Raw genomic sequence first — 56966 nt, 5'->3', positions numbered from 1 at the left:
CAATCGACGCGCGAGCGCACCAGGGTTGGCAGCTCAAGCCCGCCGGCGACGGCGAGACAGGAGACGAACGCGGTTGTCCCGAGTTTGCCGCCTGTACCGGCGAGGGCCGGCGTGACCACGACGTAGACGAGCCCACAGATGAGGCCGGCCCACACGACTTGGCCGAGGGTCCCGAGCCGGTCGGCACTCGACATCCCGACGAACGAGGCACAGAAAGCCACGGCAACCAGCGTCGATCCCAGCGTGGGCAGGACGATTGGGAACATGAGGCCGGCAGCCAGCCCGACCACTGCGGACGCGACGACTGCACTCGCGCCGGCGTGCGTGCGTAACACGACGGTCGCGACTGCTGCGACGACGGCGACGGCGACGATTGCAGGTACAACCTCCCAGACGAGTGTACTGCCGACGGCGTAGTCGGCATCGAGCAGGGCTACGCTCGTGAGAGAGCCAAAGAGTGCGAGCGCGCCGTATTTGCCACCGAAACCGCCGAAGACGTCCGTCGCCGCGACGAACGCGAGCCCGGCGACCGTCCCCGCGATCGCGACTCCACCGAGCGACGAGAGGACGGCCGGTGAAACCATCCCGACGAACGATCCGCAGTAGGCTGCACCGTCGACCTGCGGGAGCGCGAGGCCAACGACCAGGCCGATGAGCGCGGAAGCACGTACTGGACCGAGGCCGGCGTGGATGCTCAGCTCGTAGGTCACGACTGCCGCCGTGGCAACCACGAGCGCGTCCACGGTCGCTGTTTGATCGAGACCGACCGCGTCAATGCGCGAGAGGCGCTGGCGTTCCGTCTCGGCAACGACGGTTCCTGCCAGCGCGACGCCGATCGGAACGGTCAGGAACCCGATCGAGAGATCGGGCGGCGCGCGAACGGCACTGAGAAGTAACGCAGCAGGCGTGACGAGCAACGCGACGTAGCCAACGAGTCGACCCGGACCGGACACGTATTGGTCTTCGGTCGAGGAGAACGGAGTGGGTTACGGTTCGACCCTCAAGTCCCAGTGGCCGGTTCAGATCAAGATTCCGATCCAATTGGGGCGACCGGTAGTCAGACACACCTGCCGGCTCAACTCCGCAGTAGGCCGTCGTCGATCGGGATCTCGGCATTGTTGACGAAACTCGCGCAGACTTGAGGGGAAGGCAACGTTGTCGAGTAAGCTCGAACCGTCCTGTCTGTTCTCAAAACGGCTGGTTGCAGATGACTGAGACCGTGAACTCGGCAGTCAAGCGCTCGCACGGCGAAGCCGAGCGAGCGCGTTCATGGATTCGTGAGTTCTGAGAAGCCGCTCTAATGTGTTGTCTATAATATAAAGTGTGCTGTGAAACAGTGAATTCTACCGCCGTATGGCGATTTAACACAGCCGCATAGATTCACTACTGGATAAACTCTTCATCAGACAAGCTCATTGTCTAATCATTTCTATCATTATAATATTCATATATCGTAGACAGGTGGAATTAAAACCTTCCCGTGAGTAGATATACTATATCCATGGTAGAATCCATCAGCCTGGAAACTGCAAAAGCAGTTATCGACGCATGTGAACGGCAAGCTAACAAAATCGAGAACCCAATGGTGATCACGGTCACAAATTCAGAAGGAAATCTCGTTGCCCAGCATCGGATGGACGGTGCGTGGCTCGCGTCCGTTGACATCTCCCGGAACAAAGCGTATACAGCTGCGGCACTGGATATGCCGACTGACAAGTTAACTGAACCGTCACAACCCGGAAACTCGCTGTACGGTCTTCAGAATACCAACAACGGGCGCATGGTGATCTTCGGCGGTGGCTACCCACTCAAAGCAAACGGCACTGTCGTCGGCGCTGTTGGAGTTAGTGGCGGCGAAGTTGAAGAGGATATGGCCGTTGCGGAAGTCGGCGTCGAAGCGTTTGAGGACTTCTCTTCATAACCGCGATATAACAGCTATTCGGCGCTATTGATCGAGATATCAGACACTGTGATGCCGACATTCTCGAGACTGATATCGACCTGGAAAATGCCATATAATATACCATCATACTCAAGTGTCACACCATCAGCGTGCAGTGAGAAAGAGTTGATCGAGTATGTACGCTCGTCGATCTCGACTGTCGGGAGCGCCTGACTCGAGATCTCAATCTCATCAATGGAGGCGTGCTTATCTTCGAGTGAAACATCGATGCTACCCTGCTGCTTAGACGTCCCAGCACCGTCTGCAGCCGCAACCGTAGCGAAACCAGTTATATCGACCATCAAGACGAGGCATATTGCGAGCCGCTGTGTCAGTGACCGCATATTCCGAAATACGAACTCAAAATATACAAATTAATTTTATATACTATCCGATGATATAAAAATGATTAATATACAGTACAAGTAAGAATAACTGATACTGGTATCAGGGTATATGACGCTCAGTTCATTCAGCCTGAAATCCTTGTGCAAGGCTGAACGTAGTGAGGATCTCGATACGATTTCGTCGTCTCTTTCCTCAGGTAGTGCCATGGCTTCGGTGGGATCGTCCGACCACACTGGAGTTCCGCTGTAACGCCCCGAGCCTCGAGTTTGTTTATCTACTGGTTTATTTCGCCCTTCGGTGGGAGTTCAATCGGTTCGACTGTGGATTCGACTATTCCAGCGTCCCAGCGGAAAAGGGGGGAGGTCCCTCGCGTTTGTTACACGACAGCATGACCCGCTTGTTTCAACTCGAGGTGATAGAAAGTCGCCGAGAGCGATACGTCTGACGTGTGGCAGACGCGGTTCGGGTGGATCAAGTGGAAACGGAAGCTACTTTAGCAACAGCGGAAGTCGCCATTGGCACGCACGACGTCGATCGGTGCGGTCTCGGCGTTGTACTCGAGCGTATCCGCCTCAAGCACCCGGCGACTCGCGATCGCCGTGGTATGAAACGAGCCGAACGGCGCACCGATGAGTAGTGGGGTTTACGACCCTTCCAAGGAGTGCTCACACTATGCCCAAGTGCCAGAACTGCGAGGGGCACATCACGGTCGATTTTATCCGCGTATTCGGCATCGACGGTGAAGCCCACAGGTGCCCCGCATGTTCGACTAACTCAGAGCTAAAAGAGGGTGCTGGCGCTCGAGGTGACGCCGAACCATGACCACTGATCGCGACGACGATCAAGACGAGGCCGAACTCTGCGAGTTCATCGAACGCGCTGAAGCGGGAGAGTTCGACGCTGATCCCGCCCTCGAGGCAACCGCCCGTATCGCCCGTGCGCTCCTTGAGGCTGACCAATAAGCGTGCTCTCGCTTCCGACGAGGCTCGACGTCGCGAAGGACTACACGTCGACATCGGCCGACGCTCGAGCGGACCATTTTGTCATGTAGGATCGTGCAGCCCGATCGTCCATATGGCTGGGAGACGACGAAACAGTACCAGCTGTCGTGTCGCCGGAGTTTCTCGTGGTACTCGCGGTAGACCTTCCAGTTACCGGCTGTCCGTCGGAATACTCGTGCATCGTTGATTTGCTCTCGACAGGCATTCCGTTCCCGAATCTCGCGTCGTGCCAGCTCGCTGCTCGAGATCGAACCGACGCTTCGCGGCCATTCGTTTCTCGACTGGTCATTGGACTGCTGGCATTATGGTATGTAGAAGGATGATCCGCCTTCGACCTCGAACATGCTGGCAGTGAGTGCCCGATATGCGTGGACTGATCGACGACGACCGATCGACGGCCCCACTCATCACACGCGGGTACGTCATCGCGATTGTCAACGCTGTCGAGCACGCGAACGCCCACCCGTAGAACAGTGCTTGCGATGATTACGAACTGGCCTACTCGGTCTCGGAGGGCTACTGTCTATGCGAGGCAACCCACGAAATCGATCTGAGCGATATCCCGCTGGAACTCCGACAGAGCGCGCCGATTCAAGCGTAGGTCCAGCTCGCAACGCGCAGGCTGATGATCAACAGCACGGATGGCGAGGCGGCAACATTACACGTCATAGCGGTCAACTGGTTGCTCGAGCGCCTGCCGGGGATGGGGGTCGGATACCGATGAGTAGCCAAATCCCCGATGGCCGCTACGTCAATTTCTACTGCCTGGATGTCAAGCCTACGCGGACGACATCGAAACCGTGTTCGACCGCGAGGAGTGGTCGATCCTTCGCGATCCGTACTGTCTGAGTTCGCTGAACGCGGCGATCGACGCCAACCAGCCGGTCACGGCGCGCCACCTACCAAACGGGGAGTTCGACGACCGGCTGTTCCAGACCGACGACTAACCAATTGTTTTCACTTCGAACGAGGGGTGTCTCTCAAAACCGGAAAGCGACGAGCCCGGCGTAACGTGGGCAACGACTGACGCCGGACTCGAATCGACTGAGATGATGATCGGGCGTCGCGTCTACGACACAACGCGACAGTCGGAGTTCAACACTCGAGCGTTATTAACTTCGCGGGACAGCGTTTTCACTCGAAATCTGGTGTGTCCAAAAGCGCCCGCCGTAAGATGACTGGGGGTGCAGCGGACGTGTCGCGTACAGGGAGTGACGCGACAGTCTAGCTAAGGGCCGCCGGTTGCTTGAGTCCAACGCCAAAATCAATTGGTAGCTCTTGCTTGCCACCACAATTGCTATACAACAGCGCCTGAAAGCCGTGTCTGGCCGTCGCGTCTGCCGGTCGTCCGTGGGTTTCAGTTACCTCCCGCGGGGCCGACCGTCACGGTGGCGGCCGATTCTCAGCCTTCGAGTCTCGTATCGAATACGGGATACCGTCCCCTCTGCTCCTGTAGCGTGTGATCGAAAGCAGTACGCAGTTATACCAGAGATCGTGATTTCCGAGTGTAGAGGCCCTACTGGCGACGACCCCGTCGCAGCCTCCGCAATCAATCTTGATATCGTCCAAAGAGGGATAGTCCCTACACTCGAGATAAAACCGAATGGAACGATATGACCCTTTCACAGAGCAAACAAATCCATCTCATATTCTCGAAATGAGACGTACTCGGCTGTCCGTAGCAGACGACGCAACGCCTTTGCTGCCAGAAAAATTATGGACGTACCACTCGTATAGACTGTGTCGTTTTCTTTGATAAACAGGACGAATGATATCATATCAGATACAAAACAGTGTACGAACACCCGCCGCGTCACGTCTCGGCGCTCGAGATCGACGTGTAGGAACGTCTCGCCGGGTGCGACCGCGCTACATGCCTGGCAGTGCGTCCAATCAGGATAGCTGGCGACGTCGAGACCGATCATATTCCATGGCTCGAGGCCGGATTCGTACCACTCGAGCACCCGCGTACGGGCGTACCAGAAGCTCCAGTACTCGAAGCCGACGACGGGTTCGAAGTCTTGTAGGTGGGCGTCTTTGTGCGAGCGAGCCATATCATGAAGGTGCTCGTGTATCTTCCCGTCGTTGTGGTCGTCTTCGGGGTTGCACTCCGGCGGGACGTCGGTGATGATCCCTTCGCGTGGGTGCAACTGATTCGCCAGTACGTGCGCGTCTTCGATCCGCTCTTGAAACTCGGTGAGCACGTCGTAGCGGCGCTCATGATCGGATATCACGACCTCGAGACAGTCGAAGTGCGTGCTATCTTGGGCGGCGATCGTTGCCTTGAGTTTCTCCGGGTGTGGAATCGCAAACTCGACGACCGACTCGGTATCCGAGTACATCAGGTGCTCGTCCCAGTAGGCGCGTTCGACGTCTGACAGCTCACGCTCGCCGATCGGCAACTCCGCATAGATGCCGTTCGCGCCGTGGATCTGCCACTCGGACCCATCGCCGTAGCGAGCGGCACTGGCGGTTCGGATCCGTTCGGGGCCGCTTTCTTCGGGACGCGCGACGTGAACAGCGCCGGATACTCGCGCTCGAGGATACTGGCCGACCGATAGTCGTACAGGTCGCTCAGATTCCTCGTGACGACGCGGACGCCGCCCGGTACGTCTTCGACGCGACGGATGGGTTTGGGATCAGTTATAGCATCACCACGAATATAATGGCAAGAAACACGATTATTAGCGCGGCTGCCAGTACAATTAGAACGGTAGAGACGAAGTCAGAACTCTCGCGGCTAAGGTCACGCATCGCCGCACACCTCTACTCGCACGAACTCCGGCGCGACCTCGAGACACACCACTCGCGAGCGATAGATCTGACACTCCAGCTCGCGGTCGTCTTCGCCGGAGACGTTCTCGAGGGCCGCATCCATCATCCTGCGGGTGTTCGCAACGTGGTCCTACGACCCGCTGGGATACCGCGACCACAGGTGATACGGCCCGTCGTAGCCGTCGTACTCGCCGTCACGATCGTAGGCGAGCCACCACTCGTGGTCGGTCGACGTTGCGAAGTACACGGCCACCGCCGCGACCTCGAGCGCCCGTCGCCACGCCGTCGGTTCGATCTCGTCGTTTCGGTTGCGGCCGTCGATTACGCCGACGACGGGTCTGACCTCCGGGCTCGGGGCGAACGGCGTGCCAGAGGATTCGACGAGTCGCTGGCGGGCCGTGGCGGGCTTTCGATTGAGGTTCTGGTAGGTCATTCCGAACCACTCCCCGTTCGCACAATCTCGAGTTCGAACTCGTCAGTGGGCTGTGTCACTTGCATCGAGACGACGCGGTAGGTCGGCCGCCTCTCGAGTATCGAGGTGTCGATTTCAAACTCGATTTGGTCTGCTCCGAGCCCCAAGGCCCCGCCGACATACCCGTCGGCGACGACTGTGTCACCATCCATCAGGTACACGTCGTAGTCTGTTGGATCATACTCGGCTTCGGGGTCGAACTCGAGTGCGATCTCTGGCTTACCACTGCGAAGCAAGCGCTCAATGCTGATCGTGTTCGGCTCTTGGACACGACCGTCGTGGTACACCTCGCTGTTCTCGACGCCACGAACCGTGTAGTCGTCGGGGTCTATCTTCCCCTCGCCCCCGCTGGCCGTACACCCCGCGAGTGCGACCATGCCCTAAACTCGAAGAGCGAGCCGAGGCTTAGGGCTTTGATTCACGGCATGATCTCCAGATCATCCGACTTGCGCTTCGTCACGCTGCTGTTACTGGCCGGCCACTCGAGTTGTGGCATGCCCCAACGCTTGCAGACCGGTACAACCTACCCCAGTCGGTCGGACGGATCAAAGGGCTTCTCAGAACTATCTGCGACGATGGTCAACTCTGTGATGAGTTCATCGACTCTCGGCTTGTTGCTGGAATCGATTCTTATTGACATTGGTGTGTCTCTGGGAACACATCCTGCCATTATCCTGTCTCCTGCAGACACCTCGGTTGGCTCTGCTAAAATTCTATTTTCAGTCGTGTTCTAGCGCGAAATACACGCTCACTACACGTACGAACTCAATAAACCCGAAAGTTTTTATCAGGAGTTTAGAATAAATCGATATGAAGCGTCGTTCTCTCCTCACGGTAGCCGCCACAGTAGGTCTCGCCGGCTGTACGACGACTTCGAATACTGCGAGTCCTGAGCCGGATTCTAATACGAATCGCAAGAATGCATTCGATGAGTACGAATGGCGGCACCCGATCTCGGGCGGCTATTTGAACGTCTCAAACGGAATGTTGTATAGAATCAAAATTGGCTCAGAAGACGTAGAAGACGAAGAAGACGACCAGTTTACCGGAGAGACGGGGAGTGGAAATCTCTTCTCTCTGGATCTACAAAACGGTAATCTTCGGTGGACACAGGGATTCAGTGGCTCTCTCCAGAATCTAGTTGTAAGAGATGCGGTATATTACGAGACAGATAATGATGCTCTCAATAGTTGGGTCTCAGCGATCGAATTCGATGGAACGAGGCGGTGGGTAGGATTCTATCAGCTATCGGTGGTTCTAATGTCTTTCCCCGACATTCAAGGCGCTGTTTCGTTAAGCGTGAAAAGTGAGGCAGTGCGATTTTGTGGTGCTCTATGCCAAAAATCCACCACCTCAAGGGTGTAGCGACTGGATCGATTTGAGTTTTGTGGAGCGAGAACGGACACCGCGTCAGCTGATGGAGCTCAGTATTTGACTCCATCTTGCTGGTCTATCGCTTTCGAATACCGTTCAGAAATTAGAGGGTTTCAGTGTCAACGTAGTCGTAAGGCAGTCCACGAGTGGGTTCAGAAGTGCGATCTACAGCCAGCAGATGACGCGAAGCCGAATCACGTCGCGCTCGACGAGACAGTGATTCAACTCGACGAACATCGGTATTGGCTGTACACTGTTGGCAATCCGTAGACGAACAAAATTCTCCATCTACGGCTGTATTCGACGACTACAACCGCGTTGACAGAACGGTTCCTGCAGGAACTCTCTGAGAAATACGACCCCAACGATGCCGTATTTCTCATCGATGGAGCAAAATACCTCCAGACTGCACTCCGTCGATCTGGGCTCCGATTTCGATACGAAAAACATGGAAATCGGAACGCTACTGAACGTATCTTTCGTGAGATAAAACGGCCCACCTCTTCGTTATCAAACTGTTTCAGTCACGCAAAACCATCAACAGCAGAGTCCTGGGTCCAAGCTTCGCTGTCTGGCACAATGCTACAAACTAAACACGACCCATAAGAGCGTCCGAGATTATATCAGACGCATCGTCTCCCATATCGTTTGAATGGGGATTGGCTCTGGGGAATTTCACCTCCAGTATCTACCCGCTGTTTATACTAGGTATCGCTGTAAAATTCTGTGTCAAAGAGGTTCACGCTATGTAGTAACAATCGATCTACGTATTATTAGTTTACTGTTCATCCGTAACGAGTACGTCACACCTCGATAACACACAGTCTCACTTCAACTGGCCCAACGAGATCAACATAAGGCGCATCGAGCGCTTTACCCAAGCACTCGATGCGCCGGTGGATCGTTTTGTAGGTAACATCAATCTCGCACTGTAGCTGCCGGAGACTCGTGTTAAACCCGAGAACGCATAGATCGAAAACAGCCGCCGATAGAGCGCAATCTTCGAGTGAGCGAGGATTGTGCCAGTCTTGTCGTTGAACGTGCGGTCGCAATCCTCACACAAGTATTACTGAAAGTGCCCGTAGCTGTTGTTTCTAACTGTCCGGTCAGAACGGCAGCAGGGACAGAAAACCCTGTTATGACAGCGAATCTGTTGCAGCAGGTCCGATGCGACCGATTCTGATCAAAACACATCCAAGGGAATCATTCGTGTCTAGACCGCTGACGCGGTGATCTTATCTCCTTCGACTCTACAACACTGATATTTTTGAAGAGTTCATAAAAATGATTATAGCATTTTCCATCCCCATGAGCCATTACGTTAGAAATTTATCATAGTAATTAGTATTACTGTACTGGTGATTTAAGAAGTAGATAGTTCAGCAATAGCACCAGCGAGAATATGAGTCGCAGCAGCACAATCTTCCCAATCAGTCCACTCTAGCGGACTATGTGATATGCCATTTCGGGAGGGTGCGAAAAGGAGCGCAGCGTCAGTCGCTTCTGCAATATTTTTGCTGTCATGGATGGCACCGGAGTGTACGTCAAGGGTCTCGAAGCCAGCAGTGATACCTGCGTCGTGGAGTGCAGATCGACATCGGTCACTCATTTCGACTGGTTGTCGATCCCACAGGCGTTCAATTGAAGTTTTGACAGAGCGTTCATTCTCAATTCTATCGAGACTTTTTTGGGCTTTTTCGACGATAGATTCGATAGAGTCATAACCAATATCTCGGATATCTAATGTGAGGCTTACCGTTCCAGCGATAACGTTAGGTGCGTTCGGCGAAACAGTAAGTCTACCAACTGTTCCGACTGCCGTCTCGGATACATCACAGCGTTTGTTCGTTGCCTGCTCTACGTCAAGAATAAACTCGCTTGCGGCAGCGAGTGCATCAGATCGGTCGTTCATAGGCGTCGAACCAGCATGATCTGCCTCACCGGAAAATTCCACGATACACCGCGATAGTCCAGCGATACTCGTGACGATACCAGCCGGAATGTTTTCGTTTTCGAGTTGTTTAGATTGTTGGATATGGAGTTCGATCCATGAATCCCACTCTGAGGCGTCAATCACTCCCTCTCCCTGGTAGCCGATATCAGCGAGTGCGTCGCCAAGTAAAATTCCATCGGTATCCTCAATTGCCAATGCATCCTCAATACGCATTTCACCAGCAGCGACAGCAGATCCGATAAGTCCGCCGCCGAATCGCTGGCCCTCCTCTTCAGTGAAATTTACAATCTCAATAGGTCGGGCAGGCTCAAATTCCGCCTCCTGCATCGCTCGAACGCTCTCAAGGCCCGCATAGACGCCGAGCGGTCCATCAAATATACCCCCTTCTGGAACTGAATCGAGATGACTACCTGTAGCGACCGGGGCCGCGTTTGGATCTGCACTTTCGGGTTCCCACCGTCCAACGATGTTACCAATCTGATCAGTGGAGACAGAGAGACCAGTATCACGAAGCCGTTCACAAAAGAAATTTCGCGCCTGACAGTCCGCTTTACTCCCGGTTAGAACTGTCCGCCCCCGCCCCTCGTCAGTCGGAACTGCTCCGAATTCTGCATTAGACTCAATGTCATTGCGGAGGCGCTGTTGATTGACTCTCATAGCACTTCTTGACAAGAGATCCACCTATTTTATTGTTCGGTTCGATACTCTTATCCGCTCATTTACCGTCTCTACGCGCAGTAAGACGAAGACGACGAAAATCACGACACGACGTACGATCTTGCTCATGAGATTATCACTGCACTGGCTCTGTTGAAATCCAATTCTTCAGACGAATTCTCATATGAAACAGCTGATTGCTGAAGAGTGCTTACTAATTGATCGTGATTGTGCCGCTATCTACAGTTATATTGTATCCAATGTACTCCAACTGAATCTTACTTGATTTAGCAAGACGGTCCAGCGCATTAGGGTCAACGGTATCATATAGAGGTGGCAAGTCCAGTGGATCCTGTTCCTCCATTTCTGCAACTCTATCTACAATTTCAATGGCTATACTGGACTCTGTACTCATCATTTGATTCCCCATAGGGACTCAATTTGACGTCCTCCCTTATAAGTGGATCGTGAATTAAAGTAGACGATTAGAAACCATGGGTGTTGGTAACTCCCATCAAACGAATCTCCTGTACTTACCGCTGGGGGTGCCAAACCTATCATCAGCTGAGGATTTCAACAGAGCCACTGCACTCGAAGAAGAGGTAGGTGTCGGCAGGTATACCTACCTTTTCGACTCATGGTTCGCCTGCAATTCCGATCTTCCCAAAGACATCAAATCCTATGGCAAGGACTGGATTAGCCTGCTTCGGAGCAATCGACAAGTTACCTACGCCAGCGAGGAGATGCGCGTCGATGCGCTGAGCAAGCGCATCGACACGACTGAGCGTGAAATTGACGACGAACTCTACCATATCTGGACTCTATAACCTTCTCTTGTGGGTACGCGACAATGACGATCAAGGCGTTGAAACCTTATGCAAGAGCTCGACCATCTCCTCGTTCACTCAACAGCTGAGGCCCACGTGCAAAACTGAGTAAGACGTCACCACTGAAAGCTCATGATCTGTTCCCACTATTAAAATGTACTCAATTCGCGGACACAATATAGCATTGGTTTCCATTACTTATTTTATAATTGATATATTGTTAATGATTTAATTGTAATATAGTTCTTAGGGGAGGAGGTGATTGACGCAGTTTTACAATAGTATGGTTGTAATATCTTCCCACAGTCTTCAGTAGGTCATAGCTGCTATGATCAGAAGGGGCGGCCTATATAAACATTCGTCACAAGAGAATTTGTACGATGATACCGAGTAAATGATGAAAGAGTTATATTAGTCTAAATGACAAAAAACCTCGATTTGCCACACCTCTATCGGATAGAGTAATCATCTCTGGAACAGAAGTCTGGTTTGCTGCTATCGACATTTTTATTTCCTACTAATCACTTCTTTTTACCGTACATGGAGAAATTCGCCATACCGACCAGCAGAATCCAGAATCGCAAGAACGATCTTCTTGACTACATCTCAAGTTCAGGGTACGATGGCGCAGTCGTATTTGGAATGGCCAACGTCCAATACCTCAGTAATTTCTTCGCAATCGAGACACAGCGTCCCGTTGCGCTTGGGATAACTAAGGAGGATACGTTCCTAACGATTCCAGAAATGGACGAGATTCATGTTCGAAACCATGATGAATTCATTTATGATGACCTTTTCACATATTATGAGTATCCACAGAGTGATCCGATGCAAACTGTTGGAGAAATGTGTGCTGAACTGGGTATAGACGACGGGAGAATTGCAGTTGATTCTGATGGGCCAGCCCATACACTTGGATTCTCAGGGCCTTCTCTCTCCAACATCGTCCCTGGAGAAGTCGTCGTTGAGGACTATTTTAATGATCTAACCCGTTACAAGGACGAAACAGAGATTCAACTGTATAGGGAAGGCGGTACCTGGGTGAATCTCGCTCATAGATTACTGCAGCAGAAAATCGAGACTGGAGAACACCCAATTTGCCTTGCGGAGGAATCCCAAACTGAAGCTATTCGTTCAATGATTAATGCTTTGGGCGACAGATATCAACTCACGAGTTGGGATCCACCTATTCAGGTCACCTGTACAGCAGGTGAGGAGAATGCGTACTGCCATAATCTCAATCAGCAGAAACCTATTGAGGAAGGGGATCTCATAGAGACTTTCGTTATGGCCGAAATGTTTGGTTACAAAACCGGGAAACTCGAACGAACCATGGTGGTAGGTGAGCCATCTAATGAACAACGGGATTACTTCGAAATTATGAAAGAGGCCCAAGAAATCTTATTTGACGCTATTGAACCTGGAATTTCGTACGGATATACTGAGGATATAATTGACGACTTTTTCGCTGAACACGGTCTAGAAGACAATCAAGCTCATCGTCCAGGACATGGAATGGGGTTGAGTTGGTTGAGTCGACCGTTCCTCGATAGGGGCCTCGAGGGCGAGTTCTCGGTCGGAGAGGTATTTACTGTGGAGCCAGCTTTCTATATTCCCGACATCGGAGGATTTCGGCATTGTGACACGGTGACAGTCACTGAAGACGGTATCGAGGTACTCACGTACTACCCACGAGACCTAGATGATTTGACCATTCCTGTTGAGTAGTACAGGAGATTGAAACCATCATATACATAATTGATATGATGGGGCCTGCTAAGGGCTCAGCGTGTGAATAAGATATTGAGGTAGCTAAAATTTTGTCAGATCGAGTGATGGACTACAATGAGACCAGCAGTATTTTCCCATTCCGGTAAGTTTGAGTCAGTTAGCGATAAATATGTAGCTGCACGATCTATGGCTAATAGTACCACTAAGCACGATGTTATCGTGATTGGAGTTGGTGGAATGGGTAGTGCTGCCACATACCACCTTTCGAAACAGGGTTACGACGTACTGGGCCTCGAACAATTCGACATACCCCACTCGAAAGGGTCATCACATGGCGTTACGAGAATTATTCGAAAAGCGTATTTCGAAGACCTCGGTTACGTTCCCCTCTTGGATCACGCGTACGACCTTTGGAAAGATCTGGAAGAAGAATACGGTCAACAACTTCTTTTCGAAAAAGGATCCATTGCAGCTGGACGAGCTGAGAGTGAGGATTACAAAAATGCGCTATTAGCCTGTGAACAGTACGATCTGCCATACGAAATACTGTCGAGTGCGGAGCTTTCAGAGCGGTATCCTGCGTGGAATCTCCCTGACGACTACAAGGCGTTATTCCAACCCGACGGTGGTTACCTCGATTCTGACCGTTGTCTGATTGCTCATGTTCAGCAGGCTCAAGAACACGGTGCGACAATCAAAGCGAGAGAGAAAGTCATCGATTGGCGGTCAACGAGCAAGGGAATCAAAGTAGAGACGAACAAATCCGAATATACGGCTGACCGACTAGTGATAACAGCGGGCGCGTGGATTAGTGACTTAGTCAACGAACTTCAATCCACGACATCTGTCGAACGACAGGTCTTGACGTGGCTACAGCCAACAGAACCGGAAAACTTCGACCCAAGTAACTTTCCAGTTTTCACTATCACTGTCGATGAGGGGCAGTTTTACGGGTTTCCGGAGTACAAGGTCCCAGGGTTCAAATTTGGGAAGCACCATCATGAAGAAGAGTTAGTTGATCCAAACGAAGAGAATTGGCGTGAACCAACGTTAGCTGATGAACAAACACTGAGAAATTTCGCGGAACGGTATCTCCCAACCGGTGCTGGTTCGACCCTAGCACTACGAACATGTATGTATACTAATTCTCCCGATGAAAACTTTATAATAGACACTCACCCTGACAATGATGACGTCGTTATTGCAACCGGGTTTTCGGGTCATGGATATAAATTCTGCAGCGTAGTTGGCGAAGTTATTGCAGACCTTGTCGACACGAAGAAAACAGAACATCCGATTGGTCAATTTAGCAACTCGAGATTCTGAAATAGAGTCCTAACTACCTTTTATCCGTATATTTGATTAAGTTATTAAAATAACTCAAAATAGGGGCAGACTGTGTCAGACATACACATTTCAAGAGCGGCTCTACACTATGTATGTGGCGAAATTATCATATATTTGTACCAACTGTGAAGCGCTTTTCAATCGTGGTGAAGTGAGGGACGTCATCGCTTCATTCAGATCTTCATCTCCACTAGCGTTACGGAATATCTGTATGGCTGATTCAGCGTTGATTTCTGGATGGAATTGAATACCATAGATAGGATATTGGTCAGACGCAAATGACTGAATTCCATCTCTATTATAAGCTAGAACAGTAGTATCTTCCGGAAGGTATGTAACCGTGTCCCAGTGCCATTCGAAGGGGGTTGCAATAGATGGAAGATCTGCGAAGAGTTTGCGAGAGACATCAGTGTGTCTGAAGTAGACAGGTTTGAAACCTAATTCGGGCTGCTCCATTGGTTGAACTTCCCCACCAAGGCTGCTCGCTAGCAGTTGATGACCAAAGCAGACTCCGAGGATCGGTATTCGTTGTTTTATTATATCATCAATCTGCTCAGCGAGATCATTTTGCCATCGTTCCTTTTGGTATACGTGAGCGCTGGAGCCAGCGATTATGACGCCGTCAGAACTCTGCAATATATTTTTCGTACACTGCTTTGGATTTACCTGAGATAACATAATATTTTCGTTTCTCCTGATGTAATCTCGTATCTGTGAATAGTAATTGAACGGTGCAGGTGGTGTGATGCATATTATTTCCTTTGACATATTTTCGTCTTTTGAACTGCTTCTTCTCTTTTAGCACTACGAAATCCCATGTAATAGTACTATCGTATATTCGCAGGAAAACAGTCGAAATAATACTTGAGCAATAAATTACACCAATACCAATGTTGTATTTCATCATTATATGGGATATTAAGTTTCACCTGCCAAATTTTTCGTGGGTCCTGGTTATCGCTTGAATCTTATGCACTTACTGTTATGAATAGCGAAGCATGGTGGCAGGAAGAGTCTCACGACACTTATGAGAGCAGTGAGAAGCGTACCGAATATGGGACCCCACTTCCGAGAGAAACAGTCTGCAGAAATATGCTAGTAGTATTTATGCGCCGAGATGAAAAATGGACCATGGGAAGCAAACGTATCTTGTCAACAACTGCCAGCTCCCTAAAGATTCTCGAAATTATAATTAAACTAGATGGGGCGACGTTATCCGAGATCAGTGACGAAATTGAGATGGCTAGAAGTGCTGTACATACCCATTTAAACACACTCAAAGAGTACGGGTATGTAGTGAAAGACGGTCAATTCTACCGAATTGGGTTAAAACTAACTCATTTCGGCGAGTATGCAAAAAGTCAGCGGGAGGCCCATTCATTGGCTGAAAAGTGGGTATCACAACTTGCCGAACAAACTGAGTTGGAAACTGATTTTGCAGTCGAAGAAAACGGCAGAATAGTTTCACTGTACGATAGTACAAAGTACTCAACAGAGTCAACCTCATTCACGGATAATGGTCGATATTTTTATTGCCATAACACTGCAGCAGGAAAGGCAATTCTCAGCAACTATTCAGACGACCGTGTGAATGAGATTCTAGATAAATGGGGAATGCCAGCAGATACACCACGGTCGATTACATCGAGAGAACGGCTTTTCGATGAACTCCAGGAAGTCAGCAAACAGGGATATGCGACTAGTATAGAAGAAAGCATTAATTCACTCAATTCAGTATCGTGTGCCGTCCAAAGTCCACGTGAGCAAGTTTGCGGAGCATTCGTGGTCAGTGGACCATCCTACGCTCTAGACGAAAATAGGATTGGAAATATAATTCGTCCCCTCAAAGAGATATCAAGGAAATACGAAAATGATTTGGAGCAGTATTATAACACTGGCTAGGGAGAATGAGAACTTTTGAGTGATAGTAAGGATTTCTACGCTATCAAGAACCGACATTAATTCACCTTCTACGGATTATTTCTATAGTTTCCCCGTATCAACATCTCATAAAGCGTCATCAGCTGACTTGACTGCGTTGCCAATTTCCAAGAGGGTTATTTGATCAGTGATTAGCAACTGGACCGCCGAGTTTCGCCGTCAGATCGTGCTATATTACTCGACTCCACCCTTTCGAGAGTTCCGCTTGATCGCTTTCTCTACGGGATCTAGTATCACGTACACGTGATTGTGTGCCTGAAGCAACGTGAGACACTTGGTGTGTAGAATTCACGGTCAAGATTAGGACAGCCTTGCCACTGAGGTCAAGGCAGTTGAGAACACCGAGAAATGCTGCAAGGGCACTACTGGCAGTGTCACCGTCTCGAAGACGGCGCACTGCCAGCGTGAATCGCCATACAGCGTTGGATTTACCCAGACCAGCACGCTTTATATTGAAGACGACACGCATCAGAATATTTTCACAGGACTCACGATGACTGGTTTCGCGCACGCATAGCGCCGCCGAGCGTGTGCCAGATCACCGAGAAGATGGTCTCAGACAACGATCTCTGGCCAGAAGAGTCTCTATCGGTCCGCGTGTTACGCACGTAATCGGTGGGGCAGAATTCACGGTGCTTGATCAGCGATCTCATGCCTTCTCCCTTCAGTTCCTCGCGTAATTGCTGCCAGTCGTAGCCTTTGACGACTGAGAGGCTGTGCAACTTGTCCGCCGCAACGCGGGTGAGTTGCCAGCCGAGCTGAGCGTCGTGCCGTTTCTCGGTCGTCCAGTGAACGTCAAGGACGATCGTATATTTGTATCGGCGATATCTGCTGTTTTGAGCGTCTGAACATGATAATTCGTGTGGTGACAGTAGTCTTTACTCGCGTTCTCACGGTCGAAAAATGCTCCGTCCGTCGCCGCGTAATCAGACGGCTCATTCAGCTAGTCTGAGATACTTCATCCGATTTTTTAAAACATGAATTTTTATATATGCATGGTTTCCGTTAGTGGGGTATCCTATAATCATCTGGTTATCCTACTGTTGTTCAGCTTTCGAGTACATTTATAACTAAGCGTGATTGAGTGGATGGGTGCTCAATAGAGACAGCAGTCAGTCAAAATTACAACCATATGGGCGTAATATGGGTAATTTTCTATCTTATAATCATGTGAATTATAATAGGCGCACTGGAGGGATACGGAAGGGTTCGCATTTCACGTACATTTAAATGGTGGTAGAACAAGCATGACGATGTCACCGATTGTCGTTGTCCCGAAAGAGGGGATCAGAATTAAGGATATCATCCCTGAATAAATAATGGAGCAACTCCTGATCTACTGGATTTGCTGAAAATAATGCACCAAAATGGATCTCTTGAGCTGTGGTGAATCGCCGTACGGCGTTAGATCCACCTAACTCACAGAACGCGTGATGTTGGAGACGGTACACATTAGTACGATTTTACGGAACTCGCGGCACTAGGCTCGCGTATGCACGGTGTCGCCGAGCGTGCGCTTGATCACCGAAGATACGATCGCAGACAGTGCTCATTGGCCGTAAAGCGTCTCGTTGATCCGCGCGCTGTGCGTGTGATTAATAGAGCTGAACTCACGGTATTTGATCAGCGGTCTCACGCCTTTTTCTCACAGTCTATCGCGTAATCGCTGCCGATTATAGCCTTCCAGTTGATCTATTCGTCCGACAGCAGTAATGCTTGCTCGCGTTTTCGCGGTCGAAAAATGTCGCATCCATCGCCGCGTGACCAGATGAATCGTACAACTATGCTGACAGGCTCAGCACTTGCCAGACTGCCATCTTGATCTGCTGAACCGCAATATGAAGGTAACATTTATATATATATATAGGTTCCATACTCGGTGAGGTCATAGACAATGGATACCACGTCATCAGGATGGCTAAGAACAGAAAGACAGCGTATGATCCTAGGATGGGTGTTTGCTGGTTTGTTCTTTCTAATAGCCTTCGTTTCCAGTTTCTTCTTTGGAGAATCGAATGGAGCCATTATTGCTCCTGGTGTGCTAATTATGACTGTCCTGAGTTGTGTTTTGATCATCCTTAGTATATGTCTGTATTATACTAGTAACACGGTGATCAATCAATGAGTCAAGTTGTTTACGGTTTGGTATTTGGAGTGTATGCACTTGGTTTGATGGCCCTTGCATATTACGAATCTAGAGGGGTCGAAGATTCATCAGACTACATGATTGCAGGTGGCAGTCTAAAGAGTTCCGTTGCAGGTGTAAGTGAGCTGTTTTCATCGTTCAGTGGATTTTGGCTAATAGGTATTACCGGGTTTGCGTACCTCGTAGGAAGTTGGGCATGGATAGCAATACTGGGTCAGGCTACGGGATGGGTCATCATGTACTATGGTGTTGCAGAGCGTCTAAAACGTTCAAGTGAGGTGATTGGAGAGGAGACGTTACCAGCTTATCTCGGAAAAATGTATGATAGTAAATCAGTATTGGTTGTTTCCTCTCTATCATTGCTACTATTCGAAACAACATATGTGAGTTCACAGATCTCAGCTGGGGCAAAAGCGATGACCCCTTTCTTTGATTTATCATGGGAATTATCAGCTATAATTATGGGGACAATAATTACCGTGTATACTGTTGCAGGGGGATTCAAAGCTGTTGCATTCTCCGACTTTATCCAAGGAATCCTTGTGGTCCTGGGAACTGTTGTGTTCGTAATTTGGACAATGCTTTTGGTGGGGGGACCGGTTATCCTGTTTAATCGATTATCTTCAATTGACCCCATGCTCGTATCGTTTACCGGAGGGTCGGAAGGTTTTGTTCTCTTCAGTAGTCTCATGAACTGGGGTTTTATCGGAATGTATTACTTTGGGAGTCCACACTCATTAATTAGGTTCTTTGCCATTGATGAATCAAGCAATGTACGAAGCGCAATGGTTTGGAGTGGTTTTGCACAACTAATAGTAGCAGTTGCAGCTGTTTTTGTCGGCCTTTCTGCAAGAGTTCTTTTAGAGGGACCTCTTCTTGCTGATGAAGAGCTTGCTTTCTCTACGCTAGCAATAGCGGAGCTGACTCCGGTTGCAGCCGCCTTCATGCTCGCAGCAGTGGTAGGGCTGTTGATGAGTACAGGTGATTCTCAACTATTAATGAGCGCTACGACAGTATCTCGTGACTTGTACGAACGAGCCTTAGATAAGGATATTACAGATCAAAAGTCGAAACGAATAGCCAGGATCTCAGTTCTTGCTCTGGGGTTGATTGCAACAGCTATTGCATCTTTCAACATCTCGTCAGTGTTACAGATAGTAATTTACGCGTGGGCTGGCTTGGGTGCGACATTTGGGCCAGCAATATTTGCATCCCTTTGGTGGAAAAATACCACGTCCCAGGGTATAGTTACTGGAATGATTGTTGCCTTGTTAACAACAATATTAGCATATATTTTCATTGGTAGCAGCCACCCGATTCTAATCACATGGAATATTTGGCCAATGGTCTTGTCATTTGTAACAATATATTTAGTTAGCAAATACACACACTCTCGGACTACACATGAGGACCACATTCAAAGAATATCGGTAGGACGTATCAGCACGGGTCAAGATGATGACTGATATACTTCGGCGGCACTGTCTAGTTTAGTATCTCCGCTGGCGGTTGTTTGTTGAGTGACTGATGCGGTCGCTGTGTATTATAGTAATGGACAAACCATTCAAGACATTCTCTGGCGCTTGTTCGACTGCCGACACACTATTTATGGAAGCGGTCGATCCACATTTTGAGAGTGTGAAACCACTTTTCGATGTGGTTTCAATCGACGTAGTCGAGTGATCGCTCAATCCTAATTGGAGGAGGGCAGTCAGATACCCAGCACCATCAACGAGAAACTCAGCGTCCAAGAGATCGTGTTTCTCGGTGAGTTCATGCAGAAACGCAGCAGCCGGATCAGTGCCTCACTGTCCAAAGAGTGCGACGTCGAGAACGAGTTACGTGTTGAGGTCTATTGCAGCGCACATCCAAGACCAATCACCGTTAATCCTGACAGCGGTCTCGTAAACCGCGACCCGCGATAGCGAAGCGGTCGGCGGGTCTGGCACGCTATCAGACAGCTGATATACCCAATTCCAGATCGCTTGATGAGACCATTCAACACCGAGTGAGCAAAGAGCTGCTTGTGTCTCTCGAAGCGAACAACCGGTCGCGTGGAGCCGGATGGTGAACGCCTTGACGGGCGTCGCCATCCGCTCACGCTCCCAACATTCATCAAATTCCGCCGCATAGCTCTCGTTGAGCAGGTCTGCGAGCATCATTCCAAACCAACTCTACGACCTGCTCACTTCTTAAACAGCGCTAACTAGTCTCACTCCAAGCCTCAACCGATACGCAGAACAATGATGACGTAATCGAGAGCGGCTGATTAGTTCACAGCTGAAGTAACACTAGACGGTGCCTATAGATGTAATCAACACCGTGGAAAGAGTTCTATGACACCCTCGACCTCATCCACAGGAACATTCTGAATTCCAACAAAGCCAGGCTTCTTACACTATCCCGCCCTACAGGAAGGTAAGTACGCCCAGGCAGCAATTTGGAAAAGCTATCTGTCGCATGCGGCAGACAGAAGCGTTCAAAGGTTGCAGCCCACGTAGGTCGTCTCACCGACGATCAGACAAACATCGTTGTTGGGTACAGTCCCAGTTTCGATTGGCTGACAAAGGATACTGAAGTTCGTGGTTCCGCCAAGTACTACTGGTAGAATGCCGCTGGAAATCCCACCGGTAGTGAGCAACACTGCAGCTGCCGTCGCAGCCGTCACGCCGCGCAAACTTCTCGCGCCCGCGCGCTGGCTACGACAGTAGTTTAGGAGGAGGGGCACCGTCTAGTTAGCGCGGTTTGAGAAGCGAGCAGGTCGTGGAGTTGGTTTGGACATGCAGCTCGCAGACCTGCTCAGCGAGTCTTACGCGACGGATTTAGAAGAATCTTGGGAGCGTGAGCGGACGGCGACGCCCGTCAGGGTGTTCGCCGTCCGGCTCCACGCGACCGGTTGTTCACTTCGAGAAACACAAGCGATTCTTCGCTTGATTGGCGTAGAACGCTCTCATCAAGCAATCTGGCACTGGGTACATCGGCTGGCTGACAGCGTGCCAGACCCGTCGACGTCCACGAGAGCGAAGCTCTCGTGCGGCCCATCAGAACGCGAAGCGTTCTGAGGACGGCGAAGCCGTCGCGGGTCGCTATTGATGAGACTGCTGTCAAAATCAATGGCGACTGGTCTTGGGTGTACGCTGCAATAGATCTCGACTCACGGATGATTCTTGATGTCGCAGTCTTCGGGCGACGAGGCACCGATCCAGCCGCTGCATTCGTTCACAGACTGACCGAGAAACACGATCTCTCCGAGGCGATGTTTCTCGTCGATGGCTACGGCTATCTGACTGCCCTCTCCCGATTCGGATTGAGCGGTCAGCTCGACTACGTCGATTGAAACCACATCGAAAAGTGGTTTCATACCCTCAAAATGCGGATCGACCGCTTCCATACCTCATGGGTGGGCAGTCGGGCCAGCGTCAGAGAATGGCTTGAACAGTTCATACACTACTATAACACACAACGACCACATCAGTCACTCAACGGACAAACGCCAGCGGAGGTGCTAAACTAGACAGTGCCTGTGAACGCTACAATCCGAGTGACCGTGATATACCAGGCTAGAAGACGGTCCAACGCCGCCTGAAGAAACTGAGCCACTACGATATCGTGGGATTCGAGGGCGAGAACTCGGCACGCCGATACGAGGCGGCGACGGATGAACTGTATCCAGAGGGGGAAGTTTGAGTCGGGAAAGTTGTATGCTGTCCGAAGTGGCGTTGATTTGTCCGATGTTCGGGATTCCCTGCCGATGTTTCAGAGTTGTTTTTCGTCGTCGGGGTCGTCTTCTAACTCGCTCGCGAGAGAGTTAGTGCGGTAATCTGGTCGAAATTCGTAACTTCGTAGCGGGGTGACTCGACAGGTGTCGAATGATCGCTACTCGCCACCGACGTTGTTGAGTGCGCTGTTCAACTCGAAGAGTTCGCGGACAACGTTGCTGTCCGCGACTCGGTATCGACGGGGAGACGTGTTCGGGACCTCCTCGATGAGTTCGACCTCAAGGAGGAGGCCGGTGTAGTTGCCGACGGTCTGGCGCGTGACGCCGGCGTGCTCTGCGAGTTCGGTTTTGTTGAACTCGCGGTTTGGTGGGAGGTCGAGCAACGCGTCTACGACGATCGGGATGGCGTCGTGTTGTGCGAGGTAGAGCCACCCGCTGGGGTGCTCCTTACGGAGTTCCTTCTTCTCCCCGCGGTCAGCCGCGTGTTCCATGCTGCTCATACAGAGAAACAACGTCCCCGAGTGTATAAGTATTTCCACTACCGTTAACCGCTATTAACAGCTTTTATATGCAAGTGGCTTCATCCTTCGATCATGGAGAAGCCGTCGGTGAAATGTGCCCTCTTAGCGACGATGATAGCGAAACACAAGTGGGGCACACCGATCACGGAGGAAACTCTCCTCAATCTCTCAGCGATCAACGGCGACTATCCCACTGCGCGTGAAGTCTACACCGACCTTCGCAGCGAACCTTATATCACCTACCGTGGAAACCGTGGTATCGAACTCGACAAGAGCAACTTCGGCGAACTCGGCGACATCCTCTACCACGAGTGTAGCTGGGAGGCTTGGGAGATCGACAGTCGCCTGAAGCACTACGAAGGTATGGAAAACCACGACTGGGGGTGATTGCGAATTTCGACCAGATTGCCGAGGACTGGTAGGAAAGTCGGAATGCGGATGGGGGTCCCCACCCGTAAATGATTGGTTCCGAGTACCTCTTTTACACGGAGCGGATTAAGCGCCATGGGTAGTGTCACGGAACCCATCACGAAGATTCGGAAACAGGATTGTAGATTCTACGTTCCGTCGTCGGAGTTGTCTACTACTCTCCAAGCAGCTCGTCGACGTACTGATCTTCCCATTCCCGACGCGCTTCGATCTCACGGCGGCCACGGGCTGTGAGCGTATAGATATTCGTCCGTTGGTCAGCCGTGCCTTTCTCGACGAGACCTTTCTCGACGACCGTGTCGAGATTTGGATAGAGTCGGCCGTGGTGGATCTCGCCTTCGTAGTAGTCCTCGAGTTCGTCTTTGAGTGCGAGTCCGTGGGGCTCGTCCTGGCCGGCGATCGTGTACAGCAGGTCACGCTGGAAGCCTGTTAAATCGTACATATCTGTTCTATGTTCTATCAATATATAATAGTGTCGAGAATAGGATAGTATCAGGGCTACTGTGTCCGGTTCAGGCAATTGGTAATATGTCAGTCTTCGTCGTCCGACTTACTCGCGTCTCAACTGGGGCAAGAAAGGACCACCGCCGATCTCACGATCCACGGTGATCGCTCGAGCTACGTGATCGAAGTCCAGCGCCGCGTAGATATCTGGACCTTCGAGGGCGCGATGGACAGCGCCAAGCTGACCGCCGTTCGTGGCGAGCATACGCTCGTCGACGTCGAACGCGTCCCGCCATGGCTTGAGGCCGTCCTCGGCGCACTCGAGGTCCGCGAGGTGACGCTCGGACAATGAACTCGAGTAGTATCGATTCCTCACTGTTTGGGCAGCGAGCGAAAAACACCCCCACGACTATTTGGGCAGTCGCCGGCTGGCCGGCCCCGGCTAGCAGAATCCACTGGGAGGTGAATGAATACAACGTCAGACGCTCCGACTAGATTTAAGACGGACGGGTTCGTTCGTTTCGGATATGCGCAGCTAACGAAAATCGACCGCAGGGTGCGAGGCCGATGCCCCGACCTAAGGAAGCTGGATACTCCCTCATTGTCGGGCGTTGGTCTTAAGCTTTCCCCCACAACGAGTGGCGTCTCTCGCGTTTGCGAGCCTGCGCCCCGTCACCGAGTGGTGAGTGTGCGCTCTGTGGTCGGAGTCCAGAATACATGAATCCACAGTCCACGCCCACCGGAGAGAGTGTCATTTTCCATACGCAGATAGCCGTCAGTGCGGTGATTTTCCGATGAACGGAGAGTTCGATGTACTGGTCTGCCATTTCGACCCATGTGAGAAAAATTGGATTCAGCCGGACGGGTGGCGTGGACAGGACTCGGTAACCTGCCCACACTGCGAGACCGAGTACGAACCGAAGACGCTCAAATGCCAGAAGAAAGGCTTCTCCACGCGCGAGAAGGCGGGCGAATGGCGTGCCCGTAATCTCGCGAAACGTGCTGACGAGGCCAAACTATACAACGGTTTCACGCTCGAGCACGGTCAGTACGGTGACCAACTCGAGGAAGTGAACGCGAAGACGCCGAGCCCGTCCGACGAAGCGGCCAACCTCCGAATCGCAGGGACCGAGGACTTACTCGAGGCCCACCACGCGACCGAGCGCCGGGGCGAAACGGTCGATCCGTCACTCGAGGATACGATCGTCGGTGACAGGAATCGGTTTGAAACGCTGAACGAGTACCGCATTCAGCAGCGCTCCGATGCGTTCGAAGCTCAGGCCGACGCGATCGCGGGCAACGTCGTCACGCTCGAGGACCAACTCGAGGGCGAGTACGGTTTCTTTGACGGCGACGACGACCGACGGCTGACCGACCCCGACCCTGTCGAGTGTGAGCCGGAGATCGACGAGACCGGTGAGCCCGAACAGGCACTCGAGATCCGGCCGACGCCGCCTGAACAACAGCGCCTGGATACGATCACCGCGGAGGTGACGCCGACAGTCTCCGAATGGTTACCTGTCGTACTCGAGGACCTGTTACCCCATGTTGCCAGCGCCGCCGATGCCATCGATGCCGAACATGGCGGTCTCACCGCCAGCCAGCTCGCCAGCGTGCTCGCCGACCGCGGCGTCACTGACGGCCGGGCCAGTTACGCGAGTGTGCTGGCCTCCTACACGAAGAAGTACCACGATACCGATCTCGACGAACGGGAGTTCATCGGAGACAACTACGAGCGCCACCAGCAGAACCGAGAGTGGGGCAAAACCGCACTGACGAGTCTCGGGACTGGCCGGAACGCACTCGGCTTGGGTCACGACGACCTCGCGAAGACTGTCGTTCCGGTGTTGCAGGCGACCGACAGTCGCCCGGAACTTGTGGTTCGATTCGACGGCCAACAGTGGCTCGAGTCTACCCACGCCGGTACGCGCCGGAAGACACTCGCCACTCTCAGAGCGCTCGCCGACGCCGTCGGCATCACGATCGTCACCTCTCCTCGAGTACACCGAATCCTCGAATCGAGCCACCCAGAGTTCGCCGATTGCGTTACTCAGGTTGCCATGTCGGGGCGTCAACCGGAAGAAACCGAGCACGCTGCGAACGACTGTGACAAAGGAGCGATTTACACCGACCTCGAGTTGATGGACAAGCGCGCGGGCAAGCTCAAGATCCTGACCCACCTCGAGCGCAACCCCGGTGCAACGGTCAAAGACCTCGCTCACGACGACGAAAACGGTCTTTCGAAGGGATCGATTCGTCCGTACATCGACTCGCTCTGTGACAACCATGGATATGTCGCCGTCGATACTCGCGGCACAGAGAACACCATGACGCTCACAGAGCGTGGCGAGGTTGCGGCCAGCATGATTACATACGACGGACGGGTCGTTCACCCGAATCAGGAGTCCGTTTTCGCCACATTCAACGATCCCGACAAGTCCGAACCATCCTCCGAATCTGACAGCGTTACTGAGACCAACAGTCAGTCAGCAAGTACAGTGTATGGAACGGCGAACGGGATGGGTGATGGGGACGACGGCGTACCAGCCGAAGCCGCGCTGGCCGATACGGGCGACCCCGCGGAGGCTGGCTACGTGCAGTTGCTGCCGAAGGTAGCCGACAGCAGTTGGCCGCTACACGCGCGAGTTACAGCGGCTGACGCACGGGATGGTGTGAACCTGAACGACTATCCGGTAGAACGGTGGGACGATGGGCGAGTGACCTACGTGAGTTGCATGGAGGACCACCTTACCGTGAGTACGCAGTACGGTGGAACGATACCGACACTGGTGCGGCTTGCAACCGCGTTACTTGGCGATAAGCTATGGAGCACCGTACTCACGCCGTCGGCGCTCGGTGACGAACTCGAGCACTGTTTCGGCGACGCCGTCAATACGACTCGAGAGGCATACGACCATCTCGTCCGAGCGGCCCAGGTCGGGTGGCTCTCGGAGGACGAACGCGCCTACGATAAGCTCAAGGATCGCTACGCCGGTGTCCGTTCGGTCCTGCTCGGCAAACTTGGCGAGCTGGACGATCTCGAGGAAGACGAACGTGGCGACCTCATTCGACGGGCACACGGGTTGCTCATGTCCGCGACGGCGCTGTACGATGCGATCGGCGTCGATATCTCGATCGAGGTTCGCGTTCCCGACCCGAACAACCTGAATGACTCGCAGTTCTGCCGTTTCCTCTCGGAAATTTCGACGCGGCAAGCCTCCTACGGGATGCACTCCCTCGAGCGGAATTTCTGGGAGGAAGACAGCATGAAACGCAAGTCTGCGATGGGACGCGAAATCGACCCATCGGACCCGAACGCACACCTCCGAGCGTCGTGGGTTATCTCTGGTCCTGGTATCACGGGCCACGCCGAACAGATCCGTGGGGCGATCGCCGCTCGCGACGACGACCGACTCGACGACCGCACCGACTACGATCCCGTGGAACTCGAGGTGCCGGTGACCGATGTCTCCGATTACTCGTCAATGCGCCACGCCGTCGAGACCGTCCTCGAGAAAAAGAACCTCTGTCCGGCACGCGAGTCCGAGGCCATGCGCCGAACGGTTCGGCTGTTCGAAGCCTACACTGGATCGCCGTTCGACGTTGTCGACGCGCTGACAGCGCTGACGCGTTCGAAGCGACCGGGTGATGTGACGATCTCCGACGTGGAACACGCGCTCGCAGCGCTGCCTGGTGACCGCCTGCTCCCGTCACTCTCCGCACCGACGCCGGGTAAGATCCTGAAAGCGATTCTCGCCGCTGACGGCCCGATCGGTCGCTCGGATATCCTCGAGTGCGTCGGCTGTTCTGGCGTGACCTATGACAAGCACGTCGACCGGATCGCGGCCTTCGATATCCTCCAGCGCGTCGATGGACGCAAGTGGACGGTCGCGATCGCACCCTGGTACGTCCCTGAAACCGATGCGACGAAGCCGGGCTACGAGGATGGGTCCGTATCAATCAACACGACGACCGTCGACGGCGTCCTGTTCGATGCACTCGAGGAACTCGGCTACGATCTCGGTGATCCCGAGTTGATCGACGCGTTCGGACAGCCATTAGACCGGGTCGCACTCATAGGGGCAATCGGGCCGTGGATCGACGACTGGCTCGACGTTCTCACGCCGTTACTGAAACCCAAACCGGATGCTGTACAGCGGTTTGACCACAACGTAGTGACACTCGGAGAGAAACCAGACTAGACGACGCTCGAGGATTCGATGGGCCACTCAGCGCTAGCGGACTGACGAACACGATACCTATGGTTGACACAAGACAACACTCGTATTCGGAATGGTCAACGATCGGACGAAGCGTAACAGTGAGCGGGTGTAGGGCTACTGTTCTGCTAACTGTCGTGCTCGTCCTAGACGCTCTAAGAGCTTCCGGGGTTTCTTTCCCGGTGCGTGCTCCTGCTCGGCAAACTGCTCGAGAATCTTAATCTCTTTTTCATACATGTCGTGTTGTCGATATAGCTTCGCCAGTTCTTCGTAGAAGTGAGGAACGACCCCTTGCTCGGTCCGACGACTCTCCTGTTCGGTTTCATTGATGCACCACTGAAGAAGTTGATCGAGTTCCTCGTATCTCTCCTCGTCTTTCAGTTCCTGTATTTTCCCAAGCGCGTCGGAATGATGTTCGAACTCGTAGTCCTTTCCGACAGCGTGTCCGGGACCGTGCATCGTGACGTTGAGTTCAATATCGTCAGCTGATGTCTGGGGGTTTTTCTCCGCTGTAGCCGTTGAAGGTGTTGAAACCGCAATATCACTGTGGCCCTGTTTTACGGCCTTCCGGAGCAGTAGATACCAACAACCGACAAGTAGGCCGAAGAATATCATCGCTGAACAGAAGAGGTATGTCTTGCGATACTTGGGCCAGGGGGCAACTTCACGCGTCGCACGTGAATCCATGAAGATGCCGATTGGCAGACCTATCCACGAAACAAAAACGATGAACCCGAGCAGAGTATCTGGAATAACTCCTTCAAGGACGAAGAACATGACCCATCCAGCAGTGCATGTACCGATCACGGTCGTCCAGATTGTATCCGGAAGCGGGATTTCTCCATCTTCGTCTGCGGAATTGGCTGTTGACCTGGCCATTTCCCTGTCAGTTTCTGAGTCTCGTTCCGTGTTGGGCGATTCTCTCCGGTATTCGTATGTTTCTACAGGCGATACCTCCTCAACTTCCGCTTCCGACTCCGTTTCCTCGGTCACCTGTTCCTCGGGATTGACATCGAAGTAATCTTCAATCAGGTGATCAGCCTCGGCCTGATCAATGAGGTTGACGAGATCGTCACCGTCGATGAGCTTCACGTTTAGATCGCCAGCCAACTCTTCAGCATTCCTCGAGTACGAGGATGATGTCACCATAATCACCTTGTCGACGTTGGCCTCCTGGTGTTTGAGGCTCGAGTATTGCTGGATATCAGGGCTTCCAACCTTGTTTCCCTTAGTATAGCGTTTCGCCTGAATCAGTGCCTTCTGTTCATACGGGGCCGTTTTCCGAGCCCGGACGTCAATCCCCTTGTCATTCGACGCTGTCGAGACTTCGCAGTCCCACCCCATCTCTTCCCAGAGGTCACCGACGAAGTGCTCGAATTCGTAATCATCCATCGACTGAAGCTCAGTTTTCAAATCAAAATCGCCAGGAACAGCAGGTAGTTCCTCACCACAGAAGCGGCAGAACTGACTGCCGTCTTCTATTTCGTCACCACATGACGGGCATTCCATGACTACCTATCTCGTCTGATAGTTCAAAAGGGTGACTACCGATCTACTTACTCATTATGATCACTGCCAATCTCGAGTGTATCGACGGCCTCAGCGGGCCCGACGTCATGATCGACGAGACGGTCGGCGGCCAGCTGCCACGCGCACTCGGCGAGCTCGCGATCGGCGCGTTCGTAGTGGACTGAGAACTCGGTCAGTGCGACGGCGATTAGGAGGTCTTCCTGCCGATCGGTGAGAGGCATCGCCGATGTTGGTTGCGGCTTAGTATATAAACTCACGCATCCCAGAAACGCCGGCCAGAGGCCAGCGTTAGAGCCCCCATCCCCTTTGTGATGTGCCCCAGGGGTGGGACCGAGATCGGACCCTATCAATTTGGCTATTGACTCAGTCGGAACGCGATCCGATCTCAGTTGTGACGAGGGTTTGTCTCGGAGTGGGTCAGCGTTGAATAGTCAACCGGACCCTCCCTCGTCATCAGTATCTGGAGTCCGTTCACGATTAACTCTATTGGCCGTGTAGGGCGGTTACAGTAGTGTTACCGGTCGATAAATGTGAGAGAAGTTCGGTTACTCATCGGCTGATTCGTTGCTGTCGTCCTTGTCCAAGTGCCATTCCTGAGCGACGTCAGTAGCCGGCCAGTCCTCCCGTTGAGACTCTCCAGAGTGTTCGATGTTGACGTGCTCGATGAGCTCGGCCGCAAAGTCGCAGTCGTCGGGCGATGGACACTCGTGGTCCAAGAACACGATCTCGTCCAGGTACTCAACCCGGATGCGAAGAGGGGGCGACTCTACTCGCTCACCGATGACGGACGAGAGGTACTCGGGGAACTGGTGGACCAAAACGATACCTCGGATGAGAACACACGAGACGCTCGCAGTGGCGTGTTCATCCGGATTAGCGAAGACGACTCTATCGTTGGTCTACAGCTCAAAGCCCTTGACGAATCGGGAAACGATTTCGTCGCAGGTGGACTCATTCCCGAACCGGGCCGGTACGAACTCAGAAAGGTGAGTGACGATGAATGACGACCCCCGACTCGCATAGGTAGACACTGATGCCCAATCCTAAATCGACCCCCGACGGCAAGTACACAAATCTCTACTGCCCGGAGTGCCAGGCACACCCGGATGATATCGAAATCGTGTTCGACCGCGAGGGTTGGTCGGTCCTTCGGGATCCCTACTGTCTGAGTTCGCTGAGCGCGACGATCGACGCCGATCAACCGATCCACACTCGCCACCCGCCGGAAGGGACGTTCGACGATCGGCTCTTTCAGACCGACGACTAACTAAGCTGCTTTTCACTTCGAATGAGGGGTGTCTTCCAAAATGGGACAGCGGCGAGCCCGGCGAAAGCCGTGGCAACAACTACCGCCGGGTGTGAGATGATCGAAGCGTCGCGCGTGCCTCGCACGCGACAGTCGGTGCTATCATGGCAGTCGTTATCAATCTCGTGGCCGGCGGTTTCACTCGAAACCCGGTGTGTCTCGAAAAGTGCCCACCAGCGGGATCTGGTGGCATGCGCCCACTGCTGGACAAGGCTGTGTACCAGGGGTGTATGGGAACCTGATAGCAGTGCCTGTCGCGTTTGCACAACGCGACAGACAGTAAAACGTGCTCGAGTACCATCAACACCACGCCCAATGGGTTTCACTCGAAATTCGGTGTGTCTCGAAAAGTGCCCGCCTAAGATGACTGGGGGATCGGCGGGCGCGTCGCGTACTGGGGGGCAGACGCGACAGTCGAATACAGGGCCACAATCGTGTTGAGTCCGACGCCAACAGTATTTGGTCCGTGACGGTTGCCACCACAATCGCTATACAGCGCCGCTCGAAAGCCGTGTCTGGCCGTCGCGTCTGCCGGTCGTCCGTGGGTTGTCAGTTGCCTCCCGCGGGGTTCGACCGTTACGGCGGTGGCTGTTTGTCAGAGGCACGCGGTGGTGGGCGCCACGCAGATCGGCGACCATCACCGAAGTACCGAAACAAGTACTATCTTACTCGTAAGTGATCCTGTTTTATGGAAACCAAAATCGCAAGGCGGGGGCGTTACAGACGACTGCTACAGATACACCGAACAGACTACTGTAACAGAGACACGTAACAGAAAACTGTACCAGTTGCCTGAAACAGATTTATGTGCGTATTGACTGTATCGTCTGTTGATGATATCTGTAGTCGTCTACTCCGAATCGGGAGGGACGTTCAAAACGACCACCACGGCGAACCTCGCCGTCAGCCTCGAGCGGATGGGGCTCGACGTCTGCGTGATAGATTTAGATCCACAGGAGGGCAACCTGACGAGTCTGTTCGACGTGGGCGAAAATCGTAGCGACTCAGACGCTGACAACCTCGTGAGGCACATCCTCGAAATGCCGGAGGGTGACTTCGAGGGCCTTATCGAAACCTCGAGTGAGGGCGTCGACGTGATCCCGAGCCACGACATGCTCGGCGATTTCACATCGAACCTCGAGCAAAAGATCGCCTACGAAACGGGCATGAAGAACATGAGTCGCGACGAGTTCCCGCGTTTTGAGTTGCTGTACGACCTGCTGTGGAACGAACAGCAGCTACAGGACCAGTACAATGCGGTACTCATTGACCCGAACGCCCGAGCCGAGGACCTGCTGTACAACGCGATTTACGCGCTACGAACGCTCGTTGCGCCGGTCAAACCCGCGGGGAAAGGCAACCTAAGTCTCGACGGGCTCGAGGAAATGGTCGAGAACATGAGTGACCAACTGGATATCGAGGTCGGCCTATCGTGTGTTGTGCCGACGGCGATCGGCCAGACGAACGCCCACACGCAGTACACCAAGCAGTTCAAAGATAACGAGATGTATTCGACGCCGGTTGCGATACCCGCTCGTGAAAGCCTCATGGACGCCATGTGGGAAGCCCGCGGGTCGGCGTACAAGGTGGTCGAAGAACGGTGGAAAACCTTCGAGCAAGGCGACGAAATGGTCAGCGAGCCCGGCAAGCGTGGCGTCTACGACCGCGAACTCGAGACGCTTCGGGATATCTACGAGCTGGCCGCGTTCGTCGCGACCGAGACCTTCGACGCCGAGATCGATCCGCAACTCACGCTGGATATCGACGACCACGGCGAGCGGACGTTCACTATTGACGACGCTGAACGCGAGGTGACGGCCTAATGCCGATGAAAAAGGGCTCGGGGAGCCTCGATTTCAGTGGCGACGACTCAAGCAAGGAGACGTCCGAAGACGAACCCCAACGGCCTGACTCGACCGACGACGGCCGCGGCGATCGTGACGAACCAAAGACCGAACCGACGACGACCGAACCGGAATCCGACGACGAGCACGAGTATCCGTACTTCGTCCGTCGGAGCAAGGTCGGGGACGAGCGCGACGAGCGAATCGAGGTCCACCTTCGAAGCGACGTGAATGACCAGGAGTCGGCCTTTCGAAACGATCTTGCGGACGCCCTTGAGACTAGCGAGGTTTCGAAAACGGATGCTCGAGAGTTCGCACTGAAATACGCTTTCGAGAATCCCGAAGCGGTCGCCGAACTCATGCGGGCAGAAGGATATGGGATCACGGATTAGACGGCAAAAACCCCTAGCTTACCTTTTTAGTCAATCGAGTTGATGTAAGACTATGGTCCAGATTGAGATGTATGCACAGACAGTAACCATTTTCTGGGGCCTATTGATATTCGGTGTAAAGTGCTCCGCGATCTGGCAGGCAACGATCCTCGGAACAAACAAGATCGGAACCTATTGTGGAATAGAGCCGCAAGACCCGGCCCTAATCAGGGAATTAGGCGAGAGATGGTTGGACAAAATCACAGCTCCAGTTAGTAGAAAAACCGCTACTCCTAATCTGACGACTCGGGTTGATCATGTTCTCCATGCAGTGGTCGTCGCAGCGATTACTGTCACCTTCACAACGCTGTTCCAACTTCTCACGATCCCTGCCGCGGCGGGTGCCTCAATTGCGTCTTCCCATCTTCTTGGTGACACATTCAGTGTGACGACCGTCTCACTCCATCTCGTTGCTATTTCGATGTTGCTCGCATTAGGACTTTTCACCCACATTAACGGCCGAATTCAAGAAGGGATGCGATACGCCTGATTCGTCATTCGTACTCGCCTGCCAGATTCCGCTGGCCGCCTCGTGTGTGCGAACGGCCCGAACCCTATTTATTAGATGTGCAGATAATACAAATAAGTATTATCCCGACAGGCGGCACTCTTGGGTGGGCGAGACTAGGGAAATCGGGTGAAGCGGGCCAACGACTGACTACCTATTTTGTACCCTGAAATAGAATATAACGTATGAAAGAACGACTCGCTGCACTCGCCGTTGGTTTACTATTCGTACTGCTGTATTTCTATCCCTCGACCGAATTATGGGAATTCGTACTGATCTGATTGTCTCACCTACTGAATCACGCCCGAAGCAATATCTCACGGGGCATGGTGACTCCGCACGGCCGGCTGTGGCGACCGGCCGACAGGGACACCAGGGAACCACGGTACTCGCATGTTCTCCCTTTCGCCGTCTGCCCATTCCACTTTCGGTGCGGTGTCGGTAATTTATATAGTCACGAATTCAAATAGATAGTGAATGCAATACGATCGCGACGACGCCGGCTACGACCGCATTGTCACACTCGATATCGAAACGACCCACTACAAGCCTGACCAAGGCGAGACGGTCTCGGTCGGCATCGCAACCCATGACCGGGGCGCATCAGCGGACGACGTGTCCTACCAGACGTTCCACCGGAGCGGCGACGACGAAGCGGCCATGATCGCCCGCGCATTCCAATCGATCGATAACGCCGGTGCCGACGCTCTGGTCACCTTCCACGGCCAGGACTTTGACCTTGAGTTCCTCTCCGATCGGCTTTACCGACTCGGTGCCGAGAACTTCCTCTCCGAGGTCGACGTACTCGGGACTCACGTCGATCTGTTCGCCGACCGAAAGGCGGTCTGCGATCGTACGGGCGATAAGTGGCCGTCACTCGAGGAATGCCTTGTCTCCTATGGATTCCCCGAACCGACGACAGTCTGGAACGGCCAACCGGTGGACAACACGCGCTTCGGGGAAGAACTCGGACCTCTGTACCTTGAGGTTCTCGAATCGGGGACCGACGACGTGTGCGAGCAACTGACATCGGTGATCAATCACTATCTCGTGACGGACCTCGAGGCGAATTTGGCGCTGTACTACGCCGATATCGGTGCGGCGTTCGAACCCGGCCGACTCGGAACGCGAAAAGAGTTCGACGTGCTGAGCTAGTTCGACTAACTCTCACCCACTGATATCGGCCCGAAGCGGTATCCCATGGGACATTGACACTCCACACGGCCGGCCGTGGCCCACACCGGCCGAAAGGGCTCCTGGGAACCACGGCATCCGCCGTTTCCCCTTTCGTGCGATGGAACTACGCCCTTCGAGTCCCGACTGTCGCGTATGCCCGAGCTCCCCGACACCGACGACCTCGAGTTACTGGATACCACCGAGGGAATTGAGTTCTACAAAGACGGCGAGAACGTCGTCGTTTCGAGCGAGTCCATCCGCGCGGGCGAGGATGGCGTCAGGATCACTTACAATTCGCTGGTGAACGCCGTCGTGGAACTCCGAGACCAGTATCGAGAGGATGAGTGACCATGCCCCGAACCTAACGCTTTCGCGGTCGCTATTCTTCGTCGTCGTTCGATCCCGCTGTCCGTCCCGCTCGTCCAGCAGGGGTATCCGGTCAATCCTCACGCTGGTATTCCCCTGTGTGTTCGGTGTTGACGTGCTCGAGCGACTCAGCAGCCCCGCCCGCGGTGTAGCCACAGTCGGGGGACGGACAGTCGTAGGTACGGATGTCGGTCATTGATCGGTGTAGGGCCGTGGGAGTGAAAGGTAATGCGACCGACGACGCGACCGGCGTACTGGACAAGCGGTTTGAGGACGGGAGTGGATCAACTAGAAAAAGATCGCAAAGACTTGAATAATAGCGAGAATCGCAACAAGTATTGACGAAGCTACGATCCACTTTTGATTTCGCTTCGGCTGTTCATGAACAGCATCATATTGCGACCGATCCCACACAGAAAAGGAATATAAGGGCTTGTATGAGTCGTGAGAGCGGGTGTGTAGTTTCCGGGTGCCGTCGTTTCCAAGAGGTGAACCATACGCAACACCGAACACCCCATGACCATCGTAGGATAGGAGATCGCCACCAACACGGTATGTCTTCGTTTCGCCCGGATCTAATATAACACGTTCACCGCCCTTATGGACCGGTTCAGGCTTACCGGATCCGATAGCAAGAACCCACCTGATAGTTGCACCATTCCCTATCTCAAAATCCTCATTATTCGTAACCTTAAGATCGAACTCGGGGGATTCGTCAGTAAAGAAAACAGGATCTGGTTCAATAACGGGCTCGGCTTCGACCGTGAAGTGATTCTCAAGCTTTTGTGATGCTGGCATTAGAGGATCAAAGACCTGTTCTGTATTAATAATGGACATGGAGGTTCAACACCCCCGACTCTTTTTATCGAAAGCCGAGCCCAACTCCGCCGATGCGAACCCCACAAGAAGATTTGCTCCTAGTCGAGGCGCTCGTCGAATACCACGCGGATCGAATGGACGTCCAACCCGAACGGGCGGCTCGAGCGCGGGTTCTGGCCGGCGAGATCGCCGCGAGTCACGGGCTGGGGATAGCGGATGCGCTTTCGCAGCGGGATAGCATGTAGGTCGAACCGCGCCGCCATATACAAATATCTGAAAGTCAAAATATATGCCATGGGAGTTGTAGATACGCTGGTAAACAGCGCTATAGCAGTGGTGGCGGGATTGATCGGCCTCGGATTATTCTTCGGTGGCGCTCAGCAGGCCACTTACGGGAATCAGACGGTTGGAACGATTGTGTTTCTCGCCGGGATCATCCTGCTGGTATTCGCCGCCAGAGTGTAGATCCGTCTCGTTGACTCTCGAGACGGCTCTTTTCTGCCGGCTCACTACTCGAGTCGAGTGCTGAGTGTCGGCCGCAGAATGGTATAGCACTATACGATCCATCGGATTTCAGTCACCCTTCGCCAGTATACGGTGTATCTTGGTTGTCCACTCCCGACAACCCAATACACGATACCTTTTAGTGACTGTCACGAATACGGAGGAGTACGAAAATGACGGTTTTAGAGTGCACCCAACCAGGAGCAAACGGCCTTCTCAAGTGGGGGAGACGATGAGTAGCGAACGAATCCGCTGGTCGCACAAATCCCTCAAGGAACTCCAGTTGTTTTGGAACAACGAAATCGAACCTGAGCTGCGACGCGCCGGTCACAATCTCGACGAGCGGCCGACCTACCAGGATCTCCTTGAGGTAGGCTACGGTGGACTACAGGATGCACTCCGCGAACAGCACGATACGACGCTTTCGGAGTTCTGTCAGTCGGTCGGCTACTTTGAAGCCGATGATTCCGAGTCCTACCCATGGGGTATCGACGACGAAACCGCCGTCGACGAACTCGAGTCCTACGTCCGCACGCTCGATCGACGTCGTAACCTCGCTGAAAGCACGGTGACGACGAAACGCTCGCGACTTGCCACCTACGCACGCCTCTATCGGGATGTCCACGGCCGGGCCGACCTCGTTGATCGCCTTGGCGAGCCCGCACACCAGGCCGACGAGATTGAACATGTCCTCACGGTGTTCGACAAACTCGACCGGGATCTCGAGAGCGCCGAGTCGAAGCTTCGGTACCTCGGTGACGTCTCGCAGTTCTATGAGCACCTTCAGCGCCGTGGAAAGGCCGCGTACAACCCCGCGGACACGATTGACATGGAGTACGGATGGGAACGCACAGAACCCAATAACGCCGCCCTCTCGAGTGAGCAAGTCCGCCGACTGTACGACACCGTCGAGACACCCGACGAGGAACTACTGGTACTCGCGCTGTGTGGGTGGGGCCTTCGGCGCAACGAAGTCGCAGCGTTGCACGTCTCCCAACTCGTCCTCGAGGGCGACGACCCGCACATCGATTTCGAGGAACGAAAGAACGGGCCGGGAACAGTCGCGTTGATCTACGGTTGCGAGACGCTGGCCGACCGAATCGATGCCCTCGGTGGTCGCGACCGAGAGTGGACGGGTTATCTGTTCCCCTCGAAGCAAGCCGAAAGCGGCCACGTCGTCGGTGAGACGATACAGGCTCGCTTTCAGCGCGTCGCCGACCGTGCGGGCGTCCGTGTTCGTGGCGAGACGCCGACCTCGAAAATGGGTCGGCGCTTCTGGAATTCACTCGCGTGCGCTCGCCCGACTGCCCACCCATGAGTTATGAAAACTATCAACTCGCATTTTGAGGGTATGAAACCACTTTTCGATGAGGTTTCGGTCGGTGTAGTTCCCTCGACCGTTCAATCCTAATCGAGCAAGGTCAGTCCGATAGCCGAATTGATCAACGAGAAATTCAGCGTCCGAGAGATTGCGTTTCTCGCGAAGTCCATGAGGAAATTCAGTCGTCAGATCAGTATCGTGCCGACCGAACAATGCGACATCGAGAATCAGCTTTGATCGAGGTCTATTGTGGCATACAACCAAGACCACTCTCCATTAATCTTGACAACGGTTTCGTCAACAGCGACCGGTTCGGCTTCGCCTCAGGCGGGTCGTGCCCGCTGTCAGACAGCCGATGTACCCAGTTCCAAACCGGTCCGTGAGAGCATTCAGCGCCATCTTAGCGAGAATCGTTGTTGTCTCTCGAAGCGAACAACCGTTCTAATGGAGGCGGACGGCGAACGCCCTGACCGACGTCGCCGTCCGCTCGTTCTCTCAAGGTTCTTCTAAATCCTCCTCGTAGCTCTCGCTGAGCCAGTCTGCGAACATTCTAACCAATTCGCTCAATGACCTGCTCACTTCTCAAACTGGCTCAACTAGGCACTGCCCTAATCGGAGAGTGATACACTCTGTGTCTTGTTCAGTTTACTACCGTACTTACGGAAATTTCGACCCTTGAATTCATTCTCGAATCGAAGACTAACTCTGTATGGTTTCGCCAGATCATTGTCATTCTCCGTATGTATTCACACACCTGCTATTATTTTTTACACTAGTACTAATGTAAAAGGGCCAAGAGTTCAACATAATGTCAGAACTTAGTCTCCCAAAAGTTGTTGCTTCCATAGGTTTGTAAGCCGTTGTTCTACGGTGCCGAACGCACAATTGGTTTCTGATAGTTGTAGTCACGTATGATCATTGTTTATCATCTCTGACTTGTCCAGCCACTACTACTGGATTCAGTTGGATCGTATTGTTTGGTCATACCGAACAGAACGTTCAGCTGTAAGTCGTCTTGATTGTAATCACTCGAGCACTCCGTTGGACCTGCTTTGGGAGGTCACTCTCATGGACGGTTTCTTCGATACGTGTTGTTGGGACCGAGACGCTAATCGCACCCAGGACATCGCCGTTTTCGGTGAGAATTGGTGCGCCGACAGCACGCATCCCTGCGATTCGCTCTTCGAGGTTCAGTGCATACCCCTGATTACGGATCTTCTCAAGCTCTGCTAGGAATTCTTCCCGATCTGTGATTGTGTACTCGGTTCTGGTGGTTAGGCCAACTTCATTAAGATACCGCTCAAGTTCAGCCTCGGGAAGCGACGCGAGATAGGATTTGCCGACGGCAGTACAATGGAGTTCGACGGTGCTTCCAATGTGTGAGTCAGTTTGAACTGCTTTTTCGCCGGCTGTCTGGTAAATATAGACCCCACGGAAATCCTCTACGACCATCATCTGACACCGTTCGCCAGTTGTCTGTGCAAGCTGGTCGGCCTCTGACTTCGCTGCTTCATACAGATTGTACCGTGAGCGAGCGTGATGGCCGAGCTCAAGAAACTGGAGTCCAATCCGGTACGTTCCGTCAAGTTTGACGATATAGCCGAGTGATGTCAGCGTCGAGAGATGGCCGTGTGCTGTACTTTTTGAAACTGAGAGGGCGTTCGCGACGTCAGTTACGCCTCCTCCCTCGTTGTCCCGGATGTATTCGAGCACTTCGAAGGTTGTTTCGACCGATTGAATCCGACTTGGTGTGCTGGCAGTCATATACTGTGATTGGGGCTCAACGCCCTAAGTTCTTTCTAGCCGAACACCAGTTCCTCTCTCGAGAACACATGCCATATGATGAATGATACTCTTCACCCCTCTATTGGTGACTCTTCTCATAACAGGATGCTTTTTAGGGATAACTATGAGAATCAATGTTCTCTCCTACCGAACAATTGTAATTGAAGTGAACTTATCCTGTAGTCTTTCGGTTGATAGCGTTGAAAAACGGTCTCGGGATAAGTTTACATAGGAGTTGCACCGAATCACCTGCTATGGGTGAGCCCGAGTTCAGTGAGCAGACGATAGACGATTCGGTACCAAAAGTGCAAGACATTACAGACGTCACTATCGACGTCGAGACGGACGTGCTCATCGCTGGCGGTGGTGGCACGGGACTCGTCGCTGCGCTTGCAGCGGCGGATCAGACGAATGGAATGGTCACCGTTCTCGAGAAATCACACAGACTGGGTGGAAACACGTCTCTGTCAACTGGGATGATCCCTGCTGCGGGAACTCGATTCCAACGCGAGGCGGGGATCAACGAGACGCCCGCCGATATGGCTCGTGACATTCTCGAGAAAAACGACTACGAAGCGGACGAAGCGATGGTTGAACACCTCTGTATCGAGAGTAAGAATCTGATTCACTGGTTGGTTGACGACTGGGATATCACGTTACAGTTCGTCGATGATTTTACGTATCCACAGCACTCGACGTATCGGATGCATGCGCCGGACGGGCGCAATGGTGAGAACCTGATCGAAGAGTTGGGCAAGCGAATTGAGGCGACGGACAACATTGAACTACTGATGCATACTCCCGTCAGGCAACTTGTAGCCGACGGTGACACGGTTGTCGGTGTCGTTGCCGGCGAGACTCACGAAGAAGTAATCGGCGCACAGAAGGTTGTTCTCGCGACCGACGGCTTCGCCGGTAATCGACGGATGGTCGAGAGCTATTGCGAGCAGATCGCCAACGCACTATATTTCGGTTCTGACGGAAATACCGGGGATGGTATTCGCTGGGGGGCCGCACTCGACGCCGAACTGGCTTGTATGGACTCCTTCCAAGGACATGCAACGGTCGTTCAGGGGACAGGGGCGCTCTCGACGTACGCCGTTATCATGAACGGTGGTTTCCTCGTCAACGAGGATGGTAATCGATTCGGCAACGAGGCGAAAGGATACTCCGCGCTGGCAATCGACGTTGTCGAACAATCGGATGGTATTGCGTACGAAATATTCGACGAACGGATCTTCGAGAAACTTGAGGGCGAATTCGATGACTTTGACGAAGCGGTCGAACTCGGCTCGTATCTTAGTGCACCCGATATCGAAACGCTGGCGACAGAACTTGGGTGTGATCCGGCGGCGACGGCGGACGCCCTGGAGTCGTATAACGACGCAATTCGAAATAGCACTCCGGATTCAGTCGGTCGAACTGATGGCCGATTCGTTCTCGAACCACCATTTTATGGGGCAACAGTAACCGGATCGCTGTTCCACACCCAAGGTGGTCTCGTTGTCGATGAACATGGCCGTGTCTGTAAATCCGACGGCGACGTCGTCAAGAATCTCTATGCCGGTGGCGGAACGGCGGTTGGTATCAGCGGACATGGGGCCGGTGGCTATCTTAGTGGAAATGGGCTTACCACCGCACTCGGTCTTGGTCGACTCGCTGGATTGCATGCCGCATCGACGATCGACAACTAAGCAATCCCCATTGGCCCACATATTCGATTCGAGCAGTCACCTTGTCTGTGTCCAGTGAACAATGATCGTGTCAATGAATGTGTGATTGTGCGCAGGTTTATAACCACTCCCACGACACGAGTCACTGTATGACGAATCGGATCTGGGATGACTTGCTCTCCGAGCAGGACAAACAAGTAATCGAGAAGGCAGGCTATGACAAAGACGGGGCGTCTTCGTGGGAATCACGCGGTGCAGGCGAAAATCCCATGGTACTTGTTATCGACGTTCAGCAGCTGATCGTCGGTGACGACGTTCCGATCCTCGAGGCCGTCGAGGAGTACCGGACCGCGATGGGTGATATTGCTTGGGAAGCTGTCGACCGAATCGCGGACTTCCTATCGTTCGCCCGTGAGAACGACATCCCAGTTGGCTACACACGAGTCGTGCCGAGTTCCTATGACGATCCTGAACATGAGGACCTCCAGATTGTCGACCCTGTCGCTCCGGAGCCAGACGACACCGTCATCGACAAGAGTTACGCGAGCGCATTCTACGGCACCGATCTACTCGCTCGACTGAATCGGAACGACATCGATACGCTCGTCGTCGTCGGCAATTCTACCAGCGGCTGTGTCCGGGCAACGACGGTCGATGCCCAGCAACACGGTTTCGACGTCGTCCTCCCGCAGGAATGCATTTTTGACCGCATCGAGGCCTCGCACAAGATTGGGCTCCTCGATATGTGGATGAAATATGCAGAAGTACTCGAGACCGAGGAAGTCGAGGACTACCTCGAAAGTATGGGTGAGACGGCGTGAGTTACGACCTCGTCATCACGAACGGCACACTCGTAACCGAAGATGGATTGCTCGAGGCTGACGTAGCCGCTGAGGACAGCCAGATTGCCGCGATTGGTTGCTCTGGTTCATTGGAGGGCAACAAGATCGTCGACGCCAATGGCAAGCACGTCCTTCCGGGTGCGATTGATCCGCACACACACCACGGGATCTACAACTCTCTCGAAGAGGATGCAAATACTGAGAGTCGGTCAGATCTTGTTGGTGGGGTGACAACTACAGGAAATTTCTTCCGGCGAGCGGGCTCCTACGAGGAGATTATGGACGACTACTTTGAGGCGGCCGAAGCAAACTATCGCCATGATTACTTCTTCTCGCTCGGATTGCTCTCGTTCAAGCACGTTGAGGAGATTCCACTGATCGTCGAGGAACTCGGGATTACGACGTTCAAATGGTATATGAACTACAAGTACGCCGCACGCGAGAAGTTCGGTGTCGATTGTGAGATGCGCGATGATTTCGGAAGCGCATTTATCAAGGCGTTAGCCAACCAAGACGTCCCAACGACGCTCGGCTACCACTCCGAGAACGTCGAGATCACAAATGCGCTTGCGGGTGGGAACCCCTATATCGAGACCGAAGCAGACGACGATACTAAGGTGGAAGGGTACGAGGTGTTCGTCGAGGAATTCCCCGATTACGCGGAAGCCCAAAGCCTCGTCTCCGGCGCGAGTCTTGCACGGCAACACAACTATGACGACAGCTTCTATGCCGTCCACGTTAGTGCCGGTCGAACGGCGAATGAACTCGCCACGTTACAGGAGGCAGGCTACGATGTCACTGGCGAAACCTGTACTCACTACCTGACGCTGACAACCGAGGAATGTGACGCTCGCATGAAGGTCAACCCACCCGTCCGTAGTGCAGACGATCAGGAGACCCTCTGGAAACGCCTCGCAGATGGCACGATTTCCTGTATCGGGACTGACCACTGTGCGAACACGACCGACGAAAAGTTCGGTGATACGATTCGCGAGAGCAAATTCGGGTTCCCCTCGAGTGCGACGATGCTCCCACTGATCCTCTCCGAGGGAGTCAACGAGGGCCGAATATCACTTGAGCGTGCCGTTGAGGTGACCAGTACGAACACTGCGAAAGCGTGGAACCTCTATCCGAAGAAGGGGATGATCCGTGTCGGCAGCGATGCTGATCTCGTGGTCGTTGATTTGGACGAGACAAAGACAGTGACACCGGGACTCCTCCAAAGCGTTGCCGATTACTCGATCTATGAGGGCCGAGACGTGACTGGTTGGCCGACACAGACGATCGTCGGTGGTGAGATCGCGTACGAAAATGGCGAGGTTATCGCCGAGCCGGGCTCGGGAACACATATCGACCGGCCAGTTTAAGACAACGAGACTACAATATACACAGATACGATTCAGACACTATGTCAACAACTAAACTTGGCCCACTTGATGGGCTCACCGTTATCGAAGCAGGGTCGATGATCTCTGGACCGACCGTTGGTCGGCTTCTCGCCGATTTCGGCGCGGACGTAATCAAGATTGAACACCCGGAATACGGCGATCACATCCGTAATTTCGGCACTCAGAAAGACGGGGTCGGCATGTGGCACAAGTACCTCGGTCGGAACAAGCGCTCAGTCACGCTCGACGCCTCCGCCGAGCGGGGACAGACCGTCTTTCATGACCTCATCTCGGAAGCCGACGTGCTTATCGAGAACTTTCGTCCCGGCACGCTCGAACGATGGAACCTCGGCTGGGAACAGCTTTCCGAGACCAATCCTGACCTCGTCATGTTGCGGATGTCCGGATTCGGCCAGACTGGGCCGTACGCAGAAAAACCTGGCTTCGGAACACTCGCAGAGGCACTGAGTGGATTTGCCTACGTCAACGGTTTCGAAGACCGCGAACCGCTGTTGCCGCCGACTGGGCTAGCAGATAACATCGCTGCGCTGTATGCGACGTTCTCAGTGATGTTTGCACTCTATCATCGTGACGTCAACGGCGGGACCGGACAGTATATTGATGTTAGTCTGATTGAGCCGATCTTTAACCTGATCGGACCGTTTCCGCTTACCTACGATCAGACTGGGGAGATCGCTCGCCGCTCTGGCAACCGATCGACGTCATCTGCCCCCCGAAACGTCTACCGAACGGGCGATGACCGCTGGGTTGCACTCTCGGCCAGTGCTCAACCGATTGCAATGCGGACGCTCGATGCCATCGGTCGTCCAGATCTGAAAGATGATCCGCGGTTCGCGGACAACGAGAGCCGTCTCGAGAATGTTGAGGAACTTGATTCGATCATTCAAGAGTGGATGGCCGAGCATACACGTGAGGAAATTCTCGAGTCGTTCGAGGAACACGACGCGACGATCGCATCGGTCTATAACGTCGAAGACATCATGGACGATGAACACTATCAGGCCCGTGATGCAGTCGTTACTGTCGATGATAAGGATCTCGGTAAAGCGGCCGTGCAGAATACAATCCCCAAATTTAGCGAGACACCGGGGAGTGTTGATCACCTTGGTGTCGATCTAGGCGAACACAACGAGGACGTCTTCGGTGAATTCCTCGGGTACGACGATGCTGTGCTTGAGGAACTCGATTCTGAGGGGGTAATCTGATGGAATTACCCGAATCGGTAACGATCGTCGAGATGCTGCCACGTGATGGGTTCCAGCGCTATTCCCACTTCATTCCAACTGACGAGAAGATCGAGATTATCAACGCACTCTCGGAGACAGGCGTCGATGAGATCGAGTGTACTTCCTTTACTCACCCGAAAGCGGTTCCGAGCCTGCGCGACGCCGACAAAGTCGCCACGCGGATCAAGCGCCACGACGATGTCTGTTATCGAGCGCTGGTGCCAAACGCCATCGGAATGGAACGGGCGATTGAGGCTGACGTCGACAAGGTCAACGCACTGGTCGTCATCAGTGATTCCTACCGCCAGAAAAATCAGGGAATGAGTTTGGATGAAAACCTCGAAGAGATCGAGGCGATTGTCGAACTGGCTGACGGTGCGGATATCGAGGTCGAAGCCGGACTTGGTACGAGCTTCTTCTGTCCGTACGAGGGCGAAATCTCACAGGATCGCACGTTGTCGGTCGTCGACCGCGTCCTTGAGGCTGGCGTCGACGAAGTGACGCTTGCGACAACGATGGGAATGGCTGATCCGCGTCAGGTGACGGCCATGCTGACGACACTGTTCGACCAGCACCCTGACGCCGACGTTGGTTTACACCTCCACGATACGAACGGCATGAGCCTCGCCAACACGCTCGCAGCGATGCAATGCGGTGTCAACCGATTTGACGCCTCCGTTTGTGGGCTTGGTGGCGGAACGATCCTTCCCGGTGGTCTCGGTGATGTCGGCAACACGCCGACAGAGGATCTCGCGAATATGCTTCGTGATATGGATATTGAAACGAACATCAACTTCGATCAGCTTACTGAAGTCGCCGAGACCGTTGCAGAACAGCTCGGACTCGGAACGCCGAGTCGAATGCTGATGGGCGGCACCCGCAAACAGGTGCTCGCGATAACGAATGCAGAACCGGCTCCCAAGAGATAACATGCAGACAAACGATTCACCATGACAGGAAAAACGATAACCGAAAAGATTCTCTCGGAGAACTCCGGCGAGGACGTCAGAGCGGGCGACTATGTCGAAGCGCGCGTTGATGAGATGATTGGCCATGACGTGACTGGGCCACTCGCGATCGACGCCTTCGAGGATGTCACCGATGAGGACCGCGAGTTAGCCGCTCCCGACAGCACTGTCTTCACGCTTGACCATCACGCGCCAGCCGATGGCGTCAAGGCAGCGAACAACCATAACATCGTCAGAGAGTTCGCTTCAGCGTATGGCGCTCATCAGTACGAGATAAGTGACGGTATCTGCCACCAAGTAATGATCGAGGAGGGGTTCGTTGAACCCGGCGATCTCGTGGTCGGCGCTGATTCACACTCAACAACGTACGGCGGCCTTGGCGCGTTCGGTACCGGCGTCGGTTCGACCGACCTCGGGACGACGTTTGCGACAGGCGAGCTGTGGTTCCGCGTCCCCGAGACGATTCGATTCGAAGTCCACGGTGACCTCCCCGAAGGTGTCTACGCGAAAGACCTGATCCTCAAGTTCATCGGTGACGTCGGCTTCGATGGTGCGACCTACAAAACCGCCGAATACGCCGGGTCCGCGATCGCAGATTTCCCCATCCATCAACGACTCGTCCTCGCCAACATGGCGATCGAGATGGGGGGCAAAGCCGGCATCGTCGAACCTGATGAACGGGTCGTTGATTACCTTAAAAACCAGGCCGATATCAAGATTTCCATCGATCCAGACCTCGCTTCTGACGACGATGCGACTTACGAGGCCGTCCACTCCTACGAAGGCGCTAACCTCGAGCCACAGGTCGCAAAGCCGTCAAACCCCGAAAACGCCGTCAACATCGACGACGTGGTCGGCACCGACGTCGACCAGGTGTTCGTCGGGACCTGTACGAACGGCCGTTACGAGGACATCCGGGTCGTCGCTGATGCCCTTAAGGGCGAGCAGGTCGCACCCGGAACCAGATTGATCGTCGTCCCTGCCTCGGGAGCCGTTTACGAGAAATGCCTCGAGACTGGCGTTCTCGAGTCACTCGTCGCGGCTGGTGCGACGTTCCAGAGTGCGGGGTGTGGTCCCTGTGCCGGCTACCACCAGGGCGTCCTCGGTGACGACGACGTCTGTTTGGCGACGGCGAACCGAAACTTCCCCGGTCGGGAAGGGTCAATGGACAGTCGCGTCTACCTTGCCAGTCCAGCGACCGCAGCTGCAACCGCACTGTACGGCGAGATCACCGATCCACGGGAAATTGAGACCGAACGCTACGATGATCACGCTACTGCTGACCTGGGGGTGGTTCGATGAGCCTCGAAGAACCCGGCCGTGCTTGGGTCTTCGGCGACGACATCGACACCGACCAGATCACACCCTCGAGGTTTATCGTCTCCACCGATCCGGAGGAGCTTGCAACCAACGCATTCAACGACCTGCGTCCCGAATTCTCGGCGAACGTCGCAGACGGCGAGTTCGTCGTCGCCGGCGAAAACTTCGGTAGCGGGTCCTCGCGCGAGCACGCTCCACTGTCGCTGATCGGTGCTGGTGTCGACGGTGTTGTCGCCCAGTCGTTCGCTCGGATATTTTTCCGGAACGCGATCAACCTTGGGTTGCCGGTCATGATCTGTCCTGACGCAGATCAGATTGATGACGGTGATGAAATCTCAATCGATCTTGACGCCGGGACGGTGCATAATCATAAAGTAGATGAGACGTACAATGCAGAGCCTCTCCCATCGTTCTTGCAGGACCTCGTCGATGAAGGTGGGCTCAAGCCCTATACGAGAAAGAAACTAGACACGTCACCGTAACGGACTGAGTGTGTCTTTCACCCACAGATTAATAGCGACTACGGAAAAATAGAGTACAACGATAATGAGCGATAAGAAGGACCAGAATCCGCTGCTGAACAATCCAATTGAATACGGCCGAGAAAAGCGACTTCCGGAGCTGTCGCGAAACGTAGATTCGATTCTGTGGATCCTCGTTTCCATTCTGAGCCTTGGCTTCGCGCTGTACATGATGTACTACTCGTACACACGGTACGTGAACAGGGGTCACCACACTGTGTTAGCCCTCGGTTGGGGAATCTTGGTGTTTCTCGCCATCGATGCGCTCGGGACGGACCGTGAAACAGTGCGTGGAAAGCTGTCACTGGCAACAAATGTGATACTAGCGGTCGCAACGCTCGCCGTCACGTACTACTTCTTCTCAAATTTCGAGGCGATCCGTGGCTCCGTTCTGACGTACACACAACTTGAGTACGTCCTCGGTGGGATCTTGGTCGTGGTCATCGTCGAGGCCACTCGCCGCGCATACGGGAACGTTCTCACTGCAGTGGTTCTGGTGACGATTGGATATGCGATCTTTGGGAACTACTTGCCAGGGTGGTTCACACACAGCGGTATTGACTCACAGCGGATGGTCGAGATCTCGGTACTTACGCTCGGGGGTATCTACGGTAACATCGTTCAGGTTGGTGTCACCTGGGTCGCTATCTTCCTCATTTACGCTGGCCTGCTTGAGGGATACGGTGCACTCAACATGGCCTTTGCACTCGGACAGGTTGTCGAAAAACGGGTTCGTGCCGGGACAGCTCAGGCAGCAGTGCTCGCCAGTTTGTTTATGGGGTCGATCTCCGGTAGCGCCGTGGCGAATACGGCGACGACAGGCTCGTTTACCATCCCATTGATGAAAGAGCGAGGCTTCAAAGGCGAGACCGCAGCAGGGATCGAATCGACTGCGTCGTCCGGCGGGCAAGTTATTCCGCCGGTTATGGGTGCTGCAGCGTTTGTGATGGCCGGAATTTTGAATGTTCCATACGTTGATATCATCGCGATCGCACTGCTTCCAGCAATCCTATTTTATATGACTATTTCGGTGTCGACGCACATCCTCTCGCTCAAGCAGGGACTTACGGAAGAGTCGACGATCTTTGATGACGATGGGGACAACGTCTTCGAGCAACTTCCCGGAAAAGAAGTATTCATTCACGGGATCCCGATTATCGTGTCTCTTCTCGTGCTCATCTACTACCTCGCGTGGGTCCGGTTTGATCCGATGACGTCGGCCCTGCGATCGATGGTTGCACTCGTCGCGTTACAGTTTCTCTGGCAGTTTTACCTCTCCGGATTTGAGACGACCTCGCTCGTTCTGACGGGCAAAAAGACGCTACAAGGGTTACAGATAGGTGCGGTGACCGCCGGTCCCATCTTCGTTGTACTCGGAAGCATCGGGATCATCGTCGAGATGATCGGCGTAGGTACGTTCACACAGATCCTCACGTTTGCGATGCTTGACGCCTCCGGAGGAAGTTTGCTCGTCCTGCTGTTCTTCGCGATGTTGATGTCGCTGATGTTCGGACTTGGCATGCCGACCGTCGCCGCCTATGTGCTTGTGGCTATCTTCGTCGGTCCTGCTGTTGTCGAATTCGGTATCGAACAGATGTACGCCCACATGTTCGTCTTCTATTTCGCAATCCTCTCCGCGATTACACCACCTGTCGCCTTAACATGTGTTGTCGCTTGTAAGATCGCGGATGTCGGGTTCTTCAAGACGTGCAAGGAGGCGCTAAAGATCGCGCTTCCAGCGTTTTTGCTCCCGTATGCGTTCATAATCCACTCGAACCTGCTTCAGTGGAACAGCACGACGCTGTTGACGTTCTTCTTGGTTGCGGCTGGCCTCATCGGGTTGATAGTTGCGATCAACGGCTACTTTGTTACTCACGCGTCAGCTGTCTCTCGAGGTGTCGTCGGCGTTGGTTCACTGTCGATTATCTTCGTCAATGAACCTATCCTCAACATCGGTGCTGCAGTCTTGATTATTGCAGTGATGTCGAAAAACTATCACTCATACACTAGCCAGCCAATCGCCGCCGGTGACTGACGGCTCTTCATCTCTTGCTCACAATCTTTTTTTCGTGAACGCGTTTCATACGAAACCTATATATAAACGCTATCCGTGCTAGGTGTTGTATGGCAAAGAAAGCCAGCGGTCTGAATAGACGTACATATCTCAAAGTTGCATCAGTCGGGGCACTCGGTGGGCTCGCAGGCTGTCTCGGCGACGGAACAGGATCTCCAATCGGAGAAACGTGGACAGTTGGAACACCTGGTGAGGGTTCGACACTCCACAACATCGCGAGTGCGCTTGCTCGCGTTCTTGATCAGTACAATGATGACCTCAATCTTGAGGTCGGCTCCTACGGTGGCAGTGAAGAAGCGATCCGCCTGGTCGGGCGTGGCGAAGATGAGATGGCTGCCGCTGCATTGCCACTCGGAGCGGCGGCGTACAACAACGAAGAACCCGTCCCTGATGGACCAACTGACTTTACCGGTGACAGCGCCGTCGAAACGAAGGCACTTCAGGGAATCAATCCCTACGACTTCCGGCTGTTTTGGGTTACCCTCGGGGGCAACGGAATCGAGACTGTTGAGGACTTTGCCGGACGAGATGTGAGCGTCGGCCCGACGGGTGCCGACTTCAACAACATGACGTTCCTCTCGGTAACGGGCATGCTCGACGAGACTAATACGATCAACAACGAGTGGTCCGATGTCGCACCTGCGCTTACGGAAGGACGCATCGACGCCGGTCCGCTATACGCGACCAACGGCGTCGTTGGACCAGGATGGGCCGCCGAACTCCTCTCTAACGAGGACGTCAGAATCGTCGAATACACACCGGATCAACTTGATGCAATCGCAGCCTCCGGCTACGCGAACATCGACGATTCGGACCTCGTTGAAATCTTCAACATTGATCCACCACAGGACACGGTTGACTCTTGTCGAGTCCCGTACGGGTACTTCTTCAGCGAAGAACTCGACGCCGATCTCGTCTACTCCTTCGTAGAAACGGTCTTTGAAAATATCGACGAGATCCAGGAGTACGACGCCGCTGCTAACGACTTCACACTCGAGTACGCAGCGGAAGGTCTCACACCAGAGATTCCTGTTCACCCAGGTTTTGCAGAGTACCTTCAAGATGAGGGAATGTGGGACGATGGTTTAACACAGGGATGATCCGCCTAGACGAACAAACCGATGAGTAACACACTTCGATCGATTGACGACCTCAGCTGTATCGTCGATGGTGACTCTCACGTTACAGAGTCTATTGACGATATCGTCGAATATATCGACGAAAATCGCTTTAGCGGCAGCCTCGAAATTCTCTCTCACTCAACAAACCCAGTGATGGACATCTACTCGAATTCGCTGCCGACGCCGGGGTTTATCGATCGCGGCTACGATGTCGATGACGTTCACGCGAAGTTTGACCAACTCAAGGAGTTCGGGATAACCCACGCGTTGATCGGACCGACGACTAATCTGAACATCGCGAGCGTCGACAACCCCCAGCTCGCACTAGCACTGGCCAACGGCTACAACTTGTGGGTGATTGAGGAATTCTTAGAGCGCCACGACCGTTTGTACGGTCATGTGCTCATTCCACACCACAAACCTGAACTGGCCGTCGAAGAGATCGACCGTCTGGCAGATCATCCCTCTATCAAGGGGATCTATCTCCCGGGAACGGGAACGGTCCCACCACTCGGCGACGAACGCTACGATCCGGTCTATGAGGCTGCATCCCGCCACAGTATGCCGGTCGTCATCCACGCCTCGATCGGTGCCAGCCACACCATGTTCCCGACGCAGACCATGTGGAATGAGACCTATGCGGAAGAACATGTCATCACGCACCCGTTTACCCACATGTGGAACCTCACGACAATGCTGCTTCGGGGCGTCCCGGAACGGTTCCCTAACGTAACGTTCGTCTTCCAAGAGGCCGGTATCGGCTGGATTCCGTACCTTCTCTGGCGTCTCGACGACCACTACCTGCAGTTCGCCGACGAACTCCCATATCTCGAGAAACTGCCGAGCGAGTATGTTCGTGATCAGTTTTATTTCACCACGCAACCGCTCGGTCACACTGCCCGGAACGGCCGTCACCTCGCGTGGGCCATCGAGATGGCCGGCCCAGAGTCAATCATGTACTCTTCAGATCTTCCACACACGGACTTCGATCCGCCTGAAGAACTGTTCGATCGGATTCGACCAGCATTTGACGACAACGTCGTCGCTGGAATCATGGGCGAGACCGCGGCAGAGGTGTTCAATCTTCAATGACGACCCGATACCGGGTTGCGGGTACCGACGACTTCACGGATGATTCGGACCGGATCATCTGCGAAGTTGACGGCCTCGAAATCGGTGTCTTCTATGTCGACGGTGAGTACTACGCGCTCGCGAACTACTGTGTCCACCAAGGTGCACCGCTCTGTGAAGGGCAAGTGACGGGGGAAATGGCTGTCGACGACAACTGGGAGTGGCAGTATGATCACGATCCTTGTGTCGTCACGTGTCCGTGGCATGAGTGGAAGTTCGACCTCGAGACAGGCGTTAACATCTCTGACGAGCGGTACGTAACGCCGACGTTTGAGACCGAAGTCGAAGATGGTGCAGTGTACGTCCTGCGATAAGCATTCATACGGACGAACGTAGCAGAGACCCACGTCTCCATGAACGATTCATATCGGTTGATGTGAATCAGTATCGAGAGTACGAACTAGTTTTCGAGGATGTCCAACTGACGTGATCCGCCGTAATTTGATCCCGGCAAAATCAGGCGTTCTAGCCGGTGAACCGAGGGAAGTCTTCAAGTATGTACACTCCTCACATCCATATGGAGATATATGCCACGAAAGATTGGACCAGATATCTATCAGATCCAACAGTGTATCGATAAGCCCGTGATGACAGATGCCATGCGCGAAGACCCTCCTGACTGGTTCGACGGCGACCGTCTCGTCCACGTCTGTAACAATGCGTACTTCATCGACGGTGAACAGACGCTCCTGTACGACACCGTCTCTCCCGGCGCGCGCAACCAACTCATGGACGCCCTCGAGGAATTACTCAATGGGAATTCACTTGATTACGTAGTCCCGTCGCATCCGGAGGCGCCCCATGCAGGCAATGCAAATGCACTCCTCCAGCGATATCCCGATGCGACGCTGCTTTCGTCGGCGTACGGTCGCGGCGAGGAACTCTACTACCTCGATCAAGGGCGACAGGTTGAAGCTGGAGAGACGCTCGACCTTGGCGGGTACACCGTCGAGTTTCTGGATGCCACCTTCCCCGACACCGCGTTCCACATTTGGCTGAAAGAGCATACGTCGAACACATTGTTTACCGCTGATTGGATGGGGTCTCCCCACCTCGAGGGTGAGTGTCTGCTCTTTTCGGACGAACTGGATTCGCCGCTCTCAGCGAAACAGATCATGGAGTTTCAGGCGCGGGCACTTCGCTGGCTCCAGTACTGTGACCCAGAACTGGTACACCGTTCGATTGACGACCTCATCCAGACACACAATCCAGATATTGTCTGTCCTGCCCACGGGACAGTGATCCGTGAGGATGCCGTCGCCTATATGGAAGAAATGAAACGGGTCGTGGACATGATCACAACTGGCGAGCGACTCGCAGAGTTGAAATAATGACCGACAACACACCTGCTGTCAACCTGCCTGGCGGCATCCGTTGGCTCGACACCTGCTATCCGATGGAACAGCGACATCACCATATTTCGCCGTACCTGCTCGATGGTCCCGAAGGACCGGTTCTCGTCGAGGCGGGGTCGCTGGAACATCAGAATGCGCTCATCGAATGCATTGAAGCACTGGTCGGACCAGAGGGTATCGACGCAGCGATTCTCAGCCACTACGACCTTCCACACGTCGCCAACGCGCGAAAGTTCTACGAAATTTGGGATTACGACCTCTACACGTCGTTTAGTGGGACGTCAGCAAACCCGGAAACCCTCGGAATGGGTCCGTCGACGGGCTGTATGCACGATGAGACGCGAAAGATATGTGGGCGAACAATTACGTTTCCGTGGCCGCCGCTCGTGGATGCGGCACACACGATGTGGATCTACGACCACGAAGCGAAGGCGATGTTTACAGGCGATATGGGCCACTATCACGCCTCTGACGCGTGCCGAAGTGTCATTGACGATCCGGCTGATATGGTCTCAGTTGATGATATCCGATCGTACAATGAAGATGCCTTGCCGTTCACTAAGTACCTTGATCCAGCCAAAATGGGCGACGCGCTTGTGGAGTTGCGTGAGCAATACGATCTTGAGATCTGGGCACCAGTCCACGGGAATCCAATCATCGGTTCGTCGCTCATTGAATCCTACCACGAGCGGTATGTCGAAGCGATTACGCTGACTCGTGACGCTGCAATACCCTAACGATCGCACTCACAACTGAGAGTCGTATAGTCGATTACAACCGAAATTACGTGTGGTATCGAAGCAGACCAGCGCCTCGAGTCAAACCGGCAGTCATATAGGTCGAACCGGTCTGTTACTACTCACCCGACTATTTTTCGAGTCGTCTTTCGGAATTTTATCCAATGAATTCCTGTTCTGTTGGGACGCCGTGTGCAAGAAGAATCGACGAGAGCAGCGCATAAAACCCGGCGAGCCAACCGATTGCAACGATATCCGCGTGGAATGATACTCACTGACCTGCTCAGCGAGAGCTACGCGGCGGAATTTGATGAATGTTGGGAGCATAAGCGGACGGCGGCGCCCGTCAGAGCGTTCGCCGTTCGTTCCATGCGACCGGTTGTTCGCTTCGAGAGACACAAGCGGTTCTTCGTTCACTCGGCGTTGAACGCTATCACTAAGCGATCTGGCGCTGGGTACATCGGCTCGCTGACAGCGTTCTAGACCCGCCGACGGCGAAGCCGTCGTGGGTCGCGGTTGACAAAACCGCTGTCAGGATTAACGGCGACCGATCTTGGATGTACGCTGCAATAGACCTCGATACAAAACTCATTCTCGACATCGCTCTCTTTGGACGACGAGGCACCGATCCAGCTACTGCATTTCTGCATGGGCTCACCGAGAAACACGATCTCTCCGACGCTGAATTTTTCGTCGATAGTGCTGGATATCTGACTACCATCCACCAATTAGGATTGGGTGGTCACCTCGATTACGTCGGCCGAAATCACATCGAAAAGTGGTTCCACACTCTCAAAATGCGGATCGACCGTTTCCATAACTCGTGGGTTGGCAGTCGAGCCAGCGCCAGAGAATGGCTTGAACGGTTTGTCCACAACTATAACACACAGCGACCGAACCAGTCACTCAACGGACAGACGCCAGCGGAGGTGCAAAACTAGACAGTACCTTGTGAATCGATGGTTCATCTTATTGAACCACTCGAGATGAATGGGTCACCCTCGTCGGACGAGTCATATGAATTAAGGCAAGAAATTTACAGGTCATTTACGCAGGTTGAGTAATTACAGTCGTCAGTCACTTGTGAGCTAATAGAATGACTATCGCTCCCTCAAGGTCGTCGGCCCGACGCCGTTGATATCCTCGACGACGAGTCGAATCTGTTCGTGCCGGTCGTCGACGGCCTCACCGGGTCGCCGCTCAAGTTCGCGAGCGGCGTTCCACCGGTGCCATCGCCACCGCGACCTTTTCCCTTGTCCTGAAGGTAGCGCTCGAACGTCTCGTCGAGAGTGTTTTCAGAACGGGCAGAGCTGTCATCGATCATCGGGTCTCACATAGGGTCTGCGTCAGCGAAATTCGTCGGCTGTGATCGTCTCGAGATACTCGATGCTGACGTACCGGTACTCGAACTGGTCGCTGAAGCCGTGTTGTGGCAGGAGCGTTTCGGCTGCCCGCCCCGCAGGTTTGTCGGTTGTCAAGAGAATAACGTGGTCGGCCTGATCGGTCTCGAGTAATTGAGCAGCAAGCCCGACAAGCGCTGTATCTGCTTTCTCGGTGATATCCACGTTCCGATCGGTCTCGTTGGCAATGAAGCGGCGAGCGTCGTCCATTATCGTCGAAACGAGCGAATTGGTATAGTCCAACTCGTCGGCGACGACGATCCATCCTTCCTCGAATCCATCGGGATAGGGAATGTTCCCTGAGGGATACTCGTCTGCAGCTGGGTCGCCCCCGAGTTCTTCGTAGACGCGCTGGGGGATGCGTAGGGAGACACCGGCCTGTCGAACTGCCTGTCGAAGCCGTTGAAACTTGTCGTTGTCCGGACCACCACACCGCACGAAGACGCCAGTATCGGCGACGTATGCAGTCGTCATGCAGCCGCGTCGGCGTACTCGGTAGCGACTGGTTCGAGTGCTTGAAGAATAATCTCGGCCTCAAGCGGCGAGATTTCGAGTTCGCGGGCCGCGATGCGATGGTTGACCGTCCCATCGACATACTCGTAGGTGTACTCCAGCGCGACGGCCAGGCCGTCGAGTCCGTGGCGTTCGATGTAGACATCGATGTCCTCGTCCTCGTCGCGGCGGGCAACGGCTGCGATAAGTGCCGGCGTGATCGTTTGAGTCTCTCCGTCCGTCGAGAGCGTGAGTGAAATCGACTCGGCGTCATATTCGTATGGGCGTTGATCACGGGTTTTTTCCACTAAGCCAGCTGTTTCGAGGTTCTGAACGTAGTCGTAGGCAGTCCCCTGTGGGATGTCGTGCACATCCACGATCTCGGAAACTGTGACCGGGCCGTGTTGTAAGATATGGGCGTACATCCGAGCAAGTGCCGGCGTCTCGAGGAGGTCTACGACCGTCTGAAGCTGCTGAATAGGTGGCCGACCTGACCTGGGGGGTGATTGCGCCATCTTGATTACGAATTATGGACAATTCATAATAAGGCTTCCGGCGATGGAGCGGAATTTGTAACCAATCCGGCAACTGCAGAGAGACACCCCTCTCACAGCGGCTTAACTCTGGGGAAAGCGACGTCGTGAGGCGGTTGCAACATCCGTGCTTACCCGACGGCGACGGGTACTTCAAAGTGGTCGTGATTACGGGCATAATCAGGACCACTTCTAAAATCAGAACTATCGATTGATTTCGGGGTTTAGGAGCCTCAGATGGCCAATTACCGTACAGCAGAATACCTATGAATTATATCGCGCTATACAAAATATCCCATATGTGGTTGCGAATGCCGGACAAAACGTTCACAAGAAACCGGGAATCACCGCCGAAAGCAGCACTCTACAGGTAAAAACCACTCATTGGCACTGTCTAGTTAGCGCAGTTTGAGAAGCGAGCAGGTCGTGGAGTTGGTTTGGACATGCAGCTCGCAGACCTGCTCAGCGAGTCTTACGCGACGGATTTAGAAGAATCTTGGGAGCGTGAGCGGACGGCGACGCCCGTCAGGGTGTTCGCCGTCCGGCTCCACGCGACCGGTTGTTCGCTCCGAGAGACACAAGCAATTCTTCGCTTAATCGGTGTGGAACGCTCTCATCAAGCAATCTGGCACTGGGTACATCGGCTGGCTGACAGCGTGCCAGACCCGCCGACGGCGCAGCCGTCGCGGGTCGCCATTGATGAAACTGCTGTCAAGATCAACGGCGA

General features: G+C 53.6%; 54 protein-coding genes and 11 pseudogenes (2 of these 65 cut by a window edge). 39 read left to right on the top strand and 26 right to left on the bottom strand.

All coding sequences use genetic code 11. The annotated features are described in order from the left end of the window. Nucleotides 1-953, bottom strand: the 5' portion of a protein-coding gene (locus HYG81_RS38085) for a hypothetical protein (protein WP_226777817.1). Its footprint begins 25 nt before the window's first position; 953 of the gene's 978 nt are visible here — the first part of the coding sequence; the start codon lies at nt 951-953; its stop codon lies off the left edge, out of view. A 548-nt stretch (nt 954-1501) separates the two neighbouring features. Between HYG81_RS38085 and HYG81_RS38080 the strand changes: the two genes are divergently transcribed. Continuing rightward, nucleotides 1502-1921 (top strand): GlcG/HbpS family heme-binding protein, encoded by a 420-nt coding sequence (locus HYG81_RS38080; RefSeq protein ID WP_226777816.1) that lies wholly within the window; start codon nt 1502-1504, stop codon nt 1919-1921. Nucleotides 1922-1935: 14 nt separating this feature from the next. Here HYG81_RS38080 and HYG81_RS38075 read toward each other — a convergent pair whose 3' ends face one another. Continuing rightward, complete coding sequence (locus HYG81_RS38075) at nt 1936-2244, bottom strand: hypothetical protein (protein WP_226777815.1); 309 nt, start codon at nt 2242-2244, stop codon at nt 1936-1938. Nucleotides 2245-2962: 718 nt separating this feature from the next. Here HYG81_RS38075 and HYG81_RS45835 point away from each other — a divergent pair. Beyond that, nucleotides 2963-3112, top strand: a complete 150-nt coding sequence (locus tag HYG81_RS45835) for a DUF7563 family protein (protein ID WP_425607559.1) — start codon at nt 2963-2965, stop codon at nt 3110-3112. Beyond that, the gene (locus HYG81_RS38070) at nt 3109-3252 is read left to right on the top strand and encodes a hypothetical protein (protein ID WP_226777981.1); all 144 of its coding nucleotides are present in this window, start codon (nt 3109-3111) and stop codon (nt 3250-3252) included. Before HYG81_RS45835 ends, HYG81_RS38070 begins: the two co-directional genes overlap by 4 nt. Nucleotides 3253-3374: 122 nt before the next feature. Here HYG81_RS38070 and HYG81_RS46085 read toward each other — a convergent pair. Then, nucleotides 3375-3509 (bottom strand): annotated as a pseudogene (locus HYG81_RS46085) (PD-(D/E)XK family putative nuclease); the annotation flags it as partial. A gap of 582 nt (nt 3510-4091) precedes the next feature. On the opposite strand from HYG81_RS46085, the gene HYG81_RS38060 reads away from it, so the two are divergent. Next, nucleotides 4092-4238: a hypothetical protein gene (locus HYG81_RS38060; protein ID WP_226777814.1), complete on the top strand. Its 147-nt coding sequence runs from the start codon at nt 4092-4094 to the stop codon at nt 4236-4238. Between the two features lie 675 nt (nt 4239-4913). Here the strand turns inward: HYG81_RS38060 and HYG81_RS38055 are convergent. From HYG81_RS38055 to HYG81_RS38045, 4 genes are all read right to left on the bottom strand, one after another. After that, nucleotides 4914-5633 (bottom strand): hypothetical protein, encoded by a 720-nt coding sequence (locus tag HYG81_RS38055; protein WP_226777813.1) that lies wholly within the window; start codon nt 5631-5633, stop codon nt 4914-4916. Between the two features lie 404 nt (nt 5634-6037). Continuing rightward, a complete protein-coding gene (locus HYG81_RS45455) occupies nt 6038-6172 on the bottom strand; it encodes a hypothetical protein (RefSeq protein ID WP_255647764.1) in 135 nt (44 codons plus the stop codon). Nucleotides 6173-6196: 24 nt separating this feature from the next. Beyond that, nucleotides 6197-6499, bottom strand: a complete 303-nt coding sequence (locus tag HYG81_RS38050) for a hypothetical protein (RefSeq protein ID WP_226777812.1) — start codon at nt 6497-6499, stop codon at nt 6197-6199. Beyond that, nucleotides 6496-6915, bottom strand: a complete 420-nt coding sequence (locus HYG81_RS38045) for a hypothetical protein (protein WP_226777811.1) — start codon at nt 6913-6915, stop codon at nt 6496-6498. Before HYG81_RS38045 ends, HYG81_RS38050 begins: the two co-directional genes overlap by 4 nt. Before the next feature lie 957 nt (nt 6916-7872). Here HYG81_RS38045 and HYG81_RS38040 point away from each other — a divergent pair. Then, nucleotides 7873-8505, top strand: a pseudogene (locus HYG81_RS38040) (IS6 family transposase). A gap of 234 nt (nt 8506-8739) precedes the next feature. On the opposite strand, the pseudogene HYG81_RS38035 reads toward HYG81_RS38040, so the two are convergent. The 3 genes and pseudogenes from HYG81_RS38035 to HYG81_RS38020 all read right to left on the bottom strand — a co-directional run. After that, nucleotides 8740-9074, bottom strand: a pseudogene (locus HYG81_RS38035) (transposase); the annotation flags it as partial. 201 nt (nt 9075-9275) lie between these two features. Then, nucleotides 9276-10523 carry a Zn-dependent hydrolase gene (locus tag HYG81_RS38030; RefSeq protein WP_226777810.1) on the bottom strand — a complete coding sequence of 416 codons (1248 nt, stop codon included), beginning with the start codon at nt 10521-10523 and terminating at the stop codon, nt 9276-9278. A 214-nt stretch (nt 10524-10737) separates the two neighbouring features. Next, the gene (locus HYG81_RS38020; protein ID WP_226777809.1) at nt 10738-10938 is read right to left on the bottom strand and encodes a HalOD1 output domain-containing protein; all 201 of its coding nucleotides are present in this window, start codon (nt 10936-10938) and stop codon (nt 10738-10740) included. Between the two features lie 169 nt (nt 10939-11107). Here HYG81_RS38020 and HYG81_RS38015 point away from each other — a divergent pair. The 3 genes and pseudogenes from HYG81_RS38015 to solA form a co-directional block, all read left to right on the top strand. Then, nucleotides 11108-11344: pseudogene (locus tag HYG81_RS38015) on the top strand (IS701 family transposase); the annotation flags it as partial. 546 nt (nt 11345-11890) lie between these two features. Continuing rightward, on the top strand, nt 11891-13078 hold the full coding sequence (locus HYG81_RS38010; protein ID WP_226777808.1) for a M24 family metallopeptidase: 1188 nt from the start codon (nt 11891-11893) through the stop codon (nt 13076-13078). A 240-nt stretch (nt 13079-13318) separates the two neighbouring features. Then, on the top strand, nt 13319-14407 hold the full coding sequence (gene solA, locus HYG81_RS38005) for an N-methyl-L-tryptophan oxidase (protein WP_233289926.1): 1089 nt from the start codon (nt 13319-13321) through the stop codon (nt 14405-14407). Between the two features lie 102 nt (nt 14408-14509). Here the strand turns inward: solA and HYG81_RS38000 are convergent, their stop codons facing one another. Beyond that, a complete protein-coding gene (locus HYG81_RS38000) occupies nt 14510-15196 on the bottom strand; it encodes a type 1 glutamine amidotransferase (protein WP_226777806.1) in 687 nt (228 codons plus the stop codon). Nucleotides 15197-15412: 216 nt separating this feature from the next. Between HYG81_RS38000 and HYG81_RS37995 the strand changes: the two genes are divergently transcribed. Continuing rightward, entirely contained in the window at nt 15413-16330 is a 918-nt protein-coding gene (locus HYG81_RS37995; protein WP_226777805.1) for an IclR family transcriptional regulator, read from the top strand. Between the two features lie 211 nt (nt 16331-16541). On the opposite strand, the pseudogene HYG81_RS37990 reads toward HYG81_RS37995, so the two are convergent. From HYG81_RS37990 to HYG81_RS37985, 3 genes and pseudogenes are all read right to left on the bottom strand, one after another. After that, nucleotides 16542-16781, bottom strand: a pseudogene (locus tag HYG81_RS37990) (ISH3 family transposase); the annotation flags it as partial. Between the two features lie 76 nt (nt 16782-16857). Next, entirely contained in the window at nt 16858-17175 is a 318-nt protein-coding gene (locus tag HYG81_RS45565) for a transposase (RefSeq protein WP_340674445.1), read from the bottom strand. A 608-nt stretch (nt 17176-17783) separates the two neighbouring features. Then, nucleotides 17784-18195 (bottom strand): annotated as a pseudogene (locus HYG81_RS37985) (transposase); the annotation flags it as partial. A gap of 295 nt (nt 18196-18490) precedes the next feature. Here HYG81_RS37985 and HYG81_RS37980 point away from each other — a divergent pair. After that, entirely contained in the window at nt 18491-19981 is a 1491-nt protein-coding gene (locus HYG81_RS37980) for a sodium/proline symporter (protein WP_226777804.1), read from the top strand. A gap of 19 nt (nt 19982-20000) precedes the next feature. On the opposite strand, the pseudogene HYG81_RS37975 reads toward HYG81_RS37980, so the two are convergent. Next, nucleotides 20001-20677: pseudogene (locus HYG81_RS37975) on the bottom strand (IS6 family transposase). Nucleotides 20678-21295: 618 nt separating this feature from the next. Between HYG81_RS37975 and HYG81_RS37970 the strand changes: the two are divergent. After that, nucleotides 21296-22029, top strand: a pseudogene (locus tag HYG81_RS37970) (IS6 family transposase). 362 nt (nt 22030-22391) lie between these two features. On the opposite strand, the gene HYG81_RS37965 reads toward HYG81_RS37970, so the two are convergent. Beyond that, nucleotides 22392-22733: a hypothetical protein gene (locus HYG81_RS37965; protein WP_226777803.1), complete on the bottom strand. Its 342-nt coding sequence runs from the start codon at nt 22731-22733 to the stop codon at nt 22392-22394. Nucleotides 22734-22826: 93 nt separating this feature from the next. On the opposite strand from HYG81_RS37965, the gene HYG81_RS37960 reads away from it, so the two are divergent. Beyond that, nucleotides 22827-23141 (top strand): hypothetical protein, encoded by a 315-nt coding sequence (locus HYG81_RS37960; RefSeq protein ID WP_226777802.1) that lies wholly within the window; start codon nt 22827-22829, stop codon nt 23139-23141. Nucleotides 23142-23337: 196 nt separating this feature from the next. Here HYG81_RS37960 and HYG81_RS37955 read toward each other — a convergent pair whose 3' ends face one another. Further along, nucleotides 23338-23625: a PadR family transcriptional regulator gene (locus HYG81_RS37955; RefSeq protein ID WP_226777801.1), complete on the bottom strand. Its 288-nt coding sequence runs from the start codon at nt 23623-23625 to the stop codon at nt 23338-23340. A 180-nt stretch (nt 23626-23805) separates the two neighbouring features. Between HYG81_RS37955 and HYG81_RS37950 the strand changes: the two genes are divergently transcribed. Both HYG81_RS37950 and HYG81_RS37945 read left to right on the top strand, forming a co-directional pair. Next, nucleotides 23806-23979 carry a hypothetical protein gene (locus HYG81_RS37950; protein WP_226777800.1) on the top strand — a complete coding sequence of 58 codons (174 nt, stop codon included), beginning with the start codon at nt 23806-23808 and terminating at the stop codon, nt 23977-23979. A 442-nt stretch (nt 23980-24421) separates the two neighbouring features. Beyond that, a complete protein-coding gene (locus HYG81_RS37945) occupies nt 24422-27829 on the top strand; it encodes a winged helix-turn-helix domain-containing protein (protein ID WP_226777799.1) in 3408 nt (1135 codons plus the stop codon). 135 nt (nt 27830-27964) lie between these two features. Here the strand turns inward: HYG81_RS37945 and HYG81_RS37940 are convergent, their stop codons facing one another. Both HYG81_RS37940 and HYG81_RS37935 read right to left on the bottom strand, forming a co-directional pair. Beyond that, nucleotides 27965-29356 carry a restriction endonuclease gene (locus HYG81_RS37940; protein WP_226777798.1) on the bottom strand — a complete coding sequence of 464 codons (1392 nt, stop codon included), beginning with the start codon at nt 29354-29356 and terminating at the stop codon, nt 27965-27967. Between the two features lie 47 nt (nt 29357-29403). Continuing rightward, the gene (locus tag HYG81_RS37935) at nt 29404-29598 is read right to left on the bottom strand and encodes a hypothetical protein (RefSeq protein WP_226777797.1); all 195 of its coding nucleotides are present in this window, start codon (nt 29596-29598) and stop codon (nt 29404-29406) included. Nucleotides 29599-30018: 420 nt separating this feature from the next. Here HYG81_RS37935 and HYG81_RS37930 point away from each other — a divergent pair, with 420 nt between their 5' ends. The 7 genes from HYG81_RS37930 to HYG81_RS37900 all read left to right on the top strand — a co-directional run bounded on the left by HYG81_RS37930 (nt 30019) and on the right by HYG81_RS37900 (nt 34990). Next, nucleotides 30019-30381 carry a hypothetical protein gene (locus HYG81_RS37930; protein WP_226777796.1) on the top strand — a complete coding sequence of 121 codons (363 nt, stop codon included), beginning with the start codon at nt 30019-30021 and terminating at the stop codon, nt 30379-30381. Nucleotides 30382-30410: 29 nt separating this feature from the next. Further along, entirely contained in the window at nt 30411-30644 is a 234-nt protein-coding gene (locus tag HYG81_RS37925) for a hypothetical protein (RefSeq protein WP_226777795.1), read from the top strand. A gap of 872 nt (nt 30645-31516) precedes the next feature. Next, nucleotides 31517-32506 (top strand): ParA family protein, encoded by a 990-nt coding sequence (locus HYG81_RS37920; RefSeq protein WP_226777794.1) that lies wholly within the window; start codon nt 31517-31519, stop codon nt 32504-32506. Beyond that, nucleotides 32506-32919, top strand: a complete 414-nt coding sequence (locus tag HYG81_RS37915; RefSeq protein WP_226777793.1) for a DUF7970 domain-containing protein — start codon at nt 32506-32508, stop codon at nt 32917-32919. Before HYG81_RS37920 ends, HYG81_RS37915 begins: the two co-directional genes overlap by 1 nt. A 52-nt stretch (nt 32920-32971) precedes the next feature. Continuing rightward, nucleotides 32972-33448 carry a hypothetical protein gene (locus tag HYG81_RS37910; RefSeq protein WP_226777792.1) on the top strand — a complete coding sequence of 159 codons (477 nt, stop codon included), beginning with the start codon at nt 32972-32974 and terminating at the stop codon, nt 33446-33448. A 495-nt stretch (nt 33449-33943) separates the two neighbouring features. Next, nucleotides 33944-34621, top strand: coding sequence for a ribonuclease H-like domain-containing protein (locus tag HYG81_RS37905; RefSeq protein ID WP_226777791.1), 678 nt, complete (start codon nt 33944-33946; stop codon nt 34619-34621). A gap of 174 nt (nt 34622-34795) precedes the next feature. Continuing rightward, complete coding sequence (locus HYG81_RS37900) at nt 34796-34990, top strand: hypothetical protein (protein WP_226777790.1); 195 nt, start codon at nt 34796-34798, stop codon at nt 34988-34990. Nucleotides 34991-35081: 91 nt separating this feature from the next. Here the strand turns inward: HYG81_RS37900 and HYG81_RS45450 are convergent, their stop codons facing one another. Further along, complete coding sequence (locus tag HYG81_RS45450; protein ID WP_255647760.1) at nt 35082-35204, bottom strand: hypothetical protein; 123 nt, start codon at nt 35202-35204, stop codon at nt 35082-35084. A 92-nt stretch (nt 35205-35296) separates the two neighbouring features. After that, nucleotides 35297-35806, bottom strand: coding sequence for a hypothetical protein (locus tag HYG81_RS37895; protein WP_226777789.1), 510 nt, complete (start codon nt 35804-35806; stop codon nt 35297-35299). 92 nt (nt 35807-35898) lie between these two features. Between HYG81_RS37895 and HYG81_RS37890 the strand changes: the two genes are divergently transcribed. The 3 genes from HYG81_RS37890 to HYG81_RS37880 all read left to right on the top strand — a co-directional run bounded on the left by HYG81_RS37890 (nt 35899) and on the right by HYG81_RS37880 (nt 37649). Then, nucleotides 35899-36072: a hypothetical protein gene (locus HYG81_RS37890; RefSeq protein ID WP_226777788.1), complete on the top strand. Its 174-nt coding sequence runs from the start codon at nt 35899-35901 to the stop codon at nt 36070-36072. A gap of 49 nt (nt 36073-36121) precedes the next feature. Further along, entirely contained in the window at nt 36122-36292 is a 171-nt protein-coding gene (locus HYG81_RS37885) for a hypothetical protein (protein WP_226777787.1), read from the top strand. A 271-nt stretch (nt 36293-36563) separates the two neighbouring features. Further along, nucleotides 36564-37649, top strand: a complete 1086-nt coding sequence (locus HYG81_RS37880) for a tyrosine-type recombinase/integrase (protein ID WP_226777786.1) — start codon at nt 36564-36566, stop codon at nt 37647-37649. Here the strand turns inward: HYG81_RS37880 and HYG81_RS37875 are convergent. Then, nucleotides 37614-38201 (bottom strand): annotated as a pseudogene (locus HYG81_RS37875) (IS6 family transposase). The gene HYG81_RS37880 and the pseudogene HYG81_RS37875 sit on opposite strands and share 36 nt — an antisense overlap. Nucleotides 38202-38651: 450 nt before the next feature. Further along, on the bottom strand, nt 38652-39416 hold the full coding sequence (locus tag HYG81_RS37870; RefSeq protein WP_226777785.1) for an IclR family transcriptional regulator: 765 nt from the start codon (nt 39414-39416) through the stop codon (nt 38652-38654). 275 nt (nt 39417-39691) lie between these two features. On the opposite strand from HYG81_RS37870, the gene HYG81_RS37865 reads away from it, so the two are divergent. From HYG81_RS37865 to HYG81_RS37800, 14 genes and pseudogenes are all read left to right on the top strand, one after another. Beyond that, nucleotides 39692-41131 (top strand): FAD-dependent oxidoreductase, encoded by a 1440-nt coding sequence (locus HYG81_RS37865; protein WP_226777956.1) that lies wholly within the window; start codon nt 39692-39694, stop codon nt 41129-41131. 128 nt (nt 41132-41259) lie between these two features. Continuing rightward, on the top strand, nt 41260-41931 hold the full coding sequence (locus HYG81_RS37860) for an isochorismatase family protein (RefSeq protein ID WP_226777784.1): 672 nt from the start codon (nt 41260-41262) through the stop codon (nt 41929-41931). Further along, complete coding sequence (locus HYG81_RS37855) at nt 41928-43319, top strand: dihydroorotase (protein ID WP_226777783.1); 1392 nt, start codon at nt 41928-41930, stop codon at nt 43317-43319. The genes HYG81_RS37860 and HYG81_RS37855 overlap by 4 nt, the downstream gene beginning before the upstream one ends. Nucleotides 43320-43360: 41 nt before the next feature. Beyond that, a complete protein-coding gene (locus HYG81_RS37850; RefSeq protein ID WP_226777782.1) occupies nt 43361-44566 on the top strand; it encodes a CaiB/BaiF CoA transferase family protein in 1206 nt (401 codons plus the stop codon). Beyond that, nucleotides 44566-45516, top strand: a complete 951-nt coding sequence (locus HYG81_RS37845; protein WP_226777781.1) for a hydroxymethylglutaryl-CoA lyase — start codon at nt 44566-44568, stop codon at nt 45514-45516. Before HYG81_RS37850 ends, HYG81_RS37845 begins: the two co-directional genes overlap by 1 nt. Nucleotides 45517-45537: 21 nt before the next feature. Beyond that, a complete protein-coding gene (locus tag HYG81_RS37840) occupies nt 45538-46857 on the top strand; it encodes a 3-isopropylmalate dehydratase large subunit (RefSeq protein ID WP_226777780.1) in 1320 nt (439 codons plus the stop codon). After that, a complete protein-coding gene (locus HYG81_RS37835; RefSeq protein WP_226777779.1) occupies nt 46854-47357 on the top strand; it encodes a 3-isopropylmalate dehydratase small subunit in 504 nt (167 codons plus the stop codon). The genes HYG81_RS37840 and HYG81_RS37835 overlap by 4 nt, the downstream gene beginning before the upstream one ends. A gap of 64 nt (nt 47358-47421) precedes the next feature. Next, the gene (locus HYG81_RS37830) at nt 47422-49431 is read left to right on the top strand and encodes a TRAP transporter permease (protein ID WP_226777778.1); all 2010 of its coding nucleotides are present in this window, start codon (nt 47422-47424) and stop codon (nt 49429-49431) included. An 89-nt stretch (nt 49432-49520) separates the two neighbouring features. Next, nucleotides 49521-50570 carry a TAXI family TRAP transporter solute-binding subunit gene (locus HYG81_RS37825; protein WP_226777777.1) on the top strand — a complete coding sequence of 350 codons (1050 nt, stop codon included), beginning with the start codon at nt 49521-49523 and terminating at the stop codon, nt 50568-50570. A 174-nt stretch (nt 50571-50744) separates the two neighbouring features. Beyond that, entirely contained in the window at nt 50745-51683 is a 939-nt protein-coding gene (locus HYG81_RS37820; RefSeq protein ID WP_226777776.1) for an amidohydrolase family protein, read from the top strand. Further along, nucleotides 51680-52036: a Rieske (2Fe-2S) protein gene (locus HYG81_RS37815; protein WP_226777775.1), complete on the top strand. Its 357-nt coding sequence runs from the start codon at nt 51680-51682 to the stop codon at nt 52034-52036. Before HYG81_RS37820 ends, HYG81_RS37815 begins: the two co-directional genes overlap by 4 nt. A gap of 273 nt (nt 52037-52309) precedes the next feature. Further along, on the top strand, nt 52310-53053 hold the full coding sequence (locus tag HYG81_RS37810; RefSeq protein WP_226777774.1) for an MBL fold metallo-hydrolase: 744 nt from the start codon (nt 52310-52312) through the stop codon (nt 53051-53053). Further along, nucleotides 53053-53814 (top strand): MBL fold metallo-hydrolase, encoded by a 762-nt coding sequence (locus tag HYG81_RS37805; protein WP_226777773.1) that lies wholly within the window; start codon nt 53053-53055, stop codon nt 53812-53814. The genes HYG81_RS37810 and HYG81_RS37805 overlap by 1 nt, the downstream gene beginning before the upstream one ends. A gap of 264 nt (nt 53815-54078) precedes the next feature. After that, nucleotides 54079-54755: pseudogene (locus tag HYG81_RS37800) on the top strand (IS6 family transposase). Nucleotides 54756-54983: 228 nt separating this feature from the next. Here the strand turns inward: HYG81_RS37800 and HYG81_RS37795 are convergent. The 3 genes and pseudogenes from HYG81_RS37795 to HYG81_RS37785 form a co-directional block, all read right to left on the bottom strand. Next, nucleotides 54984-55138, bottom strand: a pseudogene (locus tag HYG81_RS37795) (site-specific integrase); the annotation flags it as partial. 22 nt (nt 55139-55160) lie between these two features. After that, nucleotides 55161-55688, bottom strand: a complete 528-nt coding sequence (locus HYG81_RS37790) for a PIN domain-containing protein (RefSeq protein WP_226777771.1) — start codon at nt 55686-55688, stop codon at nt 55161-55163. Then, nucleotides 55685-56221, bottom strand: coding sequence for a DUF7437 domain-containing protein (locus HYG81_RS37785; protein WP_226777770.1), 537 nt, complete (start codon nt 56219-56221; stop codon nt 55685-55687). Before HYG81_RS37785 ends, HYG81_RS37790 begins: the two co-directional genes overlap by 4 nt. A gap of 461 nt (nt 56222-56682) precedes the next feature. On the opposite strand from HYG81_RS37785, the gene HYG81_RS37780 reads away from it, so the two are divergent. Further along, nucleotides 56683-56966: the beginning of an IS6 family transposase gene (locus tag HYG81_RS37780; RefSeq protein WP_226777769.1), read on the top strand. The gene runs 394 nt beyond the window's last position; the window shows 284 of its 678 coding nt (coding positions 1-284); its start codon is at nt 56683-56685; its stop codon lies off the right edge, out of view.

Origin of the sequence: Natrinema zhouii (assembly GCF_013456555.2) — an archaeon.
GTDB classification, from domain to species: Archaea; Halobacteriota; Halobacteria; order Halobacteriales; family Natrialbaceae; genus Natrinema; species Natrinema zhouii.
Note: the sequence above shows the minus strand (reverse complement) of the source record. Positions and strands in the feature narration are given on the sequence as shown.

Coding starts and splice junctions, on each gene's coding strand:
- HYG81_RS37890 (WP_226777788.1), top strand. CDS start 35,899: ATGCGAACCCCACAAGAAGATTTGCTCCTAGTCGAGGCGCTCGTCGAA.
- HYG81_RS37820 (WP_226777776.1), top strand. CDS start 50,745: ATGGACATCTACTCGAATTCGCTGCCGACGCCGGGGTTTATCGATCGC.
- HYG81_RS38020 (WP_226777809.1), bottom strand. CDS start 10,938: ATGAGTACAGAGTCCAGTATAGCCATTGAAATTGTAGATAGAGTTGCA.
- HYG81_RS37905 (WP_226777791.1), top strand. CDS start 33,944: ATGCAATACGATCGCGACGACGCCGGCTACGACCGCATTGTCACACTC.
- HYG81_RS37880 (WP_226777786.1), top strand. CDS start 36,564: ATGAGTAGCGAACGAATCCGCTGGTCGCACAAATCCCTCAAGGAACTC.
- HYG81_RS37900 (WP_226777790.1), top strand. CDS start 34,796: ATGCCCGAGCTCCCCGACACCGACGACCTCGAGTTACTGGATACCACC.
- HYG81_RS37995 (WP_226777805.1), top strand. CDS start 15,413: ATGAATAGCGAAGCATGGTGGCAGGAAGAGTCTCACGACACTTATGAG.
- HYG81_RS37925 (WP_226777795.1), top strand. CDS start 30,411: ATGCCCAATCCTAAATCGACCCCCGACGGCAAGTACACAAATCTCTAC.
- HYG81_RS38075 (WP_226777815.1), bottom strand. CDS start 2,244: ATGGTCGATATAACTGGTTTCGCTACGGTTGCGGCTGCAGACGGTGCT.
- HYG81_RS37940 (WP_226777798.1), bottom strand. CDS start 29,356: ATGGAATGCCCGTCATGTGGTGACGAAATAGAAGACGGCAGTCAGTTC.
- HYG81_RS37850 (WP_226777782.1), top strand. CDS start 43,361: ATGTCAACAACTAAACTTGGCCCACTTGATGGGCTCACCGTTATCGAA.
- HYG81_RS37910 (WP_226777792.1), top strand. CDS start 32,972: ATGGTCCAGATTGAGATGTATGCACAGACAGTAACCATTTTCTGGGGC.
- solA (WP_233289926.1), top strand. CDS start 13,319: ATGGGTAGTGCTGCCACATACCACCTTTCGAAACAGGGTTACGACGTA.
- HYG81_RS37915 (WP_226777793.1), top strand. CDS start 32,506: ATGCCGATGAAAAAGGGCTCGGGGAGCCTCGATTTCAGTGGCGACGAC.
- HYG81_RS37980 (WP_226777804.1), top strand. CDS start 18,491: ATGAGTCAAGTTGTTTACGGTTTGGTATTTGGAGTGTATGCACTTGGT.
- HYG81_RS45450 (WP_255647760.1), bottom strand. CDS start 35,204: ATGACCGACATCCGTACCTACGACTGTCCGTCCCCCGACTGTGGCTAC.
- HYG81_RS37920 (WP_226777794.1), top strand. CDS start 31,517: ATGATATCTGTAGTCGTCTACTCCGAATCGGGAGGGACGTTCAAAACG.
- HYG81_RS38080 (WP_226777816.1), top strand. CDS start 1,502: ATGGTAGAATCCATCAGCCTGGAAACTGCAAAAGCAGTTATCGACGCA.
- HYG81_RS37865 (WP_226777956.1), top strand. CDS start 39,692: ATGGGTGAGCCCGAGTTCAGTGAGCAGACGATAGACGATTCGGTACCA.
- HYG81_RS37825 (WP_226777777.1), top strand. CDS start 49,521: ATGGCAAAGAAAGCCAGCGGTCTGAATAGACGTACATATCTCAAAGTT.
- HYG81_RS38050 (WP_226777812.1), bottom strand. CDS start 6,499: ATGACCTACCAGAACCTCAATCGAAAGCCCGCCACGGCCCGCCAGCGA.
- HYG81_RS37965 (WP_226777803.1), bottom strand. CDS start 22,733: ATGAGCAGCATGGAACACGCGGCTGACCGCGGGGAGAAGAAGGAACTC.
- HYG81_RS37955 (WP_226777801.1), bottom strand. CDS start 23,625: ATGTACGATTTAACAGGCTTCCAGCGTGACCTGCTGTACACGATCGCC.
- HYG81_RS37840 (WP_226777780.1), top strand. CDS start 45,538: ATGACAGGAAAAACGATAACCGAAAAGATTCTCTCGGAGAACTCCGGC.
- HYG81_RS37815 (WP_226777775.1), top strand. CDS start 51,680: ATGACGACCCGATACCGGGTTGCGGGTACCGACGACTTCACGGATGAT.
- HYG81_RS45835 (WP_425607559.1), top strand. CDS start 2,963: ATGCCCAAGTGCCAGAACTGCGAGGGGCACATCACGGTCGATTTTATC.
- HYG81_RS37835 (WP_226777779.1), top strand. CDS start 46,854: ATGAGCCTCGAAGAACCCGGCCGTGCTTGGGTCTTCGGCGACGACATC.
- HYG81_RS37885 (WP_226777787.1), top strand. CDS start 36,122: ATGGGAGTTGTAGATACGCTGGTAAACAGCGCTATAGCAGTGGTGGCG.
- HYG81_RS37870 (WP_226777785.1), bottom strand. CDS start 39,416: ATGACTGCCAGCACACCAAGTCGGATTCAATCGGTCGAAACAACCTTC.
- HYG81_RS38045 (WP_226777811.1), bottom strand. CDS start 6,915: ATGGTCGCACTCGCGGGGTGTACGGCCAGCGGGGGCGAGGGGAAGATA.
- HYG81_RS45455 (WP_255647764.1), bottom strand. CDS start 6,172: ATGATGGATGCGGCCCTCGAGAACGTCTCCGGCGAAGACGACCGCGAG.
- HYG81_RS37785 (WP_226777770.1), bottom strand. CDS start 56,221: ATGGCGCAATCACCCCCCAGGTCAGGTCGGCCACCTATTCAGCAGCTT.
- HYG81_RS37830 (WP_226777778.1), top strand. CDS start 47,422: ATGAGCGATAAGAAGGACCAGAATCCGCTGCTGAACAATCCAATTGAA.
- HYG81_RS37845 (WP_226777781.1), top strand. CDS start 44,566: ATGGAATTACCCGAATCGGTAACGATCGTCGAGATGCTGCCACGTGAT.
- HYG81_RS38010 (WP_226777808.1), top strand. CDS start 11,891: ATGGAGAAATTCGCCATACCGACCAGCAGAATCCAGAATCGCAAGAAC.
- HYG81_RS38055 (WP_226777813.1), bottom strand. CDS start 5,633: ATGTACTCGGATACCGAGTCGGTCGTCGAGTTTGCGATTCCACACCCG.
- HYG81_RS37810 (WP_226777774.1), top strand. CDS start 52,310: ATGACAGATGCCATGCGCGAAGACCCTCCTGACTGGTTCGACGGCGAC.
- HYG81_RS38070 (WP_226777981.1), top strand. CDS start 3,109: ATGACCACTGATCGCGACGACGATCAAGACGAGGCCGAACTCTGCGAG.
- HYG81_RS37805 (WP_226777773.1), top strand. CDS start 53,053: ATGACCGACAACACACCTGCTGTCAACCTGCCTGGCGGCATCCGTTGG.
- HYG81_RS37960 (WP_226777802.1), top strand. CDS start 22,827: ATGGAGAAGCCGTCGGTGAAATGTGCCCTCTTAGCGACGATGATAGCG.
- HYG81_RS38000 (WP_226777806.1), bottom strand. CDS start 15,196: ATGTCAAAGGAAATAATATGCATCACACCACCTGCACCGTTCAATTAC.
- HYG81_RS37935 (WP_226777797.1), bottom strand. CDS start 29,598: ATGCCTCTCACCGATCGGCAGGAAGACCTCCTAATCGCCGTCGCACTG.
- HYG81_RS37860 (WP_226777784.1), top strand. CDS start 41,260: ATGACGAATCGGATCTGGGATGACTTGCTCTCCGAGCAGGACAAACAA.
- HYG81_RS37895 (WP_226777789.1), bottom strand. CDS start 35,806: ATGCCAGCATCACAAAAGCTTGAGAATCACTTCACGGTCGAAGCCGAG.
- HYG81_RS38030 (WP_226777810.1), bottom strand. CDS start 10,523: ATGAGAGTCAATCAACAGCGCCTCCGCAATGACATTGAGTCTAATGCA.
- HYG81_RS37790 (WP_226777771.1), bottom strand. CDS start 55,688: ATGACGACTGCATACGTCGCCGATACTGGCGTCTTCGTGCGGTGTGGT.
- HYG81_RS37945 (WP_226777799.1), top strand. CDS start 24,422: ATGAACGGAGAGTTCGATGTACTGGTCTGCCATTTCGACCCATGTGAG.